Below are 57671 nucleotides of genomic sequence, written 5' to 3'. Positions count from 1 at the left end.
ACAAATCCTTCCGGAAAATAACCCTTATCACAGAATTCTTTATATTTTGTCAGTGCCTGTACCGTAGCATCATTATCATAACTGCTTTCAAAGGTATTCATCTTATCATGTTCCTCAGCCCCGGCATAGTGTTCAATTAAAAGTTCAACAAAACGCATTACATGCCATCCGTTTAGTCCCGCTGTGGAAATGGGTGTAATTCCATTTTCCTTTAATACCGCACATGCCTGCTCAAACTCTTCAAAGGTAGAGGGTACTGCAATATTGTATTTTTCAAAAATATCTTTTCGATAATAAACGTCAAGTACATTGTAGCTGGTTGGATAACCGGAAAGCTGTCCGCCAAGTTCGCACAGCGTCAACGCTCCTTCACTGAATGTTTCGTTCCATTTATGTTCCCTTGCATATTCCGTCATATCATATGTAAGTCCGTTTTCCGCATAGAATCCGCCCAGGCTTCCGCCCCAGTTGAACCACATATTCGGAAGTGTTTTAGAAGAGGCCGCAACCTTACATGCATCCTTAATACCATCGGTATCATAATAAGCAACGGTAACTTTCATATCGTCATGTGCTGCATTAAATTCTTCCACAATTGGGTCCACTGCATTCTGCCTGGTATTTAATGTCCAGAATGTCACTTCTGTGGAATCTCCCGAAGACGCACCGTTTTGCTTTGCTTCACTTCCTTTTGCAGTTCCCGCTTCCGTCCCGGCATCTGTCCCAGCCCCTGAACCTCCGCCGGAACATCCACTCAGAACCGTTGCAGCCAGCATAGCTGATACCAATAATAATGATATAATCTTTTTACTCTTCATAATGAAATCCTCCTGAATAAGATATTTTTTTGAATAATTTAAATCATTCTTTAAATATTCAAGTCTTTTCTTGTCATCTCTTAAATTTATTTAAATTTGATTTAAACCAATATTACCATAATATTTAAATTTATTCAAGTAAATTATCGTTATTCTGTATATTTTGACAATGTTACTTGTTGTATTTTGTGCATTTCTTACATTAATATTGATTAAAATATAAAGATTATATATATTTACATAAATATTTATATAAAACTACATTTTGAACTCTTGAATTTATTTTTACAAACATTTAAATTTTTGCAATTTGATTTGTTTTGTTACATTGCAATTACCAAATAATGACACGGCATAAAATAAAATTACTCCGACCCTTTGTGAGTTGGAGTAATTTATATGTGACAGCTTTATCCTTCCGGGTTGACTTCCGTTGATCGATCCATGACCCAAAAGCCTCCAGTGCCTGCTCTACAAGATTAAAAAAGCCAGGCGCGCCCGGCTTTTTGCCGGCACTCCGAAACGTGCTGCAGCGAATGCCAAACAGTGACTATCTGCTGAAACGGGAACTAATCGCCATATGTGGGCAGATGCTTTTACACTCGCCGCAGCGGATGCACTCTTTACTATTGATATCTTTTGTAACTTCCACATTCATTTTGCAGTTTTTCACGCACAGCTTACAGTTAGTGCACTTTGTCTTATCAATGGCAAGCTGATAAAAACTGAATTTATTGAATAAGGCATACAGTGCTCCCAATGGACAAAGGTACTTGCAAAAGGGGCGATAAACAAAAATGCAAGATAGCAAGATCCCAATCAATATGCCTAATTTCCAATAAAACAATAACCCTATAGTGTTTTTTAATTCTTCATTAATTGCCATTAACGGGATACCGCCGCCTAATGTTCCGGCGGGGCAAATCAGTTTGCAAAAAAATGGATTTCCCATTCCATATTGATTTGTAATAATAATCGGCAAAGCAATTACGAAAACGAGTAAAATAATATATTTTAGATACCGCAGGAGTTTATCGACCTTGCCTGGTATTTTTAGCTTCGGGGTTTTAATTTTGTAAAGCAAGTCTTGCATAAACCCAAAAGGGCATAAAAATCCACAGATAAAGCGCCCGAGTAAAACACCAAACAGCATAATAATCCCGAAAACATAAAAGGAAAAATTATAGTTGTGATCTCCCAATACCGCCTGCAGTGCCCCTATCGGACAAGAACCCAGTGCGCCTGGGCAGGAATAACAATTAAGTACCGGCACACAAAACAGCTTTGTGTTTCCCGTGAATATTTTTCCCTTGGTGTACCCAGCCAAATACCCATTTGTAAAAATGGCAGAGATCAGCTGAATGATATGTCTTTTGTTTTTCATTTGATTCATCAGCCTATCCCTATGCACTCAAGACAAATGTTGACTGCTTTTTTTAGAACCGTGAATTGTTCCTCCCGCATAAAACCAATTCCTATCATCACCAGTGATGCTACCAGAATATAAAATTTAAAGTAAATAAGACGTGTGAGTTTCATATTAACACCTTTCATTTCTGCTCTGTTTTATTCGAAACAAGAGCAATTCTATCTAGAATCGCTTCTCTGTAATCATCTTCTGATGTACCTCCAAAATGAGGCTCTCCGACCACCTTGCCCTTACTGTCTACAAAAATAGTTGTCGGAAAAATATTCGTCCGGTCTGTTAGCTCCTCTTGAAGCACTTGGTCAGGAATAAGTGTCATAAAATTCACACCTGCATCACTCATAATTCGGGTCGCGAATTTAACTGCTTTTTTGTCTATATCTTTTTTAAGATTCACAGTATCGACACAAATTGAAATAATATTGCTGCCATTTGGTTTTGCATTATACAACTTTGCAATATCGGGCATTTCAGCAATACAGGGGCTGCAATCCGTTGTCCACAGGTTTATCATTGTAATTTCATAATCTTTAAAAATGTCGGAAGATACGGTTTCACCGGTTAGCGTTGCCGTGTTAAAACCGGATATTTCTATGTTCGAAAATAATTCAATTTGCTCGGAATTCTGCGCATTCAATTCTTCTTCCGTTAAAACAATAACATCACTTGGACCCTTGATCAGCAGGAGAACAGCCAGTATTATAACAATGCTGATTATTACGGCAACTATAATTCCAATTACTTTAAAAGCTTTTTTCATTTCTTTATCTCCCTCTTCTTTTTATTGTGCTTCACAAGATAAGTGACAGCTAAGCCGATTGCAGACAGTATCGCAGTAAATGCAAAAAAATATGCAATTGGAATTAATGCAAAGGGTTCCACTAATACACCCTCTGCCGTAACATAGCTTCCTATTGCCATAAATGCTGCTGTACAGCCAATGCTTGCCAGAATCGAAAGCATTAAGGTACCCAGTAAAAAAGCAGATAATATGTCTCGCTTCCATTTTTTTGAAATATTACTTATCAGGCTTATATCCTCCGTATGACTTACTGTCAAAATTTCTTCATTTATTTGCTTTAGCTCTTCTGTGCACTTTAAGCAGGTGGATAAGTGCTCCTCAATTAACTTACGGCTGTCTTCACTGCATACATTATCGTGATACAGCGGCAGTAAATCTTTGACAACTTCACAATTTATACTCATATTATAGTCTCTCCTTTAATTTTGTTTTGGCTCGATGGTAAGTGACTCTGGCCCAACTTTCCGTTTTCTCAAACAAGATGCCTATTTGTTGAAAAGATAATTCTCCAAAAACTCTCAGTGTAAAAACCTCCTTATAAGGCTCTTCTAAGCTGTGCAGGGCTTTATGGATTTCCAAGGCACTCTCCTTTGTCAATAAACTCTGTTCAATGTTTACTTCATTGGCAGTTTCCTGTGTTTCATTTAACATTGTTGATTTCTGTTCATTTTTAACAGAAGTAAAATAACAGTTTTTGGCAATTTGACATAGCCAAACATAAAGTTTGCACTTCCCCTCAAATTTGTCGATATTTCTTAGTGCTTTAAAAAAAGTTTCTTGGGTTATTTCTTCAGCAATTGCTTCATTTCTGCTTAAGGATAAAACATATTTATATACATCCCTGAAATAGAGCTTGTATATTTCGTTAAAATCTGTCACTTTCTCACCTCGCTTTCGTATATAAGACTCTCAAGTATAAAATTCGTTACAAACTTTTTTAAATAATTATTGCGGGGACAAATCTTATTTTAGAGTATAACCCTTTAAAGTAAATTGCTAATCAAATTTTATTTGAAAGTTAACAGAGCGCGCTGTGATAATTACTGATAGGATAATACAACTATACAAAAAGACAAAAAAATGGGAAGTAAACTATCAGGATATCCTTTTATTACGGCGGATTCCTGTTTTACTTCCCATTAATCTAAGCTTCCCATTACGCCGGATATGCGCCCGGCAGGAACACATTTTTATTCCCGGTAAATTCAAATGGAGTTGATCTATATGCAGTCTGAGCCGGGGTTTCCCCCGGCTGTTTTCAAACAAGCGTGCTTTACGACCGTTCGCAAACACTATTACGTTCAATAAATTTCGTACACACCTGAATCTTTGTATTGACCTGGTCATCATCTTTTTTAATCATATCAATTACCCGGCGCACTGCAAGTTTCCCCATCTCCTGCTTTGGTACGCGAAGGGTGGTAAGCGCCGGGGATGATATCTCACTGAAAGGGAGATCATCAAAACCAACCAGCGAAACGTCTTCGGGTACCCGGTATCCCATTTCCTGAAGCGCTTTCATTGCACCAAGGGCAATCATATCATTGTCCGCAAAATACGCCGTAGGTAATTTTGATTTCTTCTGCAGGTACTTCAGCATTTCCTGGTATGCTCCATTTAATGTAGTGGGAAGGGTTACCGTATTCTCATTTTTTACCGGAAGATTTGCTTTTTGCATTGCAGTACCATAGCCTACCGCTCTGGAACGAAATGCCTTAATACGAAAACTCCCTCTAAGATAACCGATTTCCTTATGGCCTTTTTGAATCAGATACTCCACTGCTTTCCTGGAAGAATCCGCATTATTAATCAGCACTCCGTTAAATGACATATCTCCAGCCCAATAATCCAGCATTAAAAACGGACATCCTGCGCTTTTAAAGATCTTCACATCCTCTTCCATAAGCTCCGTGCCAAGCAATACAATAGCAGACGCACTGTCATTAATCATCCAGTGCACCTGTTCTTCATAGTCTTCATCTTTCTGGTTCAAATGGCATATAACCATCTCAAACCCTGACTCCCGGCATTCCTTCTCGAATCCATCAATCAACAGCGAGAAAAATGGCGTATCATCGATAATCAAACCATTCTTTTTAAAGATGACAAATTTGATCTTACGAATACTGGATTCACTGATATATCCCATCTCCTTAGCCACACGAAAAATTTCTGCTGATGTCTGCGCATTCACACCTTTTTTATGATTAAGCGCATTGGAAATAGTAGCCGGCGAGAAACCGGTCTTCTCGCTAATACTTTTTATACTCACCTTCATAACCGAATATACCCTTCCTTTCACACGATTTTATCGCATATAAACGTCCAATTAAATTATTTATATATTATTTTATCAAAATTTATATATAATTGCAATGGATTAATTCTAATCTTTTACATAATTTTTCTAATATCCCATACACTAAGTTAAAATCCCCTTTTGGAGGTACGTTTGAAACTTCCTATCAAACTATTTATTAATGCAGTATCGCAGGCGGAGCCCGCGGTATGCAGGAGGTATAACTATGAAATCAATTAAAAAACAATACTTTTACTATGAGCTTACCTTTGCCCTGCTGGCTATCGTTTTTGGAACTCTTTTCCACTTTATATATAAATGGAGCGGCTACCATTACCTTATTGCCTTTATTTCCCCGATTAATGAATCCACCTGGGAACACCTGAAAATGTTATTCTTTCCTTTTCTGTTTCTCACATTTATTGAATACTTTTTGATTGGGAAGAACTTTTCCTCCTTTGTCACCGCCAAAACAATCGGATGCTTCGCAGGATTGTTGTTTATCGTTGCATTCTTTTATACTTACACCGGTATAATCGGAACAAACTACCTGGCCATGGATATTCTGACATTTGTCCTGGGCGTTCTGATCTGTTACTTTTGCAGTTGGTACTTGAGTGCATGCAAAAAAACGGGAAATCACACTTCGAATATATTGTGCCTGTGCCTTCTGCTTCTGTTAGCATTTTTCTTCGCCGCATTTACCAACCATACACCCAATATTAATTTATTTAAATCGATTCCATCGGAAGTATTAAAAAATTAAACCCTGTCATTATTTCCGGAAACGACATTATTTTCATCCAATATTAAGATACGAAACAGGATTCCAGTAACAACAGAAAATGCCTGTACCATAGGGTAACTTCACAGTTGCGGATGCAACCAAAAAGCACCTTCCGGTACAGGCATTTTTCATACCTGATAATATATTTTATTTTCTTCCAGCACTTCTGCCTTTTTATCATGGCATTCCAGAATTGCCACACAGCAATTTTTCGGAACTCCGCCATTCCAGAAATCAGACATTTCAAACGTACGCACGCTGTTGAGTAATCCCCGCATCGCACCGCCGTGAGTTGTAATCAGGATTGTTTTATCCTGATACTCCTCACGATTTAAAATATCGTCCATAAATGCTTTTGTCCTCTCCCCCAGGGATCGGATATCCTCTCCATCTGAAGGAGGTTCATACTTATCCGGTGCCCGAAAGAAGTTAGAAAACTCGGGATCCGGAATCTCATAGTTTTCCCTGCCGCTTATCATCCCTTCAAAAACACCAAAGCTGATCTCTATAATCCGCTCATCAGTTAATATAGGAGCATTGCGTTCTCCCATTACAATTCTGGCTGTTTCCAGAGCCCGTTCCAGCGGACTGCTGATAGCCAGATCAAATGGTATCTCTTTTAAAGCTTCTGCCGTAATCTTTGCCAATTTTCTCCCATTTTCATTTAACGGGATATCCGTGCGGCCCTGGAGACGTTTCTGGGTATTCCAGTCTGTCTCCCCATGCCTCATTATATAAATTTTCATAACTACTGTCTCAGCTCGATTCCCATGGATTCTAAGCCATTCAAAATTTTCTTCATTGCTGCAGAAACTTCAGCTTCTTCCAACGTTTTATCTTTAGCCCTGAATGTAATAGAGTAAGCAATGGATTTAAATCCTTCTTTAATCTGAGAGCCTTCATAAATATCAAATAACTGGTAGCTTTCTAATATTTTGCCGCCTCTCTGTGCAATCATAGCTTCAATCTGACCCGCCAGAATTTCTTTTGGCACAACCATACTAAGGTCACGGTTAACTGCAGGGAATTTGGCAATTCCTTCAAACTTACGGTCAAAGGTAGACATTTCCACTACCAGAGGCATATCCAGCACTGCAACATAAACACGATCGCCAATATCATAATTATCCGCTACTTCCGGATGCACTTCGCCCAAATATCCCACAACTTTTCCATTGTAAATGATATTTGCCTGACGTCCCGGATGCAAAAACGGTTTGCCGGACTTGGGATCATAGGTTTCCTTCTCATGCAGTCCTATTTTCTCAAAGAACTCTTCAATTACACCTTTCATTGTATAGAAATCACCTTCTCCATACATTCCAAGCGTAAACTGCATTCTCTCATCAGGAAGATCCTTAAGCGGAAGTTCTGTTGGCAGATATACATTTCCAAGTTCATACAAACGAACATTTTTATTTCTGTGATTGTAATTAAATGCCAGGGAGGTCAGCATCCCATTCAGAGAAATGGTTCTCATGATACTGAAATCTTCCCCCAAAGGATTAGAGATCTGGATTGCCTTTCTATATTCCGAATCTTCCGGCAAGAGCAGTTTGTCAAACACCTTAGGACTTTCGAAAGAATACGTCATACCCTGAGAAAAACCGCAGAATTCTGCAATATCTCTTGCCACTTCTTCGATTCTCAACTTAAAGGTCAGCTTCCCGGTGGTTGCTTCTCCTCTTGGAAGTGTCGTCGGTATATTGTCATAACCATAAAATCTTGCCACTTCTTCAGCCAGATCAGCCATGCGGAACAAATCATGGCGGAAAGTAGGTGCTATAATCTCGTTTGCCGCTGCATCGTATTCCAATCCAATTTTCTCAAAATATCCCAGCATTTCTTCTTTTGAAATATCAGTTCCTAACAGCGTATTAATCTTATCAGCATCAAAACCAATACGAACCGGATTTTTCTTCTTACCATACACGTCAGCCATACCGCCAACAACTTCTCCTGCTCCCAGCTCTTCTACCAGCTGGCATGCACGGTCTATCGCTGCCTGGGCATTATTTGGATCCAGCCCTTTTTCAAATTTACCGGAAGCATCCGTACGAAGTCCTACTTTCTTACTGGAAAGTCTGATATTCGTTCCATCAAAGCATGCCGCTTCAAAGAGCATTGTTTTAACATCATCCGTAATCATAGAATTTTCTCCACCCATGATTCCGGCAATACCAACTGCTTTTTCCCCATCACAGATCATCAGAACAGACTCATCCATCGTTCTTTCCTGACCGTCCAGGGTAACAAATTTCTCATCTGCATTTGCACGTCTCACAATGATTTCATGATTTGCAATGGTATCATAGTCATAAGCATGCATAGGCTGACCGTACTCTTCCATAACATAATTGGTAATATCGACAATGTTATTAATTGGACGGATACCGTTTGCTGCGAGGCGTCTCTGCATCCATTTCGGTGATGGAGCTATTTTAATATTCTTAACTACTCTTGCACAGTAGCGGGGGCACAGCTCCGTATCCTGTACTGTCACTTTGATATAATCATTTACATCTTCGTTATTTCCGGTTTTAGCAACAACCGGAGGTACAAACTTTTTATTAAATGTCGCAGCCGCTTCTCTGGCAATACCGATTACGCTATAGCAGTCCACACGGTTGGATGTAATCTCATATTCGAATACAACATCGTCTAAATCCAGCGCATGTATGGCACTTTCTCCTACCTTTGCATCCTCCGGAAAAATATAAATACCATACTCTGGTGCTTCCGGATACATCTCTCTTGTAGAACCCAGTTCTTCAATAGAGCACATCATACCGCAGGATTCAATTCCTCGCAGTTTTCCGTTTTTGATCTTTACTCCGCCTTTTGTCTTCTTGCCGTCATGTCCGCCCGCTACGCGTCCACCGTCCAGAACAACCGGAATCTTATCTCCTTCTTTTACATTTGGAGCGCCTGTTACGATCTGTACCGTTTCCGTACCCACATTTACCTGGCAGATAATCAGCTTATCTGCATCCGGATGTCTCTCTATAGATTCTATCTGTCCGATTATAATTTTTTCCAGATCTTCATCCAGCCTCTCAAATCCTTCTACCTTGGTGCCTGACAATGTCATTGCATCCGTATATTCCTGTGCATCCGCTTCCAGGTCCGGAACGTATGCTTTAATCCATGATAATGATGTATTCATTCTGTTTTCCTCTCTTTACTTAATTTCCATTAAAATTGTTTTAAGAAACGAATATCGTTTTCATACAGTAATCTCATATCGTCAATTTCATATTTCAAAAGAGCAATACGTTCCAGTCCCACACCAAATGCAAAACCGCTGTAGACCTCAGGGTCAATGCCGCACATTTCTAAAACATGAGGATGTACCATTCCACAGCCCAGAATTTCAATCCATCCGGAACCTTTACAGAAACGGCATCCTTCTCCGCCGCATTTAAAGCAAGTCACATCTACTTCTGCACTTGGCTCTGTAAACGGGAAATGATGAGGGCGGAATTTTGTCTTCGTCTCAGGCCCGAACAATTCTTTTGCAAACTCTTCCAGCGTTCCTTTTAAATCTGCAAATGTAATATTCTTATCAATTACCAATCCTTCGATCTGATGGAAAGACGGTGAATGTGTAGCATCTACTTCATCGGAGCGGAATACTCTTCCAGGTGCAATCATACGGATAGGAAGTTTGCCCTGTTCCATTACACGCGCCTGTACCGGTGAAGTCTGTGTCCTTAAAACAATGTCTTTATTTACATAAAAAGTATCCTGCTCATCCTTAGCCGGATGATTCGCCGGAATATTTAATTTTTCAAAATTGTAAAGATCGTACTCTACCTCCGGTCCTTCCACCACTTCATATCCCATGCCAACAAAGATACGTTCCACTTCTTCTAAAGCAATGGTATTTGGATGACGATGACCTACATTATTCTTCTTCGCCGGAAGTGTAACGTCAATCACTTCACTTTTTAATTTTTCTTCCCGAACCTTAGCTTCTAACTTCTTTTTTGTTTCTTCCAAAAAGTTTTCAATAGCAGCTCTGGTGTCATTCACCATCTGTCCTACCAGTGGACGTTCTTCCGGTGTTACATCTTTCATTCCTTTTAAAACCGCTGTCAGCTGACCCTTCTTACCCAGGAATGACACACGAACGTCATTTAATTTATCCAGTGCATCGGAAGTTTGGATCTGACTCAATGCTTCTTCTTTGATGGCTTGCAATTTGTCTTTCATTTTAATTCTCCTTTTCAATTGATCTGGTTCTTGTGGATCCTTGCGCAAGTCGCTCTGCAAGCAGGCTATTTACTCGCATCCCTTCACTTGCTGGCAGCCGTTCATCCGGCGTGCCACCTCGCCTGACGGCTCGGTCGCGGGCTATCGCCCTTTGCCTCTTTGCTTTCGCGCAAAAAAAGCCTCATCCCCCTGGTGTAAGGGACGAAGCTTGGAGTTCCGTGGTACCACCCTAATTCCTGCTGCTGCAGGCTCTTAATTAAGTATGCTTAACGCGCATGGTCGGCATTTCCTACTGTGATTTCAAAAATGCAGCTCCGGTGGGAAATTCGAATTTATCATCTGAACTTAAGGATGCTTCCAGCCGACGGCTTCCTCTCTCTGTAAGAAAATGATCTTCTACTGACACCTTCATCGCTTTTTATTATTAATAAATTTTATATTGCTCACTTACTATTACTATGACCTATTTTATCATATTTACTTAATCTGTCAAGTCAAAACTCGAACTATCTTCTAAATAGCAGTTAATTTCAGCACCAATGAATATAAACCACATGCAGAAATACAGCCACAGCATTACCATAACAGCAGATGTCAGACTTCCGTAAATGGATGACATTCTTTTTGCCATTTCAAAATAAATGGAAAATCCATAAGAAAAAATGGACCAGGCAAGTGCCGTAAATAATCCTCCGGGTAGAAGGTTGGCAAATCTGTCCTTACGGTTGGGCAGCAGTTTATACATCGCCATAAATAGCAGCGTGAGCAGCGTAATTGTTGCAATGGTTCTGACGCTGATTATAAATCCGGAGAATTCTTTTAGAAGAGGAACATATCTGATGATCAGATCATGTACCTGATTTCCAAATACCAGCAACAGCATTGCTGCTACAATAGAAACCAGAAAGAGCACTGTATAGAATGCGGAACGCAGACGCATATAAATATAATTTCTAGTCTCACGAATTCCCTGAACGGAGTTTAACCCGTTTGTAACTGCCATAACTCCTCTTCCCGCAGCCCACACGGCAGCAATAGCCGTTCCTGACAGCAATGCGGTAGATCCGGTATAGACACCGCCCACCAGTCCATCCAGAACCTCGCGAAAAGAAGCAGGCAAAACACCCATTACCATATCCACCACATCGTCCGGAGTAAGCGGGGTATACTTGAGCAGAGTCAGCAGGAGCATGATAAAGGGTATAAAACTCATGATAACATAAAAAGCAGACTGTGCAGAATAAGCATCCACACGGTCCCGCTTAGCTTTCCTCAAAAAATTCAAAATAAATCTGATGATAGTGCAAATAGCTTTCATAATACCCCTCTAACTTTTTTATGTGAACCAATCATAGCACGTTTTTGGTCTCACTGCAAGCCCGCATGTTTGACCCACGCACGTTCTCCACACGTTTGAACGGCTCTGCATTTTTAGAGGGACATATTAATCTTTTATCCAATCTGTACATCACCATAAAAATATTTTAATATTTCTTCATATCCCATACCTGCGTCCGCCATATGCCTTGCTCCGTTTTGGCTCATTCCTTTTCCATGCCCGTATCCACCGCCTGTAAGCGTATAGCTTACTAATGCATCGTTTTCATAATTAGGAGTCAGATAAAAAAATGCACTTGGCAGCAGTGACATACCGGTGGCTTCGCTTCCATCCTGTTCCACTACCGCAATATTGGCAGGGGACAGCAATTTACGAACCGTGTACTCTCCCTCTACCGAAATATTCTGATTCTCTCCCTGAACGGTAAATTTCGCAATTGCCCCGTTTGTTTCTCTGGAATCGATACTTAGAGACGTTACATTCCCAGTGCCCGGCTGCCACGCATTTGCCAGCCGCGTAAGCTCATCGACTGTAAAAACAGCCTTCCAGCGGTACCAGGGTTCAGTTGCTTCATACGCCGTATGATTATCAGTTGTCATAAATGAGGCAAAAACTGTTTCCTGAGACAGATCCTGACTCAGATTCACACCGCAGGATGTAGAATAATAAAGCGCATCTACAATTTCTCCATTGGAACGCATCACCTCTCCGGCGGTAGCATTTACGGCCTCTGTAGCACGCTCATCCCGCTTCTGGTTATTATAAACCTGATAGGAGACACTATCGTCAACGTCTACATCAAATTCAGCTCCCCGCCCGTTCTGCATCTGTTTAAGCGCATAGCTTCTGGCACAGATCGCCTGCACTTTGAGAGATTCAAGCGGATATGCAGCCGGCATTTCACTGGGCACAACGGAACAGAGATAAGTTTCCAGGGGCAGCTCATTTATAACAAGAAGCCCTGCATCCCTTTTTACAATTTCAAAGTTCCCCAGGTACGATGGATTTTCATAACCCCTTTTCAACCCCGGCAAAGTAATCTCACCGTCTTCTCCCTTTGGCTGGATTCTCAATACCCCGTTACTCAAATAAGGGCTGTCGCCAGTTATCGTCAGCGGTTCAGAAGACGGATGTTCTTCTGTTGCTTCTCCATATTGCAGCACATAATCCGAACTGCACTGAAGAGTAACACTACTATGATACTCACCTGCATAATCATCTGTCTTAATCAAAACACGTATGAGGGGATTTTCCGGTGCTGCAGTCTGTGTATCCCCGGGTGCCGCCTGTCCATCCTGCGTTTCCTCTTCCTTCGACTGCTTCTGCTCGTCTGCTGCCTGCTGATTACTTTCTTTTTCTTTTCCATCGGACTTCTTTTTAGCCGTCTTTGTCTCATTTGTTTCCGGGGCTTCTTTTTGCTTTGCCAAATCTGTCTGAATTGTCTCCTGTAATTTATTCAGGACATCATCACCCTTTTTTTTATAAGTGTCATAAAAACACAGCAGTAAAAAAGCCATGATACAGCCGCTTAATATAAGAATTTTTCCAAAGGTATTGTCATCCTTCATTCCTTGCTCCTGTTTTCTCTTCATTTATTTACTAGTATATCCAAAAACAGGAGAAAAAGAACGTGAAATAAGGACATAGTGTTATTTTTTTGAAATAGTAAAAGATCCGGCATTTTATACTCTTTTGACAATACAATTAAATTGTACTGCCAAAAGAGTTAAAATGCCGGACCTGCTCAAATTCAATCTTTACAATCCTATACAAATTTATAGATTGTTGTTGTATCATAAACTTCCCCTGCCTTCAAAATGGAAGAAGGAAAATGCTCATGATTAGGCGCATCCGGGAAAAATTGTGTTTCCAGACACAATCCGCTTCTCTTCTGATATGCGATGCCGCCTTTTCCTATCTGTGTTTTTTCAATAAAGTTTCCGGTATAGAATTGTACACCTACACAATCCGTGTAAACTTCCATTGTTCTTTTGGTTAACGGATCTGTTACCTTAGCTATTTTACGCAGTTTTTCTTCACCATTTTGATTCAATACAAAGTTATGGTCATAGCCGTGAGCCAGCTGTATCTGTTCATATGTATCATCAATATCATCACCAATACGTCTTGTTTTCCGGAAATCCATAGGAGTTCCTTCCACACTTCTCAACTCTCCTGTCGGAATAGATTCTTCATCGATTACGGTAAAGGCATCTGCATCCATCCATAAGGTGTGATCCAGTATCGTCCCTTTATCATGGCCCGCCAGATTAAAGTAGCTGTGATTTGTCATATTTGCAATCGTATCTGCATCAGACACCCCTGTATAATGAATCCTGATTTCATTTTCATCTGTCAGTGTATAAGATACCGTAACATCAAAATTTCCGGGCAGTCCTTCATCTCCATCCGGACTATAATGGGTAAATTTTACTGTTGCCTCTTCTTCCAGAAGCTCCATATCCCAGATTACCTTATCAAATCCTCTGGTTCCGCTGTGAAGACTATTGCCATTTTCATTCTGTTCCATCTGATAATCCACACCATTAATCGTTACTTTTGCTTTACCGATACGATTGCCATTCCTTCCGATCACAGCTCCAAAGAAGCCACCGTTGGCAGCATAATCCGTAACATCTTCATATCCTAATATCACATCTTCAATATGGCCTTTTTCATCCGGCACTGTTGCAGACACCAGGGTAGCTCCATAATTTGTCACTTCAATCCCCATGCCCTTTTTATTCATAATCGTAACAATTTTGGCCTCCTGGCCATTTCCGGTTTTCCCAAACAAACTCGTCTTCATCCCCATATCTCTGTCTGCTCCTTTTAGTTTTATGTACTTATATCGATCTTTATACGATGTCACTATTATACACCCAGTCTAAAAAGCTTACAACTTGTTTTTCCACATTTTTCAAACAACATAATAACGCAAAAAAAGAACATCTGCTAAGCAAATGCTCTTTTTTGTAAGCCCCAAAGTGCCGTTTCCTATCTTTTGACTCCTAGCAAAGCTAGGTGGGTAACCGCAACTGCGACATCTGTCTTCCACTGCAATCGGTGGCCTGACATCCTTCACAGCAATGTAGGAATCCCATAAAAGTACATGTAGGTTCAAAATGATAGGATTGTCGAACACCCCAGGTAACTTACTGTTTATGTTATTATATAAATATTATACTCTAGTATTCATTCAATTTCAATATATAATTCAATAAAGAATGATTTACCAGAAATTATGTACTATTGCATAAATATACCGGGCGGTGTTATCCACCCGGATCTCACTGTTCAAAATTTGTTTTTATTATCGCATCATTAATTTTAAATGTCAAGCAATTAACAATCTATTTTTCTTATTTTATACATATTTTACAATTAAAAAATTTTACTATTTTTCTTTTCCAATTTATGATATGATAAAGAATGGATTTTAATCCTTTAGCACACTAAAACAGAACAGGAGGAAACAACTATGAGTACGTATTCAGAAATTACACCTGATATTCTCGCTCTATCTAAGCTGGCAACTGATACCAGCCAGATCAACACGGAGCTGTACACAAAATACGAGGTAAAAAGAGGTCTTCGTGACATTAGTGGTAAGGGCGTTCTTGCAGGCCTGACCGACATTGCAGAGATCCGCTCTTATACCGTTGTAGACAGCGAAATGATTCCCTGTGAAGGTAAACTCTTCTACCGCGGTATCGATGTAGAAGACATCGTCCAGGGGTTCATCCATGATGACCGTTATGGCTTCGAAGAAGTAACTTATCTGCTTCTTTTCGGTACACTTCCAACGGAAGAGCAGTTACGTGACTTTTCCAACCTGCTTGCTACATACCGTACACTGCCTACCAGCTTTGTCCGGGATATCATTATGAAAGCGCCAAGCCAGGATATGATGAACACCCTTGCACGAAGCGTCCTGACACTTTATTCCTATGATGACAGGGCAGATGACGTTTCCATTCCAAATGTCCTTAGACAATGCCTGCAGTTAATCAGCCTTTTCCCTATGCTTTCTGTATATGGCTACCAGGCATACAGCCACTATCACGACGGCAACAGCCTTTTTATCCACTCACCCCAGCCAGAACTATCTACCGCTGAAAACATACTTCACATATTACGTCCAAACAGCAAATTCACGAAACTGGAAGCCAAGATTTTAGATGTTGCACTGATTCTGCATATGGAACATGGCGGCGGTAATAACTCTACCTTTACAACCCATGTAGTCTCTTCATCCGGAACTGACACCTACTCTTCTATGGCTGCTTCTCTTGGTTCTTTAAAAGGACCGAAACATGGCGGAGCCAATATCAAAGTAGTTAAGATGTTTGAAGACATGAAAAAATCAGTAAAAGACTGGTCCGATGAAGGTGAAATCAAAAATTACCTGAAACGCTTGTTAAACAAAGAAGCATTTGACCATGCCGGATTGATCTATGGTATGGGACATGCGGTTTACTCCTTATCCGATCCAAGAGCAAATATTTTTAAATCTTTTGTAGAAAGCCTGTCTAAAGAAAAAGGCCGGGAAGAAGAATTTAAGCTCTACTCCATGATTGAGCGCCTGGCTCCCCAGGTTATCGGCGAAGAACGTAAAATCTATAAAGGTGTAAGCGCTAACGTGGACTTCTACAGCGGATTTGTTTATAGCATGCTGGATCTTCCGACTGAGTTATTTACCCCGATCTTTGCAATCGCCCGTGTTGTCGGATGGAGCGCTCACCGTATCGAAGAATTGGCAAATAACGGAAAAATTATCCGTCCTGCTTACAAGAGTGTTGCCAAGCATAAAGAGTACACACCACTCCATGAACGCGGATCGGCTGAATAGGCTTATCTTATTATCTATAAAAAGAGTTTCAACCACCATGACACAGCGGTTGAAACTCTTTTTAACATTTACCAGTATATTTTCATTGACTTTCTGGTAATCATTACAAACCATACCATCACAATCAGTCCGATTGCCAGAATGATTAATGACCCCATTCCCAAAATTTTAAAATAGTCACCTATAAGACTGACGATTCCAATGATCAGCAATACAATACCAAAGACTAAAAGCCTTGGTGTCATATATTTGATGTAACCTGCTTTATCCTTACATTTTGAAACCGAGATATCTCTGGATAACAAAACATTTTCTTTTATCTCACCTTTTGTTTTCATAAGATAAAAAGCATATAAAACATATACGCCGCAGCCTACGAAAAGTAAATCCATGAGCATGTACATACTATCCATAACAAAACCCTGCCTTTCCAAGACCCGCTTATATATTTAAGAACTTTTTCACGATGTCTTTCATCTCATTTACTTCTACAACAGTATCGTGAAGTACCGGAGCTGTTCTGATTTCTTCAATTGCACCCGGAACTTTCACTTTAGAAATCTTGCAAAGCTCATCTACCAATTCAAAATCAGTCATAGCATCATACTTCATATCAATAGCATCCATAACACTCCTTGTAAATTTATAAGGACTTGCGGTAGATGCAATTACAGACTTGTTATTATCTTTTTTCTCTGCTTCATATTTTTTAAATACACAGGAAGCTACTGCTGTATGGGTGTCCATGATATATCCGGTTTTTTGGTAAACCGAAGCAATTTCCTGTGCAGTTTCTTCTTCCGTGGCATAATTACCACAGAAATCAGAAAGCTGTGCCTTCATCTCTTCCGTAATGTGGTACTTACCTTCTTTGCCAAGGGCAGCCATCATTTCAAGATTCTTATCCGCATCTTCTCCGGCAATCTTATAGATAAGGCGTTCCAGATTACTGGATATCAAAATATCCATAGATGGAGATGTGGTAAGAATAAATTCACGGTTTCTGTCATATGTACCGGTTGTAAAGAAATCATACAATACTTTGTTATCATTAGACGCGCAGATCAGCTTATCAATCGGCACACCCATATTCTTAGCATAATATGCAGCCAGAATATTCCCGAAGTTACCGGTCGGTACAACTACGTTGATTTTCTCAGATTTGTCTATCTCTTTTGACGCATATAATTTTGCATAAGCATATACATAATAAACCACCTGTGGCACCAGACGTCCGATATTGATGGAGTTGGCAGAAGAAAATTGGAATCCGGCATCTGCCATCTGTGCTTCCAGTTCCTTATCCCCGAATATATTCTTTACACCTGTCTGTGCATCATCAAAGTTTCCATTAATCCCCACAACAAACGTATTATCACCCTTCTGGGTAACCATCTGTTTTTCCTGTATCGGACTAACACCGTCTTTGGGATAGAAAACTACAATTCTGGTACCGGGAACATCTGCAAAACCGGCTAAAGCAGCTTTTCCGGTATCTCCTGAAGTAGCTGTCAGAATTACGATTTCATTTTTTACATTATTTTTTTTCGCTGAAGTTGTAAGTAAATGAGGCAGAATTGAAAGTGCCATATCTTTAAATGCAATTGTAGCGCCATGAAACAGCTCCAGATAGTAAGCGCCATCTTCTTTCTTAATCGGTGCTATCTCAGTAGTATCAAACTTTTCATCGTATGCTTTGGCAATACAGGATTTTAATTCTTCCTCTGTAAAATCCGTAAAAAACAGCTTCATAACCTCATATGCTGTTTCCTGGTAGCTCATACCTGCCAAAGTCTCCATGTCTACATCTAATGCAGGAATGCCGGATGGAACAAATAGCCCACCGTCTGCGGATAATCCCTTTAAAATTGCCTGGGAAGCTGTTACTGCAGTTTCATTACTTCTCGTACTTTTGTATAACAAATCCATCATCTTCATCCTTTACATTTGGTTTAAATTATATTCTTTAAGTACAGATTATAGCATACCTTTCCAAAGTACACAAGACGAAAAAAGGCAGCCGCACAAAAACGCAGCCGCCTATTTATCAATAACCTTCGTATGTAAAAAATTCATGTCCGCCATACACGAACAATTTCTGCAATTTGGTATCAAACCAGTTCACATTAATCTGGTCTGCACTGGATCTTGCAATAAAGTACAATGCCCCTTCGGAATAGTCTTCCCCATTTAAAGCACGGTCAACTGCTTCAATTGTTTCATCCGAAATCGTAACACTGTCAATTCTTCCGTCTGCCGTGGGCGAAAACTGCGGATCACCATTTACCCGCTCCCATACAACATCATAAATACTATCCGGGAAATGGCTGTTATTCACTCTGTTCAGCACTACATTTGCCACCAGAATCTTACTTTTCATATCCCCGCCGGTTGCTTCCGCTTCCACTATGCGAAGAAGTGCATCGTAATCTTCCACCGGCATATGGTTGTCCTTCACAATCTGCGAAGCACTGTAACCAACTGCACCGGCCTGTTCCATTCCCTTTTCAATTGTCATCCTGTTTACTTCTCTCCTGCTGGCTTTGGATGCACCTACCAGTATTTCCTCTCCTGCTCCTGATACTTCCTGTGCTTTTGAAGACCTGGACAGTTCTTCCATACTGGATATACAATTCATGATACCCATAAGGCCTGCCTGGAATTTTTTATCTTTCGCCTTTTGCGGTGTTTCGTCTGAAACCGCATTCTGTTGTGTAACGGCATATACCTTGTTTTTACCGCCATCACTGAAGCCGACTGCACAAAGCAGGACTGCAGTACATATAACTGCAACAAAAGTAGCAGCTACGCAATTAATACGGCATCCGCGGTATCTTCGTCTGAACAAATATTTTTTTAATTTGTACAACTTCCTAACTAGCGATTTTAACAGCCACATACGGCGTTCCTCATCTTTCCTAAAATAATTGCTCCCCTTTATTTTTATATTTTTAAATATTTAAAAACAAATATTATGTACACAAAGCCCCCTCGCTTGTCTGTGTATTGCAATTATATTGAAAAGAAAAGAATGTGTCAAGCACGAATTCATATTTTTGTAATATCTTACATGTACATTTTTTTATCACATTGTTGATATGTGCACTTATTATATATTTTAAAGATTTTATGTGCATATTTTTATATAATATTACCAGTTCTTTTTTCCAAGTTTTTACTATTTTTATGGATTATTTTTCTACATTTTACAACATTTTTCTCTAAACCCCTTTGTTTTTGGGCATTTTAATGTTGATTTAATCTCTCAGTAATATTTTTGCAACAATTTAATTATTTTGAAATATTTTATATAATTTTGTAATTTACTGGGTTTGTCTGTCGGTTCTTCTGTGGATAACATTTAAAATTTAGCATTAGATTTTCGTTCTAAATAATTTTTTTGTGCTTCAGCAGGTATATAATTTTCATTTTTGTGCAAACTATTTAGTACCATTATCAAGGAGGTGAAAAATATGAAAAACGAATCCATCAAATGTTCCGTAAACAATTGCACTCATCATGCAGAAACAGAAAACTATTGTACACTTAATGCTATCAAAGTTGGAACACATGAATCTAACCCAACTAAGATCGAATGTACAGACTGCGAATCTTTCGTAAACAAAAGCAAATAAGATTTTTTATCAGAGAGGGGCCTGATGCTCCTCTCTATATATCTCTTAACTTGCAATTTTTACTTTTTATTGATAAAATAGTCTCACTAAACATAAGGAGGACTATTTAATGGGCTGTTCTAACAAAAGACCATGTACCTGTACATATGACTGCCCCCGTCATGGTAAATGCTGTGAATGTGTGGCTCATCACCGTGACAATAACGAAGGGGTACCCGGCTGCTTCTTTTCAGCAGAAGCGGAAGCCACATATGACCGCAGTATCGAAGCGCTGTGTAAAGATAACGGACTTATCTGATCATTATTATATTCCGCAGCACATCAAATAATACGGCAATGATTACACCATTGCATTGCATTGGAAAAGCCTTGATATTTATGATAAACACATAAATATTAAGGCTTTTTATATAATTTTATTTTATTCTGCAACCATATTATTAATTGCTGTAACTAATGCATGAATAGATGCCTGGATAATATCCTGATCTACGCCTGCACCCCAGAAGAGTTCGCCGTCTTTATTGCGGATTCCCACATAAGCGATCGCTTTGGAGCTGGAACTCTGTTCTAATGCATGTTCCTGGTAAGTAATTAAATCGTATTCCAGACGGAACTGTTTCTTAAGCGCATTGCTTACGGCATTCAAACGTCCATTACCGGCTGCAATAGCAGTGCGGCTTTCTCCATTTACATCTACTACAACTTCTGCTATGATGCCATTATGCTGTTTGAAGTGTACTTCTGTAATATCGTATGGAGTTGTAATCTCTTCGTATTTGTCTTTGAACAGCTGGAAGATTTCTTCCGGCATAAGTTCTTTGTGCTGTTCGTCCGATACGGATTTCGCTGCGTACCCCATTGCTTCTCTCATCTTTGCAGGTAAATTCAGGCCGAAATTCTGTTCCAGAATATATCCGATACCGCCTTTTCCGGACTGGCTGTTGATACGGATAACATCTGCTTCGTACAGTCTTCCCACATCGGTAGGGTCGATAGGCAGATATGGAACTGTCCACTGGTCACAGTCATGCTCTTCTCTGTATTTCATGCCCTTTGCAATTGCATCCTGGTGGGAACCTGAGAAGGCCGCAAACACTAACGCACCGCTGTATGGGCTTCTCATATCAATCTTCATTCCGGTAAACTCTTCGTATGCGTCGCAGATTGCAGGCATGTTACTGAAGTCAAGTTCCGGATCCACCCCCTGGGAATACATATTCATTGCCAAAGTCACAATGTCTACATTACCGGTACGCTCTCCGTTGCCGAACAAAGTACCTTCAATTCTGTCAGCACCTGCCAAGATACCCATTTCCGCATCGGAAACACCGCATCCTCTGTCATTGTGCGGATGCAGGGAAACGATAACATTTTCCCGGTATTTCATATGATCACACATATATTCAATCTGGCTGGCATATACGTGAGGCATTGAATGCTGAACCGTACTTGGCAAATTGATGATAACCTTATTGTCAGGAGTCGGCTGCCATACATCTAATACTGCGTTACATACTTCCAGGGAATATTCCACTTCTGTTCCTGTAAAACTCTCCGGGCTGTATTCAAATGAGAAGTTTCCTTCTGTTGCTGCTGCCAGTTTCTTTAATAATGATGCACCCTCTACTGCAATATTCAGAATTTCTTCTTTTGATTTCTTAAATACCTGTTCTCTCTGTGCCTGGGAAGTGGAGTTATATACATGAACAACTGCTTTTTTTGCTCCCTTCAATGCTTCAAAGGTTTTACGGATGATGTGTTCTCTCGCCTGTGTCAGCACCTGAATGGTAACATCATCCGGAATTAAATCTTTTTCAATCAATGCTCTCAAAAACTGATATTCCGTATCCGACGCAGCCGGAAATCCAACTTCAATTTCTTTAAATCCAACTTTTACTAATAATTTAAAAAATTCTATCTTCTGCTCTAATGACATAGGAACAATTAAAGCCTGATTTCCATCCCTCAGGTCTACACTACACCAGATTGGTGCTTTTTCAATATGATCCTTCTTTGCCCAGTTCATTGCATTTACTGGCGGCATAAAATACTGCCTTGTGTACTTATTCACATTTTTCATATTCTTAATCTCCTTTTCTTGTTTTGCCATGTCCGCTTGTTCCATGTATATGTTGATAATCGTCTGCAATTCTTAAATGTCAGATAACATGTATCTGCATCCTGCCACACCTGTTCAGCAGGCAAATCTCGATAACAACTTATTTTAGGAAACAAAAAAAGTCCTTCGTCTCCTGACAATCCCGTTGTCATTTAGAGACGAAAGACTAAAATATACTTGTCTTGCGCGGTACCACTCTATTTTATGAATTTCTTCATACACTCATCAGATACGGATTCAATAGAATCTTATATCCTACCCAGATAACGGTTGGGGTTCCGTCTGCGTCTACTTTTCTCTATCCAGCATTTAAACTATATTAAGAATTTGGGGCAGCCGCTCCAAGGTGAGTTCCAATTTCTTCCTCAACTGTCTCGCATCAACCGACAGCTTTCTGTAATCAGAAATAATTGTACTATTCCTCTTCATTGCATTTACTCTTATCAACTATAGTACTAACAATATCACTTCTTTCAGAAATTGTCAATTAGTTTTTAAGGAAAAATATTGCGTGGTCAGTTCCGCGTCTGCGCTTGTGATTGGCGGTGCCAGGAATATTTCCCCAGTCATATCATCATCTATTACATACATCAGGGTATAGCTTAACGTTTCACCCGGCTGAATCGTACGGAAGAAAAATTGATGAATTCTGTCATTGCCTTCTACATTCTGCGGTTTATCAAAGTATACCGGCATCTCAAGTATCGGCCAATTCTCCATAGGGACAGGCATATATTCCCATTTGCTGTCCTGGTCATATGTCCCATCTGCACGCTGCTGCAGCCTTGCAATATTCAGATATAACGGAGCATCCACTGCTTTTTCAGCATAGTTCTTCACCTGGACATCCACTACCAGGAACTTACTTCCCACAGACTCTTCCGTACTTTCGTCAACATTCAACTTGCCGTCTTCACTCATCTTCTGGCGAAGATGATCGCGCAGGCTTCCGTCTTCGTTCAGGCAGGATGCTATCTCCTCATCATAATTATAGAAATTTTCCTTTGGATATTCTGATATGGTATCCACATATTGTGCGCTTTCAATGGTATATCCAAATTTGTTGAACCCACCACCTTCTGCAGCAAGCTCATCATCATCGAAATCCTGAGACTTAATTTCCTGTCCTATGGGCACAATCCTGTCTTCTCCAACTCCTGCTTCTTTTGCTTTCTGGTACTGTTCAACCCGTTTCTGGTCTTCCAGCTGCATTTCCTTTTCTTTTTCCAACTCTTCAGCTGTAGGGAGTGCCACCGTTTCATCCTGGGATTTTTCTATTATAAGCTGGTCTGCCACTTTCTTTAATTCATCAACCGGAACGTCATAGAACCCCCATACCTCTATGACATAACCATCCTCAGGATTAAATAAGAGCACACAGTTCCCCCTCCTGTATTTTTCCGCTTCCTTTACGGTAATTACATGGGCTTCCATCCCATTTAAAGTTGTCTTTTCCACATTTTCAATCTTGTCCACAGAAAATTCGTTGTTGATCCGGTCAATATCCACTGTAGTCATAGGAATGATGGATATTCCGTTTCCCCAGCTATCTTCTTTACAGAATTTATTCTCGGCAAATTCAGTTGTATACCCTTCCGGCAGATACCCAGGCTTCACATCAATTTTATTTGCACTTAATTCATAATCAACCGTAAACTTATACGATACCGAATCATTGCTTTCCACTACTTCTTTTTGGAAGAATCCATTTGCCGCCAGAGCCACTAAGGAAGTGGTTGCGATAAGTGCTGCCGCCGCTGCTGCCACAACTACTTTCTTATAAGCACGACGCTTTCCTCTTCCGGTTTTTTTACTTCGAATTTCCTGATATGCCTGATTCATTTTCTGGTCAACCACATTTGAAGTTGTAATTTCTTCTTTTAAAATTTTCTTAGCTTCTTCTTCCGAATATAATTTTCCCATTTTTTCACCCATTGCATATTACATATTACATATTACAGTATAATATGTGATATGGCCACGATAAAGCAGATTGAAAGAATAAAATTGTGGCATCCTTTCTATTTTATTATTTTCTTCCAACTTACTACCTGCCTGCACAGGCTATGTCCTTTTGATATTCTCTTGCAAAGTTCTGCCTTGCACGAAGCAAGCGGCTTTTCACCGTATGCTCATTCATTTCCAGAAGTTCTGCAATCTCTCTTGTATTAAAACCTTCTACATAATATAAGATCAGGATTGTACGGTACTTCTCATTCAGAGCATTCAAAAGTTCTGTAAATTCCAGGTTATCCTGGGGCAGGTCGGGATCAGCCAATTCCGGGAACTCATCCATCAGGCATAATGACTTATTTTGTTTTAAAATGTCTTTGCAATTATTAATCAGAATACGAACCAGCCATGTTTTGAAATATCTTGGCTCTTTCAATGTTTCTAACTTTTCATAACACTTTAAAACCGTTTCCTGCATGGCATCAGCAATATCTTCCTCGTGGTGCAGATAAGATTTCGCGATCTTGTACATGCTCTGCTTATTTAATTCCATAAGCTTGATGAAAGCCTCTTCATCATTTTTCTGTGCCTTGATTACCAGATGCTTCAATGGAACACCTCCTTTTTCAAAGTGCATTTTCTCCACATTTTTCCGCACTTTTATGTGTTTACAATCATTAGACAGATACGATTGGAAAAAGGATGCATTATATGAAAATATTTTATTTTGGAAAATATACTGCGTCTGGTGATAGATCCTCTCCGCGTATTTATGCCGGAAGACACTAGTTTCTTCCATATATAATAATACCTTATACCTCGTCGCCATTCAGCAGCCGGTCTAAAATTACTTTTCGATGATTGATAAACATTTCCATTACCTGATAGCATTCTGCATCTTCATATGCTATGGGTAATACACTGTCAGCATCAAAAGAGTATATCCCGGCATCCGGCATACCAAGTAAAACAGGCGAATGCGTGGCTATGATAAATTGTGATCCTTCTTTTGCAAGCTGTGAGATATATAACAAAAGCGTCAACTGTCTCTGGGGCGACAGTGCCGCTTCCGGCTCATCTAAAATATAAACCCCGTCTCCCCGGAAACGATTCTGTACAATCGCCAGAAAACTCTCCCCATGCGACTGGTGATGAAGCGATTTTCCTCCATAACCGCTCAAGAATGCCGGATCCATCATGATTCCTCCGCCAGTGGTTTTCGCCAGTTCCTCCATCTTAGTTGCCACATTGTAGAAACTCTCTGCCCTTAAGAAAAACCCGTCTTTTGCTTTTCGAATGCCTTTTACGATACGAAGATGCTTCCACAAATCCGTATGGGTGTCATTGGAGGAAAAATTGTAATGAACGCTGCCGCCCTCCGGGTTAAAACCATATGCTACCGCAATTGCCTCCAGCAGTGTAGATTTCCCGGAACCATTTTCCCCAACGAAAAAAGTAATATTTTGGTGAAAATCCAATTCTTTTATGGAAGACAGTGCTTTAATATCACGATAGTAAGCATCCGGATCTGTTTTTTCCCACTCTATTTTTATTGACCGTATATATTTATGATCCATAATTACTCTCCCTCTTTTATAAATCAAACAAGCTCAATTGGGTAATCTGATAGTTCTTCTGATAACCGTAAATAATATCCTGCATTTTATAACGTATTCCAAACTTTTCGCATTCATTTGCAAATATTCCCCATAATTTTTTCGCCCTGGGACTTCTGCATTCATAATAATTACCAAATCGCCTGATATATTTTTCCACCAGTTTTTCACCAGGAAATAATTCATCTAACTTTTCAAAATACCATTCTCTTTGATTCAGGCGCAGAGTCACACCAAAGGCAGGATAGATAAATTTACCGCCCATTTCTGCTGTCAGCTGCACGATACGCAGTATATTTTCTTCACTGTCCTCTAAAAAAGGCAGCACCGGCATCAGCAAAATACCCGCAAAGATACCATGTGAGGACAATTCTCTCAGGGCTTCAAAACGGCTGGATGAAGGCGCCACCCCGGGTTCTATTTTCTTACATAATTCATCATCTGCCGTAGTTACGGTAATCTTGCACAAAACCGGTGAATGTTCCTTTATTTCTTCCAGAATATCTATGTCTCTTGTGATAAGGGGGCTTTTTGTCGCAATTGCAGCACCAAAACCAAAAGCGTCAACAAGTTCTAAAGCATGTCGGGTAAGCATCAGATTTTTTTCAAAAGGATTGTAGGGATCACTCATGGCACCTGTTCCTACTACTCCTGTTTTTACTTTTCTTCGCAAATCATCCCGGATAATCTGCAAAGCATTTTCTTTCGCCCTCACCCGGTCAAAATCATCAATGCGGTAACACTCGGAGCGGCTGTCGCAGTAAATGCACCCGTGACAGCATCCTTTATAAATATTCATATTATAATCGATTCCAAACCAGGAATCTGCGCTCTTTGTTCTGGTAACAATGGTTTTTGCCGGTATGTATTCCATATGAACTCCAATCCGCATGCAAATCGTATAATCTGCAGGCTTTTTTCTGTATTTGATTATTATACTGCCTTTCAAAAAACAGAACAATTGTTTTTTTAGAATTCCTTTCATTTTCCAATTGCTTTTTTCTAAATATCACTTATAATGAGATTATCAATACAGAACAGGAGTGATTATCATCGAAGCGTTAAAAGACGGCTATCTGAATATTCATGATGCCGAAATCTACTACCGCATTTATGGCGATAGTGAAAATGAGAATACTATATTGTTCATTCACGGGAATGGCGAAGACTGGACCTGCTTTCAGCGTCAGTTAGAAGTATTTTCCAAAGACTACAGAGTAATTACGATGGACAGCCGGGGACACGGTCGGTCTATGGTATCTAATACAGCGATTACTCTGAAGCAAATTGCCAAAGACGCAGTTATGCTGCTCCAGAAACTGGGAGTTACCCATGCAGCACTGATTGGATTCAGCGATGGCGCAAATGCAGCACTTGAAATTGCCTTAAACTCTACATTTAAAATAGACTTTCTGGTTCTTGCCGGAGCCAATCTGTCCCCCTCCGGCGTAAAATTTACCTATCAGTTTCCAATTATGATTGGCTATTATCTGTGTTCTTTTATTGCTAAATTTGACAAAAAAGCATTACATAATGCTTCCATATTAGGCCTTATGGTGAAGGAACCCCGTATACACCCGGAAATGCTTGCAAAGATCACTGTTCCCGCCCTGGTAATTGCCGGACAGCACGATATGATCAAAGAGAGCCACACGAAGCTGATCGCACATTCTCTGCCAAAAGCACAGTTGAAAATCATACCTGGAGCCAATCATTTTGTATTTGGTAAATGGGCAGATGAAACAAACCATTTTATTTTATCATGTTTAAAAACCCCGCCAAAGCATTAACGCTTCGGCGGGGTTTTTTATGCAATTATGCAGTTTTTATAAACTGGCTGTTGTACAGATCCGCATAGAATCCGTTCTTACTCATTAACTCATCGTGGTTACCCTGTTCTACAATATTACCGTCTTTCATAAACAGTATCAGGTCTGCATCACGAATCGTAGATAATCTGTGGGCAATTACAAAACTGGTACGTCCCTTCATCAGATAATCCATTGCTTTCTGGATACGGACTTCCGTTCTTGTATCAACGGAACTGGTTGCCTCATCCAGGATTAAGATCTTGGGATCAGCAAGAATCGCTCTGGCAATTGTCAGCAGCTGCTTCTGCCCCTGAGATATATTACTGGTCTCTTCATTTAACACCATGTTATACCCACCGGGCAGAGTCTTAATAAAGTTATGGGCATGTGCCGCTTTGGAAGCAGCAATAACTTCCTCGTCGGTAGCTCCCAGACGTCCGTAACGGATATTTTCCATGATCGTTCCATTGTACAGCCAGGTATCCTGTAATACCATACCGAACATTTCACGGAGTTCACTTCTGTTGAAATTCCGAAGATCATGGCCATCTACCTTAATGGATCCTGTATTGACATCATAAAAACGCATCAGAAGCTTGATCATTGTGGTCTTTCCTGCGCCTGTCGGTCCAACAATTGCGATTTTCTGACCCTCATTAATATGCGCTGAGAAGTCATGAATTGTTATATGCTCCGGATTATAGCCGAAGCTTACATGTTCAAATTCTACATTTCCCTGTAAGTGATCAATATGAACCGGATTTTCAACCTTCTGGTCTTCTTCCTCTTCCTCCAGGAATTCAAATACTCGTTCTGAAGCTGCTGCCGTAGCCTGCAGCATATTAGTTACCTGGGCGATCTGCTGGATCGGCTGGGTGAAGTTACGAATATACTGGAAGAAGGACTGTATCTGGCCTACTTCAATACTTCCCTTGATTACCAAAAATCCGCCGAGAAGTGCAACCATAACATACCCCAGATTTCCTACAAACTGCATAATAGGCATCATCATTCCGGAAAAGAACTGGGATTTCCATGCAGATTCATATAATTTCTGATTTGTTTCTTTAAACTCTGTTACTACCGCATGTTCTTTGTTAAATACTTTTACAATATTATGACCGCTGTATACTTCTTCCACCTGTCCGTTTACATCTCCCAGGTATTTCTGCTGCTGCTGGAAGAATTTCTGTGAAAACTTCATAACTCTGCTGATAATCAGCATTGAGATCGGGAGTATTAAAAGTGCACAAATCGTCATAATGATGTTGATGCGAAGCATCATGATGAATACACCAATCAACATGGTCACCGAAGTAATCAGCTGCGTAACACTCTGATTTAAGCTCTGTCCCAAAGTGTCCACATCATTGGTAATTCTGGAAAGAATCTCTCCTGTAGTTCTGCTTTCGAAATACTTCATTGGCATACGGTTAATCTTATGGGATATATCTTTTCTTAAATTATAAGATACATCATTTGATATTCCGGACATAATGAATCCCTGTATAAAGGAGAGGCAGGCACTCATCACATATAATCCCAGCAGTGTCAGGAGAATCTCACCGATTTTATCAAAATTAATACCGCCGGTACCATTGATTTTTCCCATTAAGCCATTAAAAATTTCTGTCGTTGCATTACCTAAAATAGTCGGTCCGATGATTGCAAATGTTGTACTGGCAATTGCGAATACCATCATAATCAAAAACCGGAATTTATATCGTCCCATATAACCTATGAGCTTTTTCATCGTACCTTTAAAGTCTTTTGCTTTCTCACCCGGAACCATATGTCCGCCCGGCCCCATAGGTCTGCCAGGCCTGCTATGTTTCTCATTACTCATTGGACAATTCCTCCTTTGACAATTGTGATGCTGCAATCTGATAATATACATCGCAGTTTTTCAGTAATTCCTGATGCGTTCCTATTCCTGCTACTTTTCCTTCATCCAACACAATAATCTGCTCTGCATGGAGTATGGTGCTGATACGCTGTGCTACAATAATCGTTGTGGCATCCTTCGTTTCATTTTTCAGCGCACCTCTAAGGGCAACATCCGTTTTATAATCCAGCGCGGAGAAACTATCGTCAAAGATATAAATCTCAGGTTCTTTTGCGATTGCTCTGGCGATAGAAAGCCTCTGCTTCTGTCCACCGGATACATTCGTTCCTCCCTGGGCAATCGGCGAATCAAACTTCTCATCTTTTTCCTGAATAAAGTCATATGCCTGTGCTATTTGAGCCGCTTTTGCCACTTCTTCATCTGTTGCATCCTCTTTACCGTAGCGCAGGTTCGTAGCAATGGTTCCCGAGAACAGAACACCCTTTTGAGGTACATATCCGATTTTATCATGCAGCTCACGCTGGCTCAGTTCACGGACATCCACACCATCTACCAGAATCTGTCCCTGTGTCACATCGAAGAATCTTGGAATCAGATTCACCAGGGTAGATTTACCGCATCCGGTACTTCCGATAATCGCTGTGGTTTCACCCGGTTTTGCCGTAAAGTTCAGATTAGAAAGTACACCTTCCTCCGCTTCCGGATAGGTAAATGATACATTTTTAAATTCTACGATACCCTTTTTGCTTCTGTCTGCACTTTTCGGGTCTTTTGGATCATGAAGGATCACTTCTGTCTCCAGCACTTCATTAATACGTGTTGCGGATACACTTGCCCTTGGCAGCATAATGGAAAGCATGGTAAGCATCAGGAAGGACATAATAATCATCATGGTATATTGTATAAATGCCATCAGATCTCCAACCTGCATATTTCCATTGTCAATTCCGGCCGCACCTTTCCACACAATCAATACGGTAATCCCGTTCATGATAAACATCATAAGAGGCATCATGAATGTCATACACCGGTTTACAAAAAGATTCGTTTTCATCAGTTCATGATTGGCTGTTTCAAAACGCTGTTCCTCATGCTTCTCTGTACTGAATGCACGAATAACCGGAACACCCTGGAGTATTTCCCTGGATACCAGGTTCAGGCGGTCAATTAATTTCTGCAGCGCCTGGAATTTCGGCATGGCAACGCTGAAAAGAATGGATACTACAACCAGAATCGCTCCTACAGCCACGGCAATAATCCATGCCATTGATTTATTCGTACCCAGTGCGTGAATTACGCCTCCAATACCCAGGATCGGAGCATAGAGGACAATACGGAAAAGCATTGTCATCAGCATCTGTACCTGCTGAATATCATTGGTACTTCTTGTAATCAGGGAAGCCGTGGAAAACTTATCGAATTCCGCATTGGAAAAGGAAATCACTTTCTCAAACACTTTTTCACGCAGATCCCGGCTTAAGGACGCTGCTACCCGGCATGACAGGAATGTAACCAGAACGGCTGCAATCATAATTGTCAGTGCAAATGCCAGCATCACCAGACCAGACTTTAAAATATAATTTGTCTGCATTCCGTCCATGTCAATCCCCTGGGCCTGATACTCACTTTTTACAAAATTAATAGACGACTGGGTGATTATGGATTCCGGCATCTTATCCAGCTTTTCACTCATGCCTTCCATCACTTTATCCATCTGCTCTTTTGGCATCTGGGCAAATACGGTAAATGGATCTGTGCCCTCCGGCAGTTTCATTTGTGCCAGAATCGCTTTTGTCTGATCCGAATCAGAAGTCAGACCATATACCATCAGCATGGGCTTTCCAAATTCCGTGTTTAACTTATCTCTGGTTTCTTTATCTACTTTCTTCAGGGACCACATATCATTTTCCAGTGTATAATTCTCTTTCACCAGATTCTGGGTATCCTCATCCATAAAGATAAACAGTTTATCCATGGTTTCCCCGCGGATTGTTTCTGCTACGGCATCCTCAATACCATTTTGCTGAATGCCTACATTTACAATCTTCGAAGTATAATCAGGCAATGACAAATCACAATAAGCCTGAAGGAACAGCAACAGGACAATTACCAGTATTATCCCGGCTGATTTCTTTAGATACTTAAAAATTTTAAACATAATATCTCCTCTCATTACTACTTAAGCATTTCATTTTAACGCGGTAATTCAAAATCGAAGGCTTCTTTTGGAATACTGTCCGTCAATTTCACAAGATTTTTTTGTATTTTTTCCATAATACGTAAATATTCAGCCAATTCCAGTTCCGTCAAGCCGTCATAAATTTCTTCAATCGCTTTTTTAAAAACATCCCTGGTACGTGTAGCTGTCTCTTTTCCACGTTGGGTTATGTAAACCCTCTGGGTTCTCATATCCTTATCATCTGATTTCCGGCTGATCAGCCCTGCCGCTTCCATTCTCTTAATCATCACAGTCAGCGTAGCCGGTTTTATGCAAAGGTTCTTAGCTATCTGAGTCTGGCTGCATCCCTCTGTCTGGGAAATAAACATCAGGAGCCTGGGATCCCCTTTATAAAGCTTTTCATTGTCCAGTTCATGGCGAAGATATCGAAACTCATATCTTTGTATCGCCCATTCACTGAATTTAACCTTTGCACACAAATCCATGTCCATCTTATTCACCCCTATCTGTGCATCGTTTGAAGTCTCGTTTTTTAGTTAGACATCTAACGAATATATTATCACCCGTTATTTTCTAATTCAACAAAAAAATTCTAAACTTTTTATAAAGTTTGACATCTAACTAATTTATATTTCACTTGCCAAATGATAAAAATTATTATATACTATTCAAAACAAACGTTAACGCCAGCATAAGGGAGTAGTTAGCACGCATGTGTAGCAGGGTCAACATACTGATAAGTAATTATCTGGTTCTGCTTTAAATAACGAGACTTATCTGCAGAGATTCCATCTGCGGATAGGTCTTTTCTTTTGTCCCAGAGCGTGTTTTAAAATTACTATTATAAGTAGTACAGCAACTGGCATCGTTTTTAAGATACATAAACATACCGCAGGAGGAAAGATATGAATTTAGCAGAATTATTGATTTTAGCAGTAGGGCTTTCTATGGATGCATTTGCTGTATCCATCTGTAAGGGGTTATCCATGCCCAAAAGTACATTTAAGAAATGTTGTATTGTAGGGCTCTACTTTGGAATATTCCAGGCAGGTATGCCGCTGATTGGGTATTTCCTGGGTGTGCAGTTCAAAGAATACATAACCAGTATAGACCATTGGATTGCTTTTATACTACTGGGAATCATCGGGATTAATATGATACGGGAAGCTTTGAGCAAAGAGCAGGAGTGCTGTAATGACTCCCTGGATATGAAATCTATGCTGGTACTTGCCGTTGCTACCAGCATTGATGCTCTTGCTATAGGAGTTACCTTTGCTTTCTTAAGTGTAGATATCATTCCTGCTGTCTCCTTTATCGGTATTGTAACATTTGCATGTTCCTTTATCGGTGTTAAAATCGGAAATATCTTTGGCGCACGATATAAATCAAAAGCAGAACTCGCCGGAGGAATAATACTAATTCTCATGGGAACGAAGATTCTTTTAGAGCACTTAGGGGTTTTTTAAATGACTATTTAAAGTATTGTGATTATATTAAAATTGTTCTAAAAAATATGCACAATAAAACTTGCTTTTTTCTTGTTTTATTGCTATAATATGCATCAACGGAGTGTGGCGTAGCTTGGTAGCGCGCTCGGCTGGGGGCCGAGAGGTCGCAAGTTCAAATCTTGTCACTCCGATGATGAAAACCCGTACAAACACTGACTTTCTGGGATATGAGAGTTAGTGTTTTTTGTTTTTTGAAGGACTGTTCTAACACTGTTCTAACTCTTGGGATTTAGATCGAACTTTTCGACAAGCGCATCTGAAATGACAAACTTCTTATTTTTCTTCACCCTTGCATAAACTTCAAAGTTGTTTCAATGTCTTTTTGACCAACCCAGTCTTGAATATCCTTGATACTATTATTATCCTCTACCAAAAGAGAAATACAGCTTGCACGTAAATCATGCAGTCTTAACTCAGATGATAACTCAGGATCAGCCCTTACGATGGTCTGACATACCCACATAGAAAATATCTGGGAAGTATCGGTTTTAAATGGGCATCTGAGAAAAAGAAATGGTACTTTCACACGGAAACTTTCAGGAAGAAAAGCCGTAAGAAATTGAGTATTGATGATATCCGCCAGTACTACGGAAGCACAAGTGTTAAGAATGAAACTGCTGTATTGCTTAATTCATAAAGGAAAGGAGCACTGTCAGGTGCTCCTATGTCCTGTGATATATGATGATAGATGAGGGAGTGGTTAAAACTTTCGAGGGGGTCTTTTTTTGGCTCGCTGGGTGCATCTGGTTCTCTTCTACACTCACTCGGAAATCCAAACCAATTTTTAATAATAGTTATTTTATTCGCTATAGACAGATATTACAATATAAGATTATTTTCCTTCAAGATATTCGTAGCTTTATCGAATCCATCTCCAATATACAAAATTGCACATTTGTTTTCCCTCGCGATTATAGCACTATCGATAAACCAAGGGAGGAATATGAAACGAGAAGAAACTCTAAAAGTTATTGAAACCGTTACTTCTTCTGGATATCTTTATAACTTTAAAGGCAAGCGCAATCAATTTAAATTTAAGGCTATGTATAGAGTAGGCACAGGTGGTATTGATACTGTTACGCTTGGTGAAAAAGTGTAATAAGCAAACAAAAGTTAACTTATTATACTTTTTGATTTTATCATGCAAACTTTTCTTTAAAATATTTTAACAGTCTACAATCTATGCATTGAACTATTTTCTGTCATATGGTAAAATAATTCATATATTAACACAAAAAAGAAAGGAGAATAAATAATTAACTCGTAAATATGTCAAGAAGGGAGAAAAGTATGAAATTATTAAAAAAGTGTAGTATTTTGTTGTCATGTATGTTAGTCTTTTTATTCTGTACACTAAACGTCTTAGCAAAAGGAGATACAACAACTGATGATTCAAAAATTAAGGTTATTGATAATAATCTTATTACAGGGGAAGAAACAGAATTTGAAATTAGTACGTCAACGCCGTATGGAATGAATTTTACGACACCACCATTTAAAGGTAATTCAGCTTACTCTAGAATATTAGTAAATGGGAACGATAATAGGCATAAAATTAAACATCCTGAAGTTTGGCCTTTTAGCGCAACATGTTTTGCAGTATTTATATGGCCAGATGGGTCTAGAGAATTCGGGACTGCTTTTATGGTTGGACCTCGAACTGCTGTTACATCTGGGCATTGCGGGTACCAAACTAAACGGGGTGGCAAAGTTATAAGTATGAGGTTATTTCCTGGCAAGAACGGACTATCCAACCCATATGGTATGGCAAACGTTACTAATGTTTATACTGAAGGAACCTGGAATTTAGAAGGACAAACTAAGAACGACTATGCAATTTTACGTTTAGATACAAATATAGGCGACTATTCAGGGTGGTATGGTCTCGAGAGTACACCTGGCAAAGAATACTATAAAGGAACAGTAGTTCATGTACCGGGTTTTCCAGGGGAATTTGTTACAAACAATGCTTTGTCTGCTAACATGTATAACAAAGAGGGTAAAATAACTGCATGTATTACAAAAGTATTAACATATAATATGGACACTACATCGGGACAAAGTGGTGCTCCTATATACAGAGATGATAATCAATACGTTATTGGCATCCACTCAAGACCAAGTAGCACATATTCAAATCGCAATGAAGGATTCCGGTTAACCAGTTATATGGTGAATTGGGTAAGAAGTTTTCTATGATAAGTTCCAGAATATTTTTCGCTATTTTGACTTTTGTTATATTAATGATTGGTGGATGTGTAAATAGCAACAGCGAAAATAATAAAAGTTTAAATGACCAAACAGATATAATAACAACGAATGATGAAATGACTAAAGATAACCTAGAAGTCATCAATTATCCAGAAGATTATTTTACAGATTATTTGGTAGCTGAAATTAAAACTGAAATAATAACTTCTTCTACTTCGTATATTTCAGTAGAATTAGTAGATCAAGATGATGAAGTTATTATAAAATCATGTGATAATGCTTTTGAGTTAAATATATCAATAAATAATACATGGTACAATGTTCCGCTAGTAGATAATTCACAATATTTAGAAACTAGCATTTGGTTCAATGGTGAATCAATTAAAAACCTCTCATTATTTCTAAAAAGTTTTGAAATAAATTCTGGTCACTATAGAATCATATTTAATTATCTTGTAGATGGAGAATCAAAATGGTATCATACGTTTACCGAATTTGATGTGGAAGATTAAATTATTATGTTTGTTTGACGATCACATACGTTTTAGCTGAAAAGGAGAGCAGCTTTTGTGGTTCTCCTTTTTTTATAACAAATTTTCTCATTAATTCCCTCTCACCATCTCTCAATTCTGTATTATAATTAATTTTGGAGGGGTTTGATAATGCAAAATATGGACTTTGACAATGATAAACATGACGAAATAGACATTTTAATAAAAGAAACTTTGTATCGTGAAGCTGATGAATATGAGAAAATAATTGAAAAAACAGACTGTCCAGAACCGACTGAAGAAGAAATTCAGGAGACGTATAAAAAACTCATGATAAAAATAGTCAAATGAAAACTATAATAGGGACGATTGATACCCGCCCCTATTTTTCTCTTAATTATGAACTGTAAATTTAACTTCTTTCAATATGTTCTTTTCTCCGTAAAACTTATCCATAACATATGACTGTAAAGACAATGTCATACCTGCCCATTTTTCTAAATTTAGATTTCTAAATATAAATTTACCCTTACTATCTGATTTCACAGAAATAATTTTTTTACCGTTTTGATCTCTAAGTGATACCGTTGAATTTTTGTTTGCCAAACCACTAATTTTTTTAATATTTTTATTAATCTTATCAAATGCTACAGGCTGTATAAGTTTTATAGTTCTTTTAATGTTTTGAAGTTTGACTGTACTTTTATACCAGTCATCAATTCGCCTCCAACTTTGTGGTAATTTTTCATTTAATTCTTTTTCACTTAAACAATTCCACTTAAATTCTACGACGCCTAATTCAGTATACTTATTAAGATTAGGTAAGCGACTTAATCTGTTTCCAGTCGCATAAATTGAAGTTAATCTTTTTAAATTTTTTATTGCGTCAAGCCTTTTTAATCTATTTCCATTTAATACTATATTCTCCAGATTTACCAGATTTTTAATTGCATCTATATTTTTAATCTGATTATCCCATGCGCTTATAGAAGTCAAATTTTTTAAATTTTCAACTCCTGAAAAATTTGTCAGTTTATTATCAGATACATCCAGTGATTCAAGCTGATACAACCTTTCTATTCCAGAAAGAGTAGTTAGTTGGTTAACAGCAACATCTAAATATTTTAGGTTTTGTAATTTTTTTATATGTTTTATGCTTCGCAAACGATTAAATGACACATTCAAATAGGTTAGATTTTTAAGTTTCTCTATCCCTTTCAAAGATTTTATTTTTGTTGACTCAATATTATCATCATCGCCATCTGCTTCTAAACGAGTAATTCTAGCTGCCTCTTTTTCTGTAAATGTTTTAGTGCTACTTTTGCCAAGCTCTTGCAAAATCTTTTGATATAATACTCGATCAGGGATACCCGTATTATCATTAGGAATAATTTTACTTTTTGCCATAGCATTCAGCGGTAACACTGCCATTATTAACATAACTACCACTGCTGTCAATAGAACTTGTTTTCTTCTTCTCATACCTTTTTCCTCTCTCTCATGTAATATCTTACAATAATACAAAATTATTATATCATATTTTTAGCATTTTTTCATGTATGATTGACTAACTGGTATGAATTCTTGATTAATTGGTAGATAAGCAAAAATAGAGACATACAAGTATATATATGTACGCCCCTACTGTTCTATCTTCATTCTATTCACATGTACGCAATATTAATCAGTAATTAGTGTTATAATATCCTCAATCGATTATCATAGAGCTGAGGTAATGTTTCTTCTCTTTTCTTCTGCATTAACATTGTATGAGTATTGCGCTTGTTCATCTGTAAGTGCAAAATAAATCGACGGATTGTCAACTCCTAAAAGTTGTTTCATAATTATTGCTAGTAAATGTAAGCGTTTTACTCTATTTTATATTGATAAAAATGATAGATGCAAGCATTTCACTACATGATGATTATGGAGGCTTGCATATGAGTGCAGCAAGAATTTCAGCAGAAGAACAATACAAACAAAGCCTTGAAAATACTGGGCTTTTTAGTTTTTCTGATATGCTTTTTATGATATAATAAGCATATCAGAAAAGGAGTAGAAAACAGTGGCGAACAATGCAAAAGATTCTTTGATCATGGAATACAAAGATACTATAAGGCAACTGAATAAATTACTCCAACTCGCAAAGGGCTGGGGTAATTTTAAATTTAACCGCATTATTATTTGGCGCTTATTGACTAACTGGCAGCTATTCTCGTCTAGTCGGTAATATTATCCACTTTTACCGTAGATAAATCTTTTCAATAAAATAGAGACATACAAATGTACGCCTCTATCCATAAATCTTATTCAGCTCTTATATTACAATATGCGCTTTTTCCACTGCTTGTCTTAAGCGTGAAATTACTATTGAATTGCAGCTTAAAGATACTTTTTCAAAACGCTATAAAGCGTTACAAGTTCCACAGGTTTGGTGATATAACTATCCATTCCACAGGCATAGCCTTTATTAATTTCTTCTATAAAAGCATTTGCAGACATCGCAACAATCGGCAGATGAGTGTCACCTTGCTCCTTTTCAAATTTTCGGATTTCCTGGGTGGCTTCATAACCATCCATATGCGGCATCTGGATATCCATAAACACAAGGTCATAATAATCCGGCGCAACCGCTTTAATTCGTTCCACCGCCTCTAATCCATTCCAGACTTTTTCTATATCAACTCCAAAGTATCTAATAAACTCTTCCGCTATTTCCATATTAATCTCATTATCCTCTACCAGAAGAACACGACCTGAAAAGTGTTGCATACTTTCTAAATTTTCAGCATCGATCGATAAATCTTTCTTTTCCTCTTTTGTCAGATCGCTCATAACATGGTACAGCCTGGATTTGAACACCGGTTTTGATAAAAATGCATTCACACCAGCAGATTGAGCCTCTTCAGCAATATCAGCCCAGTCATACGCCGTCAGAACAATTATCGGCAGTTCCTCACCAACAATTTCCCGTATCTGGCGAGTGGTTTGTACACCATCCATACCTGGCATCTGCCAGTCTACAATAACTACGTGATAATCCTGGACGGATTCATGCGCTATTTTTACCTTTTTCACAGCCTCGCTTCCCGTGAGCACCCATTCACTGCGCATGCCGATTTCCTCTATCATTCTAGCAGTACTCTCACAGGCGATGGGATCATCATCAACAACTAGAGAACGCAAATCATATAATTGACTGAAATCACAAAGTTCTTCCTCACAGTTTTGCAGCTTTATTGGAAGAGTTACCGTAAATGTTGTACCTTTGTTTACCTCACTTTCAACCTTGATTTGCCCACTCATCATATCCACGATATTTTTTGTAATAGCCATTCCCAGACCAGTTCCCTCCACCTTGCTTTTGGTGGATGTTTCAGCTCGTTCAAAAGGCAGAAACAGTTTTTTTATAAAATCTTCCGTCATGCCAATACCAGTATCACGCATAATAAACTGATAAGTTCCATATCCTTTTGTCGTGGGTGGCAGCTCACGTATGGTTAACCAGATTTCTCCTCCAGCGGGTGTAAACTTCAGGGCATTGCCAAAGATATTTGACAATATACGCCTGATTTGTACTGCATCACCTGTTACTCGTTCATGGGTCAGATCACTGACATTGATCTCCATTTTTAATCCTTTGTCAGCTGTTTGCAGTTGTGTAATGCTTATGAAGTCATCAATTAGTTCCGGCAGCACAAAATCTTCATCATTCAATGAAACCTTTCCGCTCTCGATCCTGCTCATATCTAAAACATCATTGATGAGACCCAGCAGCTGTTTTGAAGAAGTAGTTATTTTAGTAAGACATGCCTTTACTTTGTCCTGCTTATTAATATCCATAGCAGCTATGGCAGTAAGACCGATGATGGCATTCATAGGGGTGCGAATATCATGTGACATATTAAATAAAAATTGTGATTTTGCAGAATTGGCACGTTGTTCTACTTCAAGTTCTGCCCTAATGTCACGCATTTCTTCCTCGGCTTTGTATTTCAGCCGTAAAATGTACATATAAAAAATAATTGCTATCAGCATAGCACTACTGAGAATACTAGCCATTACCAACATGGTATTCTTGGAACGGGTTACCAGAGAAGAATATTCTTTTAGTTTATTTCCAGCACCTTTCGTGATGGTTTCAGACAGCTCATCCAGCTTGTCCAGTTTGGGTATTATTTCCTTCGTATAATATGCCGAAATATCTTCTGCATTACTATCCTCGCCTTCTGCTATTGATAAGAGCTTTGTCTGGGCTTCAATTAGCTGAAGATAGGTAGATTGCATGGCAGGGACACTTTCTTTATCGGCAAGGTAACGTTCAAGCAATAAGTCTATCTTCTCCGTCATAGACTGGTTGATGGTGTCATAATATGCTCTTATCCCCTCAACGATCTCCTGAGACTGGGAGTATGTCAATCTCTCCGGCAATGCACGCAATAACATCAAGTTTGCTTTGACATCACCTATTGCAACGACAACTGTATACGGATGTTCACTAACAGTGACCATTTGTTTATTCATAATATTGGAGTTGTAAATTGTTATTGTGTAGTATACTATTATAATCAATATAATAATGACAGTTATTGCCTTTGAAATTATATTTGCATTTACTTTTATCATTTTATGTAGCATTTCATCCCGTTCCTTATCTGAAAGTATTTTTCTGTAAATTTTATATTTTCCCATACAGTTGTGCGTATAACAGTGGTCTGTTTGTTGAACCATTTAATCCTGTCTATAATATATAAAAAAAATTCAGATATATTAGATTTCATTATAGTCGATCCGGGATATATTTTCAACGTTTATTCTTTAGGATTTCTTATAAAATGCACCTTTATCATACCCTTTTTAAATCTGATAAAACCAGGCAATAATATTGGTAGTATATTTTTCCATTTTTATATGATATATTTAAATCAGAATTTTTAAGGAGGTGTGGTCCTATATGAAATCAACAGAGAAAGTTACTCCTAAAAATATTTTCAAAACAGTATTAGCTTTTGCATTATTAGTGATATTTGTATATTTTGCAGGTTATGTAATTGGTCAGGCAGTCGGTTATTTATAATCCTGAAACCAGTTTTATTTGAGATGCTGCCGAACGAATCAGAAAATATGCTGCAACATTTTTTTGATAGAAAGAAAAGACAAAATTGATGATAATGCTGGTAAGATAATTATTATTTGATGCGCAAAAGGTAATAAATAACAGGGGCATGCAATTGCACGCCCCTTCCGAATATCATCGCTGTCTTATTTATTATTTATATAATTAATCAGTCCGCCAGCCTCGATCAATTTTTGCATAAACTCTGGAAACGCCTGTCCTTTAAACTCTGTTCCCTTTGTTTTGTTATAGATCATCCCGCTGTCAAAATCTACTTCCACTTCATCTCCGCTTTCAATCCCCTGGGAAGCCTCCGGACATTCAATAATCGGCAAACCGATATTAATTGCATTCCGGTAAAAAATCCTTGCAAATGTTTCTGCAATAACGCAGCTTACACCGGCTGCTTTGATTGCAATAGGTGCATGTTCTCTGGATGAGCCGCAGCCGAAGTTTTTCTCTGCAACGATAATATCTCCTTTTTTCACCTGATTCACAAAATCTTTATCGATATCTTCCATACAATGTCTTGCCAGTTCCGCCGGATCAGAAGAATTCAGGTATCTTGCCGGAATGATGACATCTGTATCTACGTTGTCTCCATATTTAAATACTGTTCCATTTGCTTTCATCGATGCTTCCTCCTATAATCCTAATTCTGCCGGAGCTGAAATTTTACCGGTTATTGCACTTGCAGCAGCTACTGCAGGACTTGTGAGATATACTTCTGATTCCACATGACCCATACGTCCTACAAAGTTTCTGTTGGTTGTAGATACACAGCGCTCTCCCGCTGCCAGGATTCCCATATAGCCGCCCAGACAAGGACCGCATGTAGGTGTACTCACCACTGCACCTGCTTTAATAAAGGTCTGGATCAGCCCTTCTTCGATCGCCTGGAGATATATCTTCTGAGTTGCAGGAATTACGATACAGCGGATTCCTTTTTCCACATGACGGTCTTTTAAAATTCCGGCTGCACATCTCAAATCATCAATACGTCCATTAGTACAGGATCCGATAACAACCTGATCGATCACAACATCTTCCTGGATCTCATCAATAGTCTTCGTATTTTCAGGCAGATGTGGAAATGCGATCGTAGGCTTTAATTCACTTAAATTAATTGTGTACTCTTCTTCATATTCGGCATCTTCATCTGCTTCATAAACGGTATAAGGCCTCTTGGTATGGGATTCAAAATATGCAGCGGTTAATTCATCTACCGGGAAAATACCATTTTTACCGCCAGCCTCAATTGCCATATTTGCAATTGTAAAACGGTCATCCATTGTAAGATTCTTAACACCCTCTCCTACAAATTCCATAGATTTATAGAGAGCACCATCCACCCCAATCATACCGATGATATGTAAAATCACATCTTTCCCGCTCACCCATTTTGAAGGTGTTCCAACCAGGTTAAATTTAATGGCGGAAGGTACTTTAAACCATGCTTTACCTGTTGCCATGCCGGCTGCCATATCCGTACTTCCCACGCCGGTTGAAAATGCTCCTAAAGCTCCATACGTACAAGTATGGGAATCTGCACCGATGATTACATCTCCTGCTACTGTCAGTCCTTTTTCCGGGAGAAGCGCATGTTCAATTCCCATATCTCCTACATCAAAGTAATTGGTAATATCATGCTTACAGGCAAATTCACGCACGCATTTGCAATGCTCTGCTGACTTGATATCTTTATTCGGAATAAAGTGGTCCATTACAAGGGCAATTTTATCCTTATGGAATACCCCTCCTGTTTTCATTTTATCCATTTCATGAATCGCTACCGGAGAAGTGATATCATTTCCCAGTACCAGATCCAGATCTGCTTCTATCAGCTGTCCTGCTTCTACAGTCTGCAGTCCGGCATGAGCAGCTAAAATTTTCTGTGTCATTGTCATTCCCATGTTATTTGTCCTCCTTATTTTCGTTGAATCAAAATCCCTAAAAACGAATGGATCTTAACTATTGTTTGAATTATATCACAAATATTGATATAATAGAAATACATATTATGAATATTTGTTATAACTTGACGTTATATTATTGCAGTTTACTTCCAATGTCATTTTGTTAACGTTATTTTCGGACTCGCAAAGAAATGAGGATATCTATGAATCAGAACCTGTCACTCTATAAAATATTTTTTACCGTAGCAAATGCCGGCAATATCTCCAGAGCCGCCGGGGAACTTTACATCAGCCAGCCAGCAATCAGCAAGTCGATTCAAAGGCTGGAACAGTCTCTGGATACGGTTCTTTTTACCAGAACCTCCCGTGGTGTAAGGCTTACTGACGAAGGCAAATTGCTCTATGACCATGTCAAAACGGCTTTTGACGCCATTGAGACCGGGGAAGAGCAGCTGCGCATGGCCGCTGATCTGGGCATTGGCCACCTTCGTATAGGCGTTAGCACAACTCTTTGCAAATACCTGCTGCTCCCTTATCTGCAGGAGTTTATTAAGCTGTACCCTCACATCCGCATAACGATTGAATGCCAGTCCAGTAATCGTACCCTGCAGTTATTAGAAGAACAGAAAATTGACATCGGGCTGATTAGTAAACCGGAGCACAACACTCATATCCAATTCCATCCCATAGAAGAAATTGAAGACATTTTCGTAGCATCAAAAAATTACCTGGATAACCTTTTCTTACGGACAAAAGAAGAAAAATATGATATATTAAGTACAGCTACTCTTATGCTTTTAGACAAAGATAATATGACCCGCCAGTATATCGATGATTATCTGGCTGAGCAGAAGCTGGAACCCAACACCCTGTTAGAAGTAACGACGATGGATCTTTTGATTGATTTCGCAAAAATAGGGCTTGGCGTTGCCTGCGTCATAAAAAAATTTGTTCAGAAAGAGTTAGACAACCAGACTTTGCAGGAGATTCCTCTTGAATTTCCAATTCATAAGCGCCAGGTCGGATTTGCATATCTTAAATCGTCATATCCCTCCCACGCATTACAGGAATTCATCAGCTTCTGCAGTAAAACCAAAAGGGGGAATATTGATTTATGAAGAAGTTTCGATCTTTACTACTGTTACTGCTGATTCTAATGGCAACCACATTACCTGTTACCACCCATGCCGCCGGTGCAAAGCCCGCAAAAACCGGATGGGTGCAGATGAAATACCGGTATTATTACGATAAAAACGGGAAAAAAATCTGTAATACCACTTATAAAATTGATGGCAAACGCTACTATTTTAATGCCAAAGGCCGTATGATCCAAAACCGCTTCGTTACTTTTAAAGGTAAGAAATTATATCTTACTTCCAACGGTACAGCAGCCACGGGTCTGAAAAAAGTGAAAGGTAATACATATTTATTTGATAAAAACGGTTATCTCCGTACGAATGGATTCAAAACAAACAATAACAAAAAATACTATGCCAACAAAAAAGGAATCATCCAAAAAGGATTTCATACTATAAAAGGTAAGAAATACTATTTTAACAGCAAAGGTATCATGCAGACCGGCTGGCTGAAAAAAGGCAAATCCACTTATTACTTTAATAAAAAGGGTGTGATGCAAACCGGATGGCAGAAAATCAAAAAAGGGAAAAAGACTTATGACTATTATTTTAACTCCAATGGCAAAATGGCAGTTAATACCTGGGTACAAGGCTATTATGTAGATAAAAACGGAAAATGGATCAAAAATAAAAAACAGTCCATTACCGCCCTGAACGATGAGCTGACGGCTTACATCAATAATTCCTGTACACCGGGCAGGTGGTCTGTTTACGTAAAAAATTTAAATGATGATCAAACCTGTTTAATTGGTAATAATTATTATTATGCAGCCAGTGTCATAAAGGTATTTACCATGGGCGCCGTATATGAATCCATTCAAAACGGTCGAATTTCAGAAACCGCATCCACCAATCAGCTGCTCCACTCTATGATCACTTACAGCAGCAACGAATCTTTTAACACGCTGGTCCGTACCATTGGTAAAAATGCAACCAACGATTTCTGTAAAAAATATGGATATACGGATACTAATCAGGGTCAGGCTATTTACCCCAGCTCTAACGGCGGGGAAGATATTAACAACGGTACCACCTGGAATCAGACATCCGTCCAGAACTGCGGAAAAATCCTAGAAGACATTTACAATGGAAAATGCGTATCCAAAACCTATTCGAACAAAATGCTGGATCTGCTAAAGCAGCAGACTTTCCGCATTAAAATACCGTCCGGTCTTCCAGCCGGAACAGTTGTTGCCAATAAAACCGGAGAAACGGATGAATATCAGCACGATATGGCAATTGTCTATTCTTCCAAAGCAGATTATATTCTCTGTGTAATGTCAAATATCTCTAATGCAGGTGCGGCACAGGCTAATATTCGCGCCATATCACAAATCGTATATCGGCATTTCAATTCCTGATCACAAAAAATCCGGCAGCGTTATGAAAAATCATAACCCTGCCGGATTTTTTGACTATATAATCACTGGGATCTCCCCAACAATTTTACCTGCTTAGAAATGCTGAATCTGGAATTAGTTGTCCAGTAATTTGTTTCCGTCATTCCAGCTATATAATTTACGAAGTTCTTTACCGACTTCTTCTAACTGATGACCTGCTTCCTGTTTTCTCTTAGCCATGAAGTTCGGGCATCCTACCTGATTCTCTAATAACCAGTTACGTGCAAAAACACCTTCCTGGATGTCTGTTAAGATCTGTTTCATTGCTTTCTTTGTTTCATCTGTAACGATCTTAGGACCTGTGATGTAATCTCCGTACTCAGCTGTGTTAGAAATAGAATATCTCATTCCTTCAAATCCGCTTTCGAAGATCAGGTCAACGATCAGTTTCATTTCGTGAATACATTCAAAATATGCACTTTCCGGTTCATAACCAGCCTCTACTAATGTTTCGAAACCAGCTTTCATAAGAGCTGTAACACCACCGCAAAGAACTGCCTGCTCGCCGAAGAGGTCTGTTTCTGTTTCCTGACGGAAAGTTGTTTCCAGAACACCAGCTCTTGCTCCGCCGATTGCTAAAGCGTAAGCCAATCCTTTGTCATGAGCTTTTCCTGTGGAATCCTGATGTACTGCGATCAGACAAGGAACTCCTTTTCCTTCCTGATACTGGCTTCTTACGGTATGTCCAGGTCCCTTAGGAGCGATCATTACAACATCTACATTCTTAGGTGCTACGATCTGTCCGAAGTGAATTGCAAAACCGTGAGCAAACATCAGCATGTTTCCTTCTTCTAAGTTTGGCTCAATAGATTCTTTATACATTTGAGCCTGCTTTTCATCATTGATCAGAATCATGATGATATCCGCTTTTTTTGCTGCTTCTGCAGCTGTATAAACTTCAAATCCCTGTGCTTCCGCTTTCGCCCATGATTTGCTTCCTTCATAAAGACCAATGATAACGTTGCATCCGGACTCTTTTGCGTTTAACGCATGTGCATGCCCCTGGCTGCCATAACCAATAATAGCAATGGTTTTACCTTCTAATAATGCAAGATTACAATCTTCCTGATAATAAATTTTTGCTGCCATTTTCATTTCCTCCAAATGTTTTATATTTGTTAAAGGTTTAAAAGCCTCTAGCGTACTCTTTCCATATGTATCTGACGTACTATAAATATCTTACGTCTTCCGCACCACGGGATAATCCGGTAATACCGGTTCGTGCCAGTTCCAGAATCTCATATCCTTCCAGAAGGTTAATAAAAGCATCCAGTTTTGACTGGTTTCCTGTTAGTTCGATGATAAGTGAATCCACTGCCACATCTACGATCTTAGCCCTGAATATATCAGCTACTGCAATAATAGCCTGACGATTGCCTGCATCTGCCCGTACCTTCACAAGGATTAGCTCACGGCTGACGCTCTCTTCGGGACATAACGACTTAATATCCACCACATCTACCAGTTTCGCTACCTGCTTGGTAATCTGATCCAGAATCAATTCATCTCCACATACAACAACTGTCATTCTGGAATATCTAGGATCAGCGGTTACACCAACAGTCAAACTGTCAATATTATAGCCACGTCTGCTAAATAAACCTGCCACACGGCTTAATACACCGGATGTGTTGTCAACTAACATAGATAATATACGTTTTTTCATAGTAAAACCACCTTTTATACAGACTAAAAGTATTCTACCAATTATTACATTCTTTGTCAATGTCAAATTTGGCAAAGTGGTTTTGTAACACATTGAATTGTTAAAGTGAATATTCCTAAAATATCCGGGTAATTTTCCGTTACCCGGTGCAATTTTCTGAAAATACAACAAAATATGCAAGTACAACTCCATATAAGAGAAATTTAATCTGTTCTACCAAACATTACTAATTTTAACTTATTTTTTCAGGCTTCCCTTATAGCAGTTATAACAGTACTGAATGATATCCTTCCTTTTAATGATACCGATAAAAATCTGATTATCATCGATTACGGGTACGAAATTCTGATTCATCGATGTCATTACCAGATCCTCAATCTCACAGTTAACATTGATGGGATCATTGTACCACCTTCTTTTTATCTGTGCCAGCGGGATATCTTCTGCTTTATGTAAATCTAATAGGTATTTGTCTTTCACATTCCATAACATGTCCCCTTCTGTGATCGTACCCACATAATTACCTTTTCGGTTAATAATCGGTACTGCACTGTATCTGTGATGCTCCATCTTCTCCAGCGCCTGCCGCAGCGAATAGTCATCATACAAATATGCAACCTCACTTTTCGGGGTCAAAAAGAATAAAATATTCATCTGTAGTCTCCCTGTTTTTTTCTTACTTCCATACAAAAATATTATAAGACAATCTACAATGTTCGTCAATGCAAAGTACGTAATTCATAAATAGTTTATAAGTATTTTATAAAGTTAAGCTTTCCTGTTTTTTTATAATTCTTTTAATTATTTTAGAATATATTAAGTCTGACGCCATATTTCATTCATATCTGCATAGTATAGTATTATTTATAAATAAAGCGAATAAGCTTTTTTTATACATTTCTCTTTCCTTTTAGGACCAGGCAACTGGTCCCCTTTTTTTGCTCTTTTCCCATCCTGATTTCTACATTGCAACGATCCCATTTACTATGCCGGGAGCCAGAAAAGGCAGAATTTCTGCCCCCGCAACATCATCCGGACACCTTGGTCCTGCAAATCAGGACTTCTTTATAATAAAAGATTCAAAACCGGCATCTTTTAACTTTTGTACCATCTTAGCTGCATTTTCCCTGTCTCTAAAAGCACCCGCCTGAATCTTATAGAGTTTATTCACCTTCTTTACAAATGCCTGAAAACCCTTTTTATTTAAAACTGCTGACAGGCTGTTCGCCATCTTTTCATCTTTAAAGGATCCTGCCTGAACATAATATTGTACATTTTCTTCCGGTTTCGGATCTTCCGGCTTTGGATTCTCCGGCTTTGACTCATTGCCCATTGCTGCTTTGACATCTGCCCGGAAAGTATCCATGCTTTTGCCGTGTTTTGGAAACCAATGGGTTACATCCACATGTTCTGTTGCCACACCTTTTAAAAATCCTTCATAATGGCACAGAACATGCTCTTTGTCCGGCTTCCATCCGTATTTTTTACAAAAATAAGCGCTGAGCCAGACTGCTTTTTCATATACATTCCGAAAATAACGGATATTTTCCGGAAGGGAAGGATCATAATTTCCCATTGACTGCCATTGGCCATTATAAGAAAACGTTCCAGGTTCACAGATTTCATAACTAATATACATATCATTTGCCGGTGAGCCGGCATGCCACGATCTGTGGGTCTCCGGGAGCAGCTGATAGATACCGGTATCATCAATGATATAATTTGTGCAGGCGTCAATATCTCCATTCCAATAACTGATAAAATCCTTTGCAGTCCCTCCAGGAGTTGCTGTGGAATGTGTCATTATCCCCTGAGGCGTTATGGTTCTGCCTGTTTTATAACAACTTGAATTGGTTAAAATACTTTTTTTTATTTCCATGTCACATACCTCGCTTTGTTTATCCATATATCTAGCATATGCAATCCGGCAAAAAAGGAATCAGATGAATAAAACTGCCTTTTTCTGAACATATTATATGTGAGGTGATGATAAATGGCTTCTTATATAGCTCCGGAAGTAAAGGAGAAATTCGAAACACTTTCCATCGATCTGAAAAATCTGATCCTGGAAAAAAATGTACAACTGAATAATATTCATGACTTAATACGCGTACTGGAAGAAATAGTAGCGGAAGGTGAAGGCAACCAATAGCCTGCGATTCCAGGCATTCATGCGAAAGAGAGGAACAACACATGATAAATGTTAACGACGGCAACACGAAAACAAATGTTTACGATGATGGCAACATTCCTGAAATCGACACACCAAAACCGGATAATGCAACAAATACATTTCCTCCTGAGTTTGGCAATGGAAATATTATTCCAAAAGATGAAAGTACGAGACCCCGCAAAGACGGTCCCGGTGGTAATTAATTTTAATATTCCTAAAAACAGCAGAGAAAAATCCATGTTATTATGTCTCTCACAGGAGACTGCAATAACATGGATTTAATTTTTGTTACATAAATTTCACGGCAGTTCCATAAGCAATTACTTCCGCTGCCCCCTGCATGATAGCGGAGGATGCATAACGGATATTTACTACTGCATCAGCGCCCATGCCCTCTGCCTCTTCCACCATTCTTTTTGTTGCCAGCGCTCTGGCTTCATTCATCATCTCATTATAAGCCTTTAATTCCCCGCCGACAATGGTTTTGAACCCCTGGGTAATATCTCTGCCGATATTCTTGGATTGTATGGTACTTCCCTTTACCAATCCCAGCATTTCAAATGTCTTTCCAGTAATATAATCAGTATTTACTAAGATCATCTTCTTCTCCGCTCCTTATCTCTTTTAATCGTTCTGCCAGTACAAAAAAGGAAACACCAATCAACGCTAAAATAATAATTCCAAATAAAACCTTTACAACTATGGGAATTGGCACAACGGTAATCATTGTGAGATACACCATTAAAAAAAGAACCAGTAATGCCGTAATTACTATAGGCGCTATCATTTTTTGATATTTCATATTGATTTCCTCCCTGACTGTTATCATAGCTTTATTTTAACATCTTTTTCGGTATGATACAACTGCATTTGAGAAGTACTGATTATTCTCCTGTTATTCTTGCTTCAAAAGAGTTTCCATTTATTTTATAAAATGCACACAAATTCTTCAATTCTACGTCACATATTTTTCACAGAATAATATTATAGTATTATTTGTACAGAGAGATCAGTACAAACAACACATTATTAAAAAATCTTTTTCATAACCCGCCAGTACCTAAAGGTACTGGCTCTCCCTCTTTTATGGGACTTTACATCTGTTTACGGACTACTTTATATTCGTCATTAAACTGAAAATAAGGACAATTAGTAAATGTATTTCTCATAAACTGGCCCATCTCATCCTCATCCAGATTTACCTCACAGATATAACATTCATAATCATCATCATATGCATAATTCAAGCAGCAGTCACAATTAGATTTTCCAGTCATTTTACTCCTCCTTTTTGTAAAAACGTCTTAATCAATTATACACCGGATTTGATTCATTTTCCATCCATTAATTTTGGACATGATAAAAGCCGTTCTCAGGAGCCTGTCGGAATATCACTCTAAGAAACGGCCTTTGCTTACTTTTTTATCTTTCGTATTTTGTAATTTTTATCTGTTCATTTCTGATTATGCTTTTGGGCCTGCATCTGCAATATTTTTTGGCATATTCGGATATTTTTTTGCAAAGTTATCCTGGAACATCTTTGCAAGTTTTTTAGCTGACTCATCATAAGCTGTTTTATCTTCCCATGTATCCCGTGGATTCATAATTTCATCCGGCACATTCGGGCAGCTCTGAGGAACATCTAAGTTGAATACCTCATCATGTTTATATTCTGCCTTATCAATATCGCCATTCAGTGCAGCAGTAACCATAGCACGTGTATATTTCAGTTTCATACGGCTTCCGACTCCGTACGGTCCGCCTGCCCATCCGGTGTTAATCAGATATACCTTTGTATCATATTTTTCAATCCGCTCTCCTAACATCTCTGCATAAATGGATGGATCCATTGGCATAAATGGTTCACCAAAACAGGTGGAGAATGTGGGCTGCGGTTCCTGAACCCCTCTCTCTGTTCCTGCCAGCTTAGATGTAAATCCGGTCACGAAGTGATACATTGCTGCATTCTGGTCAAGTCTGCTGATTGGAGGAAGTACGCCAAATGCATCTGCAGTTAAGAAGATTACCACTTTCGGCACACCTCCTACTCCTGGGATTGCAGCATTGGATATATAATCTACCGGATAACCCACACGGGTATTATCGGTCAGGCTTCCATCATCAAAATCAGGTTCACGGCTCTCAGAGTCGATCACCACATTTTCAACCAGACTTCCGAACTTGATTGCTCCATAGATTTCAGGTTCGCCTTCGGGATCCAGATTAATACATTTTGCATAGCAGCCGCCTTCGAAGTTAAAGATTCCTTCTTCTGACCAGCCGTGTTCATCATCACCGATTAACTTACGTCCCGGATCTGCTGAAAGCGTTGTCTTTCCTGTTCCTGATAATCCAAAGAAAATCGCTGTTTCTCCGGTTACCGGATCCATGTTTGCAGAACAATGCATTGGCAGTACATTTTTCTCTTTCGGCATCAGATAATTCATAACGGAGAATACGCTTTTTTTCATTTCTCCGGAATATTGTGACCCTGCGATTACAATCAGTTTTGCTTCGTAATCGATCATAATTGCTGCCTCACTGTGCACACCGTCTGTTTCCGGGATACATTTGAATCCCGGAGCTGCAATTATGGTAAAGTCCGGATCTCCATAGTCAGCAAGTTCATCTGCTGTAGGACGGATCAGAAGCTGATGTATAAACAGGTTCTGGCTTGCCAATTCATTTACCACCCGGAATTTTTTTGTACATGCCGGATCTGCTCCCGCCATGCCATCAAAAATATAGAGTTCACGATTCTGGAGATAAGCCGTTAAATTCTCTTTAATCCCATTGAATTTTTCCTGGCTGATCGGACGGTTTACTTTTCCCCATGCAATATCATCATGGATTCCTTTTGAATCTACTACAAATTTGTCCTCCGGAGAACGTCCCGTATATTTTCCGGTAGTAACTACTAAAGCACCTGTGCTGCTTAATTTTCCTTCTCCATTGCAAAGTGCCTTTTCAACCAGCTGCGCCGGGCTTAAATTGCGGTAAACAGCTTTGGGATTAATAATACCTAATTTTTCAAGACCATATGTATTCATATTTTCCTCCTATTTCCTTTGCCGTCATTTCTACTGATTTCAGAACTGCCGCTTATTACTATATTGCATTGGCAATGCTGGCGCCTACAGTTGATATGTCAACAAAAGCTTGTTGTTTTATACAAATCGTATTATACTATTAAGTAAGCATAAAATAAAATAATATTATTGTATAGTGTCCATAACAATTTTCTATGGATCAATTACGATGGAGGAATCAATACCATGTCGGCAAATTTTGAATACTACAAAATATTCTATTTCGTGGCAAAATACAAAAGCATTACCCAGGCTGCCAATCTGCTGATGTCCAGCCAGCCATCTATTTCCCGTACCATTAAACTTCTGGAAGAAGAACTGCGCTGCAAACTGTTTGTCCGCTCACAAAAAGGCGTTTCCCTGACACATGAGGGAGAAGAATTATTTGCCCATGTCCGCAGAGCCTGCGAAGAAATCTTTATAGGCGAAAAATCTTTAAAAGACATTTCCACTCTCCAGGATGGATTGATCCGTATTGGAGCCAGTGAAACGGCACTGCATGGTTTCCTGCTGGTAAAACTGAAGAGTTTTCACTCCATGTACCCCAATATTAAGCTGCTGATTCAAAATGTTACTACACCAGAAGCAATTGATCACCTGAAATACGACAAAATTGATTTTGCCATCGTCACCACACCTACGGATGCCTATGCCCCCCTCGAAGAAACCAAACTCCTTCCCTTTCGGGAAATTTTAATTGCGGGTCCTCATTTTAAACATTTAAAAGATCAGGTTCTCCATTTAGAAGATTTAAAACAATATCCTCTGATTTCCTTATCCAAGGGTACGACGACCTATACCTTTTACGAAAAAATATTTTCCTCCCGTAAGCTGTACCTGGAGCCTGACATCGAGGTGGCTACCACCGACCTGATACTGCCAATGGTTACCCATGATCTCGGTATCGGTTTTATTCCAGAGGAATTTGCAGCACGTGCAGTAAACGCACAGGAAGTGTTTGAAATCCGGGTTGCAGAAGAAATTCCTTTCCGAAATATCTGTCTCGTTGAGAACACAAAGTATCCGCTCAGTGCTGCCGCATTCCAGCTAAAAAAAATTATTTGTGAAAAGTGACAAAAAGCCGTATCACAGCATCTGCCTTGCTCTCTCGATGATCATATTCGGAAAGCCAATAGCCTCCAGCAGAGCAATCGCGTTCTTTGTATTGCTGACCCCTTCCCGGATCTTATAATCAAAAGCAATATCCCTGCCCTGCATCTGTTCACAAAAAAAATAATATCCATAGGCATCTTCCAGTTTCCGTGTCAACTCAATATCATGGGATGCCACAATCGCTAGGCAATTTTGATTTTCCAGATATTCTAATATAGCCGCCGAAGCCGCAATTCGCTCCTGTGTATTCGTTCCTCTTAAAATCTCATCAATAACGCAGATGACCATCCGTTTATCTTTTATACTTTTTACAATGCGGTTCAGATATTTAATTTCTTTCATATAATAACTTTCACCGCCCATAAGATCGTCCCGCACCGCCATGGATGTAATCACCATGGCATCCGGCAGCTGCATCTGTCTTGCCATACAGGTATGAATGCTTTCCGCAAGGATCACATTTGCCGCCACGGCTTTGATAAACGTAGACTTTCCGGAAGCATTTGATCCCGTTATGATACAGTTACGGTCCAGGGATACCGTATTGCAGACCGGATGTTCGATCAGCGGATGATAGATTTCCGTCATTTTCAGCACAGGCTTATTTATAAATTCAGGTATACAGTATAACTCCAGGCTTTTCCTGAATGAAGCTACAGAAACAGATGCTTCCAACTCGCCTATGAACTCAAACAGCTCCATAAATTCCTTTTGTTTTCCCCTCAGGTAGCGGATGATTTTATCATAGACAATAAAATCCCAAAGGGTTGCTCCTATCAGGTAATCATGGACAACCCCTAATAGATCTCCAGACATTCCTTCCCGCTTCTTCCGCTGAAGGCTGACAAGCATTTTCGTTATTTTATCGAATAATTTTACATTTTCTTTGATGCTCTCCGGTATATGAATCGTGTATTTCTCCGGTTTTTTCACAATTTCTTTTACACTCTTTGCCACTCCTATAATCCCGGTAAGGGTATCCATATAGACTTCATGCCTGACTTTATTCAATGCATAAATTACTGCATTGATCATAAATACCATTGCTGTAATCAACAGAAGGCTTGACTGTCCTCTGACAAGAGCCGGAATCACAGACAAGAACAACAATATCTGCATAATCCTGTAAAACCTTACATGAATTGAACCAAGAGCATCCAGATTACTCATAAACACAGGCAGATAATAATTCACTTCTTCTTTCCCAAGTCTGCTAAGCAAATACTGCACTTCTTCCCTGATTTTATCATTCTTGGAATAAAAGCAAATTTGTTCTTCCAGAATTAAAAGCCCGGCTTTATCTGCCGGCAGCTTGTGAAGCCTGGCATACAGCACCTGTTCCCCCGCAAATGATGTACAGACATTTATTCTGGAAAAAATCTTATCCATCTCCAGGTCATTCCAGGTAACATCATCTACGCTTTCGTTCTCGGGAATGTCCATTTTAAATTCTTCCCAGAAAATTTGAATCTGTTCAAAGGGAAGCTTTCTGTCTGCCGGTATCTTACCATAGGAATCATGAATCCACTTACGAACTTTCCGCTCACCGCATTTACGTTCATAAAAAACAGCCCCCATAAATAATGCCAGCATAATCACAAAGATCATTGCCAGTTCCATGTTATCGCTCCTCCTTTTTCTTTTTATAGGCAATTACTAACAAAATAAATAAAAATATGAGTGTTTCCACAATAACGCTGCTTTCAATTGGCCAGCTTATCCAGTTGTGATAGAAAATCGCATATAGCTGACTTGTCAGCAAAAGAATGGACAAATAGAGGCACACGATTGTGGTAATGGCATCCACTTTCAGCATATAGTAAGGCATATTGCGATAGAGAAAATTCCAGACCCAGGATCTGGCTGTGAAGACAAGCATGGATGCAATGACAGGAAAAATAAAGACAAGCAGTTTATCTCCATAAACGATTTTACCAATATTATTCCACCAGACTACAATTCCTTCCGGCAGCAGCGGATACGAGATAAACGCTAATATAAATGAAAAGATAATGATTGACCATATTGCAATCTTTCCTTTCATTGCTGCAAGATTACTAATCGTATCCCGAAAAATCATATAACCGGATTTGTCTACAGCATCCTCATACCGTTCTACCGTTAAATTGGCATAATCAAAATCTTGATTCTTAACCAGCTCTAAACAAATCCACCTGGATTGTTCTAATTGTTTTATCTCTGCCTCCAATGAGTCTGCCTGTTTATGAAGCATTTCTTCCATCGAGAGCTTTTCCAACTGCACCAGCTTAATCTCTTCAATAGGTACATTAAGCTTTCTTAGAAAGATAATCTTTTTTAAAGTCTCAATATTTTCCCTGGAGTAATCCCGGTAACCATTAATCGGATTACGCCTTGCAGTCAGCAGCCCCTCCTTTTCATAAAAGCGAACATTTGCTCTGGTGACATTTAATTCCTCTTCAACCTCTTTTATTGTCAAGTTTTCACCTCCTTCTATTGGTATATAAGGTATAAACCAGGTTTACAGTCAAGCTGTTTTTAGAAATTTCTGCATTTTTTTCTTAATTACGAAAAATACTCCTGAAAAATTCAGAAGTATTTTTGCAAACTGCAATATTAATAAATTATTTTATTCATCGAACAAGCTTTAATCCATAATTATCAGTGCCATGAAAACAAGATCCGTATTTCCCGTATTAATTAGTCCATGTCCGGAACCATCCGGGGTAAATGTAACATCTCCTGCTTTTACCGGGCGAACATTTCCATTATCATCATAATCACCTGTTCCGGATAAGATATAATAAGTTTCACTCTCTCCGTGATGTTCATGATACCCCAGAGAACATTCCGGTTCAATAGTTACTTCCGCATATAGACCGCATTTGCCGTTTAATTCTTTTTCGCCCAGGATATGTTTGATCACAACATGTCCTTTTCCACCACACATATTTTCCACTGTTTCTGTTTTCATCTCAAATCCTCCATTTCTGATTTGCAATTTTTTATGTATCTTAGCTCTGCCTGCAGTCTGAAATTCCCTGACTCAATAGAAAAGAGTCCCCGGTAACTGCTGCAACCAGAAACTCTTCCTCATCGAAGACCATATTTTATTCTACTTGGAATGCTGATTTCATTTAGAATTTATGCTTCCCGGTAAATTTCAACTGCTGACATTATTATATCTCACCACATGTATAAATACAAGATATTTTATTACTGTGATGCATAGTATAATGAATAGTTATACACTTTTGACATTCATACGTATCTGTTTTATAATAAAAGAAAAAAGGAGCTGTACATACTATGAAAATTGATGGACATGCAAAAGAGAAAGAAGCCATGAAGGAATTTCATAAGGGCAACCGGCAAGAGGGTATAAAAATCCAGGATGAATTCGTAGCGGAACTTCGCGAAGCACTGAAATCACAAGACCATTGTTCCTGCAAAAAACCCTGCAAATATCATGGAAAATGTGTGGAATGTGTTGCGATTCACAGAGCCCACCAAGAACATCTTCCCAATTGCTTTCGCAGTATGGTTAACGAAAAAATAGCTGTACTTTCCGGTCTCACCGAAGATACCATTGTGGAAGATTTATCCAGATAACCCCTGCCTATACATATTTGCAGCAAGTTGATTTGTCGTATTATGAAATATTTTGTCGAACGATTTTGTTTGAATGCACATACAGAATATGATAGATTTAACATATATTAGCAAGAAGCTAATATATTTCATAACTCACACCCGGTCCGCACAACCGGGTACCATTTTACCGGCTCCGGCGTAACAACCGGAGCCATCTTTTATTCCATATCCCGCAGCTGTTCCACAATATTATCCTTATGCAAAAATTGATAAACCACCAATGGAACAAAAATACAGGTGATTAAAATACTGCCAAATACAAGAAGAGTTGATCTGACCGGTATCTGGAAAGGAATCCTGTAACGGTTCATTGCATGGTATATGACATAATCAATTGGAATTCCCAGGATAATTACAAAAAAGAATGAAACAATTCCATAGCACGTTCCTTCTATCAGCAGTAACTTCCTGATCTGTACCGTAGTCATGCCAATACTTTGCAGCGCTGCAAATTCTTTTATCCGGTTCTGTATCCCTGCAGCAGTCATATTGCTATAGTTCAAAATGGCTAATAAGGTA

Annotated in this window: 57 protein-coding genes, 1 tRNA gene, 1 other RNA gene and 2 other annotated features (1 of these 61 running past the window's edge); of the genes, 18 read left to right on the top strand and 41 right to left on the bottom strand. The window is 39.1% G+C overall.

Annotated elements, in window-relative coordinates; all coding sequences use genetic code 11:
* The 7 genes from RHS_RS10650 to RHS_RS10625 form a co-directional block, all read right to left on the bottom strand.
* Positions 1-818 carry the 5' portion of an ABC transporter substrate-binding protein gene (locus RHS_RS10650; RefSeq protein ID WP_047833158.1) on the bottom strand. 514 nt of this gene lie to the left of the window's left edge, so only the first 818 of its 1332 coding nucleotides appear in the window; the start codon lies at positions 816-818; the stop codon falls past the left edge of the window.
* A 550-nt stretch (positions 819-1368) separates the two neighbouring features.
* Positions 1369-2202 (bottom strand): 4Fe-4S binding protein, encoded by an 834-nt coding sequence (locus RHS_RS10645; protein WP_395022024.1) that lies wholly within the window; start codon positions 2200-2202, stop codon positions 1369-1371.
* Between the two features lie 8 nt (positions 2203-2210).
* A complete protein-coding gene (locus RHS_RS30780; protein WP_334291784.1) occupies positions 2211-2282 on the bottom strand; it encodes a CD1871A family CXXC motif-containing protein in 72 nt (23 codons plus the stop codon).
* A gap of 86 nt (positions 2283-2368) precedes the next feature.
* A complete protein-coding gene (locus RHS_RS10640; protein WP_047833156.1) occupies positions 2369-3004 on the bottom strand; it encodes a TlpA disulfide reductase family protein in 636 nt (211 codons plus the stop codon).
* Positions 3001-3450 (bottom strand): DUF3955 domain-containing protein, encoded by a 450-nt coding sequence (locus RHS_RS10635; RefSeq protein WP_047833155.1) that lies wholly within the window; start codon positions 3448-3450, stop codon positions 3001-3003. The genes RHS_RS10640 and RHS_RS10635 overlap by 4 nt, the downstream gene beginning before the upstream one ends.
* Before the next feature lies 1 nt (position 3451).
* The gene (locus tag RHS_RS10630; RefSeq protein ID WP_044295059.1) at positions 3452-3925 is read right to left on the bottom strand and encodes an RNA polymerase sigma factor; all 474 of its coding nucleotides are present in this window, start codon (positions 3923-3925) and stop codon (positions 3452-3454) included.
* 394 nt (positions 3926-4319) lie between these two features.
* Entirely contained in the window at positions 4320-5324 is a 1005-nt protein-coding gene (locus RHS_RS10625) for a LacI family DNA-binding transcriptional regulator (RefSeq protein WP_044295058.1), read from the bottom strand.
* A gap of 247 nt (positions 5325-5571) precedes the next feature.
* Here RHS_RS10625 and RHS_RS10620 point away from each other — a divergent pair, with 247 nt between their 5' ends.
* Positions 5572-6111, top strand: a complete 540-nt coding sequence (locus tag RHS_RS10620; RefSeq protein ID WP_052377836.1) for a DUF6512 family protein — start codon at positions 5572-5574, stop codon at positions 6109-6111.
* Positions 6112-6260: 149 nt separating this feature from the next.
* On the opposite strand, the gene RHS_RS10615 is transcribed toward RHS_RS10620, so the two are convergent.
* The 7 genes from RHS_RS10615 to ssrS all read right to left on the bottom strand — a co-directional run bounded on the left by RHS_RS10615 (position 6261) and on the right by ssrS (position 14842).
* Positions 6261-6878 carry a histidine phosphatase family protein gene (locus RHS_RS10615; RefSeq protein WP_047833154.1) on the bottom strand — a complete coding sequence of 206 codons (618 nt, stop codon included), beginning with the start codon at positions 6876-6878 and terminating at the stop codon, positions 6261-6263.
* Positions 6879-6880: 2 nt separating this feature from the next.
* Positions 6881-9298 (bottom strand): phenylalanine--tRNA ligase subunit beta, encoded by a 2418-nt coding sequence (gene pheT / locus RHS_RS10610; RefSeq protein ID WP_047833153.1) that lies wholly within the window; start codon positions 9296-9298, stop codon positions 6881-6883.
* Positions 9299-9327: 29 nt separating this feature from the next.
* Positions 9328-10347, bottom strand: coding sequence for a phenylalanine--tRNA ligase subunit alpha (gene pheS, locus RHS_RS10605; protein ID WP_047833152.1), 1020 nt, complete (start codon positions 10345-10347; stop codon positions 9328-9330).
* A gap of 194 nt (positions 10348-10541) precedes the next feature.
* Positions 10542-10768 (bottom strand) — a binding site (T-box leader).
* 60 nt (positions 10769-10828) lie between these two features.
* Positions 10829-11665, bottom strand: coding sequence for a YihY/virulence factor BrkB family protein (locus RHS_RS10600; RefSeq protein WP_027294599.1), 837 nt, complete (start codon positions 11663-11665; stop codon positions 10829-10831).
* Between the two features lie 134 nt (positions 11666-11799).
* Positions 11800-13254 (bottom strand): SpoIID/LytB domain-containing protein, encoded by a 1455-nt coding sequence (locus RHS_RS10595; protein ID WP_394910213.1) that lies wholly within the window; start codon positions 13252-13254, stop codon positions 11800-11802.
* A 197-nt stretch (positions 13255-13451) separates the two neighbouring features.
* Entirely contained in the window at positions 13452-14501 is a 1050-nt protein-coding gene (locus RHS_RS10590; protein ID WP_047833151.1) for an aldose epimerase family protein, read from the bottom strand.
* A 160-nt stretch (positions 14502-14661) separates the two neighbouring features.
* Positions 14662-14842: non-coding RNA, 6S RNA (ssrS, locus tag RHS_RS30775), on the bottom strand.
* Between the two features lie 325 nt (positions 14843-15167).
* On the opposite strand from ssrS, the gene RHS_RS10585 reads away from it, so the two are divergent.
* Positions 15168-16538, top strand: a complete 1371-nt coding sequence (locus RHS_RS10585; protein WP_027294601.1) for a citrate/2-methylcitrate synthase — start codon at positions 15168-15170, stop codon at positions 16536-16538.
* A 68-nt stretch (positions 16539-16606) separates the two neighbouring features.
* Here RHS_RS10585 and RHS_RS10580 read toward each other — a convergent pair whose 3' ends face one another.
* The 3 genes from RHS_RS10580 to RHS_RS30770 form a co-directional block, all read right to left on the bottom strand.
* On the bottom strand, positions 16607-16951 hold the full coding sequence (locus tag RHS_RS10580; protein ID WP_027294602.1) for a hypothetical protein: 345 nt from the start codon (positions 16949-16951) through the stop codon (positions 16607-16609).
* Between the two features lie 28 nt (positions 16952-16979).
* Complete coding sequence (gene thrC, locus RHS_RS10575; RefSeq protein WP_027294603.1) at positions 16980-18467, bottom strand: threonine synthase; 1488 nt, start codon at positions 18465-18467, stop codon at positions 16980-16982.
* 118 nt (positions 18468-18585) lie between these two features.
* Positions 18586-19407, bottom strand: coding sequence for a cell wall hydrolase (locus RHS_RS30770; protein WP_242881419.1), 822 nt, complete (start codon positions 19405-19407; stop codon positions 18586-18588).
* A gap of 604 nt (positions 19408-20011) precedes the next feature.
* On the opposite strand from RHS_RS30770, the gene RHS_RS10565 reads away from it, so the two are divergent.
* Positions 20012-20173: a DUF1540 domain-containing protein gene (locus RHS_RS10565; RefSeq protein WP_330373721.1), complete on the top strand. Its 162-nt coding sequence runs from the start codon at positions 20012-20014 to the stop codon at positions 20171-20173.
* Positions 20174-20282: 109 nt separating this feature from the next.
* Positions 20283-20471: a hypothetical protein gene (locus RHS_RS10560; protein WP_027294604.1), complete on the top strand. Its 189-nt coding sequence runs from the start codon at positions 20283-20285 to the stop codon at positions 20469-20471.
* Between the two features lie 123 nt (positions 20472-20594).
* Here RHS_RS10560 and RHS_RS10555 read toward each other — a convergent pair whose 3' ends face one another.
* From RHS_RS10555 to RHS_RS10535, 5 genes are all read right to left on the bottom strand, one after another.
* Positions 20595-22256 (bottom strand): 2-isopropylmalate synthase, encoded by a 1662-nt coding sequence (locus RHS_RS10555; RefSeq protein ID WP_047833150.1) that lies wholly within the window; start codon positions 22254-22256, stop codon positions 20595-20597.
* Positions 22257-22446: 190 nt separating this feature from the next.
* Positions 22447-22733 (bottom strand) — a binding site (T-box leader).
* Between the two features lie 45 nt (positions 22734-22778).
* Entirely contained in the window at positions 22779-24218 is a 1440-nt protein-coding gene (locus tag RHS_RS10550; RefSeq protein ID WP_047833149.1) for a DUF4367 domain-containing protein, read from the bottom strand.
* A 124-nt stretch (positions 24219-24342) separates the two neighbouring features.
* Entirely contained in the window at positions 24343-24858 is a 516-nt protein-coding gene (locus RHS_RS10545; RefSeq protein ID WP_027294607.1) for an RNA polymerase sigma factor, read from the bottom strand.
* A 202-nt stretch (positions 24859-25060) separates the two neighbouring features.
* Complete coding sequence (locus RHS_RS10540) at positions 25061-25825, bottom strand: AAA family ATPase (RefSeq protein ID WP_047833148.1); 765 nt, start codon at positions 25823-25825, stop codon at positions 25061-25063.
* 16 nt (positions 25826-25841) lie between these two features.
* Positions 25842-26738: a radical SAM protein gene (locus tag RHS_RS10535; protein ID WP_027294609.1), complete on the bottom strand. Its 897-nt coding sequence runs from the start codon at positions 26736-26738 to the stop codon at positions 25842-25844.
* A gap of 169 nt (positions 26739-26907) precedes the next feature.
* Between RHS_RS10535 and RHS_RS10530 the strand changes: the two genes are divergently transcribed.
* Entirely contained in the window at positions 26908-27654 is a 747-nt protein-coding gene (locus RHS_RS10530) for an alpha/beta fold hydrolase (protein WP_052377839.1), read from the top strand.
* 25 nt (positions 27655-27679) lie between these two features.
* Here RHS_RS10530 and RHS_RS10525 read toward each other — a convergent pair whose 3' ends face one another.
* From RHS_RS10525 to RHS_RS10515, 3 genes are read right to left on the bottom strand one after another with little or no spacing between them, the layout of a single operon-like run.
* On the bottom strand, positions 27680-29521 hold the full coding sequence (locus RHS_RS10525; protein ID WP_047833147.1) for an ABC transporter transmembrane domain-containing protein: 1842 nt from the start codon (positions 29519-29521) through the stop codon (positions 27680-27682).
* Positions 29514-31679, bottom strand: a complete 2166-nt coding sequence (locus tag RHS_RS10520; protein ID WP_047833146.1) for an ABC transporter ATP-binding protein — start codon at positions 31677-31679, stop codon at positions 29514-29516. The genes RHS_RS10525 and RHS_RS10520 overlap by 8 nt, the downstream gene beginning before the upstream one ends.
* Positions 31680-31714: 35 nt before the next feature.
* Positions 31715-32191 (bottom strand): MarR family winged helix-turn-helix transcriptional regulator, encoded by a 477-nt coding sequence (locus RHS_RS10515; protein WP_052377840.1) that lies wholly within the window; start codon positions 32189-32191, stop codon positions 31715-31717.
* A gap of 414 nt (positions 32192-32605) precedes the next feature.
* Here RHS_RS10515 and RHS_RS10510 point away from each other — a divergent pair, with 414 nt between their 5' ends.
* From RHS_RS10510 to RHS_RS10490, 6 genes are all read left to right on the top strand, one after another.
* Entirely contained in the window at positions 32606-33166 is a 561-nt protein-coding gene (locus RHS_RS10510) for a manganese efflux pump MntP family protein (protein WP_027294612.1), read from the top strand.
* Between the two features lie 99 nt (positions 33167-33265).
* A tRNA-Pro gene (locus RHS_RS10505) sits at positions 33266-33339 on the top strand.
* A gap of 812 nt (positions 33340-34151) precedes the next feature.
* Entirely contained in the window at positions 34152-34307 is a 156-nt protein-coding gene (locus tag RHS_RS30765) for a hypothetical protein (protein ID WP_394910210.1), read from the top strand.
* Positions 34308-34498: 191 nt separating this feature from the next.
* Positions 34499-35407, top strand: coding sequence for a serine protease (locus RHS_RS10500; protein ID WP_044295049.1), 909 nt, complete (start codon positions 34499-34501; stop codon positions 35405-35407).
* Positions 35404-35931: a hypothetical protein gene (locus RHS_RS10495; protein ID WP_044295047.1), complete on the top strand. Its 528-nt coding sequence runs from the start codon at positions 35404-35406 to the stop codon at positions 35929-35931. Before RHS_RS10500 ends, RHS_RS10495 begins: the two co-directional genes overlap by 4 nt.
* 150 nt (positions 35932-36081) lie before the next feature.
* Positions 36082-36261, top strand: coding sequence for a hypothetical protein (locus RHS_RS10490; RefSeq protein ID WP_047833145.1), 180 nt, complete (start codon positions 36082-36084; stop codon positions 36259-36261).
* A 42-nt stretch (positions 36262-36303) separates the two neighbouring features.
* Here RHS_RS10490 and RHS_RS10485 read toward each other — a convergent pair whose 3' ends face one another.
* Together RHS_RS10485 and RHS_RS10480 are read right to left on the bottom strand one after the other, a co-directional pair.
* A complete protein-coding gene (locus RHS_RS10485) occupies positions 36304-37392 on the bottom strand; it encodes a leucine-rich repeat domain-containing protein (RefSeq protein ID WP_047833144.1) in 1089 nt (362 codons plus the stop codon).
* A 900-nt stretch (positions 37393-38292) separates the two neighbouring features.
* Complete coding sequence (locus RHS_RS10480) at positions 38293-40602, bottom strand: response regulator (RefSeq protein ID WP_081820269.1); 2310 nt, start codon at positions 40600-40602, stop codon at positions 38293-38295.
* A gap of 262 nt (positions 40603-40864) precedes the next feature.
* Here RHS_RS10480 and RHS_RS30760 point away from each other — a divergent pair, with 262 nt between their 5' ends.
* On the top strand, positions 40865-40987 hold the full coding sequence (locus RHS_RS30760; protein WP_255348094.1) for a hypothetical protein: 123 nt from the start codon (positions 40865-40867) through the stop codon (positions 40985-40987).
* A 185-nt stretch (positions 40988-41172) separates the two neighbouring features.
* Here the strand turns inward: RHS_RS30760 and leuD are convergent, their stop codons facing one another.
* Together leuD and leuC are read right to left on the bottom strand one after the other, a co-directional pair.
* The gene (gene leuD, locus RHS_RS10475) at positions 41173-41658 is read right to left on the bottom strand and encodes a 3-isopropylmalate dehydratase small subunit (RefSeq protein ID WP_047833143.1); all 486 of its coding nucleotides are present in this window, start codon (positions 41656-41658) and stop codon (positions 41173-41175) included.
* A gap of 12 nt (positions 41659-41670) precedes the next feature.
* On the bottom strand, positions 41671-42939 hold the full coding sequence (gene leuC, locus RHS_RS10470; protein WP_047833142.1) for a 3-isopropylmalate dehydratase large subunit: 1269 nt from the start codon (positions 42937-42939) through the stop codon (positions 41671-41673).
* Positions 42940-43145: 206 nt separating this feature from the next.
* On the opposite strand from leuC, the gene RHS_RS10465 reads away from it, so the two are divergent.
* Both RHS_RS10465 and RHS_RS30755 read left to right on the top strand, forming a co-directional pair.
* Positions 43146-44060, top strand: a complete 915-nt coding sequence (locus RHS_RS10465) for a LysR family transcriptional regulator (RefSeq protein WP_027294617.1) — start codon at positions 43146-43148, stop codon at positions 44058-44060.
* Positions 44057-45439 carry a serine hydrolase gene (locus RHS_RS30755; protein ID WP_395022013.1) on the top strand — a complete coding sequence of 461 codons (1383 nt, stop codon included), beginning with the start codon at positions 44057-44059 and terminating at the stop codon, positions 45437-45439. Before RHS_RS10465 ends, RHS_RS30755 begins: the two co-directional genes overlap by 4 nt.
* A gap of 114 nt (positions 45440-45553) precedes the next feature.
* Here the strand turns inward: RHS_RS30755 and ilvC are convergent, their stop codons facing one another.
* The 4 genes from ilvC to RHS_RS10440 form a co-directional block, all read right to left on the bottom strand.
* The gene (gene ilvC, locus RHS_RS10455; RefSeq protein WP_377141913.1) at positions 45554-46573 is read right to left on the bottom strand and encodes a ketol-acid reductoisomerase; all 1020 of its coding nucleotides are present in this window, start codon (positions 46571-46573) and stop codon (positions 45554-45556) included.
* Between the two features lie 73 nt (positions 46574-46646).
* Complete coding sequence (gene ilvN / locus RHS_RS10450) at positions 46647-47144, bottom strand: acetolactate synthase small subunit (protein ID WP_027294619.1); 498 nt, start codon at positions 47142-47144, stop codon at positions 46647-46649.
* 237 nt (positions 47145-47381) lie between these two features.
* On the bottom strand, positions 47382-47798 hold the full coding sequence (locus RHS_RS10445; protein ID WP_027294620.1) for a CBS domain-containing protein: 417 nt from the start codon (positions 47796-47798) through the stop codon (positions 47382-47384).
* Positions 47799-48198: 400 nt separating this feature from the next.
* Positions 48199-49023 carry an N-acetylmuramoyl-L-alanine amidase gene (locus RHS_RS10440; protein WP_052377842.1) on the bottom strand — a complete coding sequence of 275 codons (825 nt, stop codon included), beginning with the start codon at positions 49021-49023 and terminating at the stop codon, positions 48199-48201.
* Positions 49024-49137: 114 nt separating this feature from the next.
* Here RHS_RS10440 and RHS_RS10435 point away from each other — a divergent pair, with 114 nt between their 5' ends.
* Both RHS_RS10435 and RHS_RS10430 read left to right on the top strand, forming a co-directional pair.
* Positions 49138-49296 (top strand): hypothetical protein, encoded by a 159-nt coding sequence (locus RHS_RS10435; RefSeq protein ID WP_027294621.1) that lies wholly within the window; start codon positions 49138-49140, stop codon positions 49294-49296.
* A 41-nt stretch (positions 49297-49337) separates the two neighbouring features.
* Positions 49338-49520 carry a hypothetical protein gene (locus RHS_RS10430; RefSeq protein WP_027294622.1) on the top strand — a complete coding sequence of 61 codons (183 nt, stop codon included), beginning with the start codon at positions 49338-49340 and terminating at the stop codon, positions 49518-49520.
* An 85-nt stretch (positions 49521-49605) separates the two neighbouring features.
* Here RHS_RS10430 and RHS_RS10425 read toward each other — a convergent pair whose 3' ends face one another.
* From RHS_RS10425 to pckA, 4 genes are all read right to left on the bottom strand, one after another.
* Positions 49606-49917: a YbjQ family protein gene (locus RHS_RS10425; protein WP_027294623.1), complete on the bottom strand. Its 312-nt coding sequence runs from the start codon at positions 49915-49917 to the stop codon at positions 49606-49608.
* On the bottom strand, positions 49898-50119 hold the full coding sequence (locus tag RHS_RS10420) for a hypothetical protein (protein WP_027294624.1): 222 nt from the start codon (positions 50117-50119) through the stop codon (positions 49898-49900). The genes RHS_RS10425 and RHS_RS10420 overlap by 20 nt, the downstream gene beginning before the upstream one ends.
* Before the next feature lie 292 nt (positions 50120-50411).
* The gene (locus tag RHS_RS10415) at positions 50412-50594 is read right to left on the bottom strand and encodes a DUF6472 family protein (RefSeq protein ID WP_027294625.1); all 183 of its coding nucleotides are present in this window, start codon (positions 50592-50594) and stop codon (positions 50412-50414) included.
* A 186-nt stretch (positions 50595-50780) separates the two neighbouring features.
* On the bottom strand, positions 50781-52367 hold the full coding sequence (gene pckA / locus RHS_RS10410) for a phosphoenolpyruvate carboxykinase (ATP) (protein ID WP_047833141.1): 1587 nt from the start codon (positions 52365-52367) through the stop codon (positions 50781-50783).
* A 225-nt stretch (positions 52368-52592) separates the two neighbouring features.
* Here pckA and RHS_RS10405 point away from each other — a divergent pair, with 225 nt between their 5' ends.
* A complete protein-coding gene (locus tag RHS_RS10405) occupies positions 52593-53480 on the top strand; it encodes a LysR family transcriptional regulator (protein ID WP_047833140.1) in 888 nt (295 codons plus the stop codon).
* Positions 53481-53492: 12 nt separating this feature from the next.
* On the opposite strand, the gene RHS_RS10400 is transcribed toward RHS_RS10405, so the two are convergent.
* The 3 genes from RHS_RS10400 to RHS_RS10390 form a co-directional block, all read right to left on the bottom strand.
* Positions 53493-55139, bottom strand: coding sequence for a hypothetical protein (locus RHS_RS10400; RefSeq protein ID WP_044295039.1), 1647 nt, complete (start codon positions 55137-55139; stop codon positions 53493-53495).
* A 1-nt stretch (position 55140) separates the two neighbouring features.
* Positions 55141-55977: a MerR family transcriptional regulator gene (locus tag RHS_RS10395; RefSeq protein ID WP_044295038.1), complete on the bottom strand. Its 837-nt coding sequence runs from the start codon at positions 55975-55977 to the stop codon at positions 55141-55143.
* A 168-nt stretch (positions 55978-56145) separates the two neighbouring features.
* Positions 56146-56472 (bottom strand): cupin domain-containing protein, encoded by a 327-nt coding sequence (locus RHS_RS10390; RefSeq protein ID WP_027294630.1) that lies wholly within the window; start codon positions 56470-56472, stop codon positions 56146-56148.
* 335 nt (positions 56473-56807) lie between these two features.
* Between RHS_RS10390 and RHS_RS10385 the strand changes: the two genes are divergently transcribed.
* Complete coding sequence (locus tag RHS_RS10385; RefSeq protein WP_027294631.1) at positions 56808-57110, top strand: hypothetical protein; 303 nt, start codon at positions 56808-56810, stop codon at positions 57108-57110.
* A gap of 200 nt (positions 57111-57310) precedes the next feature.
* On the opposite strand, the gene RHS_RS10380 is transcribed toward RHS_RS10385, so the two are convergent.
* Positions 57311-57671 (bottom strand): FtsX-like permease family protein (locus RHS_RS10380; protein ID WP_047833139.1); only part of this gene is annotated, 361 nt, incomplete at its 5' end.

The organism is Robinsoniella sp. RHS, from assembly GCF_001029355.1.
In the GTDB taxonomy this organism is placed as follows: Bacteria; Bacillota; Clostridia; order Lachnospirales; family Lachnospiraceae; genus Robinsoniella; species Robinsoniella peoriensis.
Note: the sequence above shows the minus strand (reverse complement) of the source record. Positions and strands in the feature narration are given on the sequence as shown.

Excerpts from the sequence above, each read along its gene's own strand:
- RHS_RS10645 (WP_395022024.1), bottom strand. The coding sequence starts at position 2,202 with ATGAAAAACAAAAGACATATCATTCAGCTGATCTCTGCCATTTTTACA.
- RHS_RS10640 (WP_047833156.1), bottom strand. The coding sequence starts at position 3,004 with ATGAAAAAAGCTTTTAAAGTAATTGGAATTATAGTTGCCGTAATAATC.
- RHS_RS10635 (WP_047833155.1), bottom strand. The coding sequence starts at position 3,450 with ATGAGTATAAATTGTGAAGTTGTCAAAGATTTACTGCCGCTGTATCAC.
- RHS_RS10625 (WP_044295058.1), bottom strand. The coding sequence starts at position 5,324 with ATGAAGGTGAGTATAAAAAGTATTAGCGAGAAGACCGGTTTCTCGCCG.
- RHS_RS10620 (WP_052377836.1), top strand. The coding sequence starts at position 5,572 with ATGAAATCAATTAAAAAACAATACTTTTACTATGAGCTTACCTTTGCC.
- RHS_RS10615 (WP_047833154.1), bottom strand. The coding sequence starts at position 6,878 with ATGAAAATTTATATAATGAGGCATGGGGAGACAGACTGGAATACCCAG.
- pheT (WP_047833153.1), bottom strand. The coding sequence starts at position 9,298 with ATGAATACATCATTATCATGGATTAAAGCATACGTTCCGGACCTGGAA.
- pheS (WP_047833152.1), bottom strand. The coding sequence starts at position 10,347 with ATGAAAGACAAATTGCAAGCCATCAAAGAAGAAGCATTGAGTCAGATC.
- RHS_RS10600 (WP_027294599.1), bottom strand. The coding sequence starts at position 11,665 with ATGAAAGCTATTTGCACTATCATCAGATTTATTTTGAATTTTTTGAGG.
- RHS_RS10595 (WP_394910213.1), bottom strand. The coding sequence starts at position 13,254 with ATGAAGGATGACAATACCTTTGGAAAAATTCTTATATTAAGCGGCTGT.
- RHS_RS10590 (WP_047833151.1), bottom strand. The coding sequence starts at position 14,501 with ATGGGGATGAAGACGAGTTTGTTTGGGAAAACCGGAAATGGCCAGGAG.
- RHS_RS10585 (WP_027294601.1), top strand. The coding sequence starts at position 15,168 with ATGAGTACGTATTCAGAAATTACACCTGATATTCTCGCTCTATCTAAG.
- RHS_RS10580 (WP_027294602.1), bottom strand. The coding sequence starts at position 16,951 with ATGGATAGTATGTACATGCTCATGGATTTACTTTTCGTAGGCTGCGGC.
- thrC (WP_027294603.1), bottom strand. The coding sequence starts at position 18,467 with ATGGATTTGTTATACAAAAGTACGAGAAGTAATGAAACTGCAGTAACA.
- RHS_RS10565 (WP_330373721.1), top strand. The coding sequence starts at position 20,012 with ATGAAAAACGAATCCATCAAATGTTCCGTAAACAATTGCACTCATCAT.
- RHS_RS10560 (WP_027294604.1), top strand. The coding sequence starts at position 20,283 with ATGGGCTGTTCTAACAAAAGACCATGTACCTGTACATATGACTGCCCC.
- RHS_RS10555 (WP_047833150.1), bottom strand. The coding sequence starts at position 22,256 with ATGAAAAATGTGAATAAGTACACAAGGCAGTATTTTATGCCGCCAGTA.
- RHS_RS10550 (WP_047833149.1), bottom strand. The coding sequence starts at position 24,218 with ATGGGAAAATTATATTCGGAAGAAGAAGCTAAGAAAATTTTAAAAGAA.
- RHS_RS10540 (WP_047833148.1), bottom strand. The coding sequence starts at position 25,825 with ATGGATCATAAATATATACGGTCAATAAAAATAGAGTGGGAAAAAACA.
- RHS_RS10535 (WP_027294609.1), bottom strand. The coding sequence starts at position 26,738 with ATGGAATACATACCGGCAAAAACCATTGTTACCAGAACAAAGAGCGCA.
- RHS_RS10525 (WP_047833147.1), bottom strand. The coding sequence starts at position 29,521 with ATGAGTAATGAGAAACATAGCAGGCCTGGCAGACCTATGGGGCCGGGC.
- RHS_RS10520 (WP_047833146.1), bottom strand. The coding sequence starts at position 31,679 with ATGTTTAAAATTTTTAAGTATCTAAAGAAATCAGCCGGGATAATACTG.
- RHS_RS10515 (WP_052377840.1), bottom strand. The coding sequence starts at position 32,191 with ATGGACATGGATTTGTGTGCAAAGGTTAAATTCAGTGAATGGGCGATA.
- RHS_RS10510 (WP_027294612.1), top strand. The coding sequence starts at position 32,606 with ATGAATTTAGCAGAATTATTGATTTTAGCAGTAGGGCTTTCTATGGAT.
- RHS_RS30765 (WP_394910210.1), top strand. The coding sequence starts at position 34,152 with ATGAAACGAGAAGAAACTCTAAAAGTTATTGAAACCGTTACTTCTTCT.
- RHS_RS10500 (WP_044295049.1), top strand. The coding sequence starts at position 34,499 with ATGAAATTATTAAAAAAGTGTAGTATTTTGTTGTCATGTATGTTAGTC.
- RHS_RS10495 (WP_044295047.1), top strand. The coding sequence starts at position 35,404 with ATGATAAGTTCCAGAATATTTTTCGCTATTTTGACTTTTGTTATATTA.
- RHS_RS10490 (WP_047833145.1), top strand. The coding sequence starts at position 36,082 with ATGCAAAATATGGACTTTGACAATGATAAACATGACGAAATAGACATT.
- RHS_RS10485 (WP_047833144.1), bottom strand. The coding sequence starts at position 37,392 with ATGAGAAGAAGAAAACAAGTTCTATTGACAGCAGTGGTAGTTATGTTA.
- RHS_RS10480 (WP_081820269.1), bottom strand. The coding sequence starts at position 40,602 with ATGGGAAAATATAAAATTTACAGAAAAATACTTTCAGATAAGGAACGG.
- RHS_RS30760 (WP_255348094.1), top strand. The coding sequence starts at position 40,865 with ATGAAATCAACAGAGAAAGTTACTCCTAAAAATATTTTCAAAACAGTA.
- leuD (WP_047833143.1), bottom strand. The coding sequence starts at position 41,658 with ATGAAAGCAAATGGAACAGTATTTAAATATGGAGACAACGTAGATACA.
- leuC (WP_047833142.1), bottom strand. The coding sequence starts at position 42,939 with ATGGGAATGACAATGACACAGAAAATTTTAGCTGCTCATGCCGGACTG.
- RHS_RS10465 (WP_027294617.1), top strand. The coding sequence starts at position 43,146 with ATGAATCAGAACCTGTCACTCTATAAAATATTTTTTACCGTAGCAAAT.
- RHS_RS30755 (WP_395022013.1), top strand. The coding sequence starts at position 44,057 with ATGAAGAAGTTTCGATCTTTACTACTGTTACTGCTGATTCTAATGGCA.
- ilvC (WP_377141913.1), bottom strand. The coding sequence starts at position 46,573 with ATGAAAATGGCAGCAAAAATTTATTATCAGGAAGATTGTAATCTTGCA.
- ilvN (WP_027294619.1), bottom strand. The coding sequence starts at position 47,144 with ATGAAAAAACGTATATTATCTATGTTAGTTGACAACACATCCGGTGTA.
- RHS_RS10445 (WP_027294620.1), bottom strand. The coding sequence starts at position 47,798 with ATGAATATTTTATTCTTTTTGACCCCGAAAAGTGAGGTTGCATATTTG.
- RHS_RS10440 (WP_052377842.1), bottom strand. The coding sequence starts at position 49,023 with ATGGAAATAAAAAAAAGTATTTTAACCAATTCAAGTTGTTATAAAACA.
- RHS_RS10435 (WP_027294621.1), top strand. The coding sequence starts at position 49,138 with ATGGCTTCTTATATAGCTCCGGAAGTAAAGGAGAAATTCGAAACACTT.
- RHS_RS10430 (WP_027294622.1), top strand. The coding sequence starts at position 49,338 with ATGATAAATGTTAACGACGGCAACACGAAAACAAATGTTTACGATGAT.
- RHS_RS10425 (WP_027294623.1), bottom strand. The coding sequence starts at position 49,917 with ATGATCTTAGTAAATACTGATTATATTACTGGAAAGACATTTGAAATG.
- RHS_RS10420 (WP_027294624.1), bottom strand. The coding sequence starts at position 50,119 with ATGAAATATCAAAAAATGATAGCGCCTATAGTAATTACGGCATTACTG.
- RHS_RS10415 (WP_027294625.1), bottom strand. The coding sequence starts at position 50,594 with ATGACTGGAAAATCTAATTGTGACTGCTGCTTGAATTATGCATATGAT.
- pckA (WP_047833141.1), bottom strand. The coding sequence starts at position 52,367 with ATGAATACATATGGTCTTGAAAAATTAGGTATTATTAATCCCAAAGCT.
- RHS_RS10405 (WP_047833140.1), top strand. The coding sequence starts at position 52,593 with ATGTCGGCAAATTTTGAATACTACAAAATATTCTATTTCGTGGCAAAA.
- RHS_RS10400 (WP_044295039.1), bottom strand. The coding sequence starts at position 55,139 with ATGGAACTGGCAATGATCTTTGTGATTATGCTGGCATTATTTATGGGG.
- RHS_RS10390 (WP_027294630.1), bottom strand. The coding sequence starts at position 56,472 with ATGAAAACAGAAACAGTGGAAAATATGTGTGGTGGAAAAGGACATGTT.
- RHS_RS10385 (WP_027294631.1), top strand. The coding sequence starts at position 56,808 with ATGAAAATTGATGGACATGCAAAAGAGAAAGAAGCCATGAAGGAATTT.